Source organism: Pseudomonas sp. REP124, from assembly GCF_020164475.1.
GTDB lineage: Bacteria > Pseudomonadota > Gammaproteobacteria > Pseudomonadales > Pseudomonadaceae > Aquipseudomonas.
On record NZ_JAIQWX010000025.1, the window covers coordinates 1 to 56,592 of the forward strand.

The 56,592-nt window shown below is 61.3% G+C and carries 54 protein-coding genes and 1 pseudogene; 25 read left to right on the plus strand and 30 right to left on the minus strand.

Annotated elements, in window-relative coordinates:
* Positions 1-238 precede the first annotated feature (238 nt).
* Entirely contained in the window at positions 239-751 is a 513-nt protein-coding gene (hpaC, locus tag K9857_RS08780; RefSeq protein WP_224534908.1) for a 4-hydroxyphenylacetate 3-monooxygenase, reductase component, read from the minus strand.
* A 256-nt stretch (positions 752-1,007) separates the two neighbouring features.
* Between hpaC and K9857_RS08785 the strand changes: the two genes are divergently transcribed.
* Positions 1,008-1,637, plus strand: coding sequence for a response regulator transcription factor (locus K9857_RS08785; protein WP_175379434.1), 630 nt, complete (start codon positions 1,008-1,010; stop codon positions 1,635-1,637).
* Positions 1,638-1,924: 287 nt separating this feature from the next.
* Here the strand turns inward: K9857_RS08785 and feaR are convergent, their stop codons facing one another.
* From feaR to K9857_RS08830, 9 genes are all read right to left on the minus strand, one after another.
* Positions 1,925-2,845: a transcriptional regulator FeaR gene (feaR, locus tag K9857_RS08790; protein WP_224534911.1), complete on the minus strand. Its 921-nt coding sequence runs from the start codon at positions 2,843-2,845 to the stop codon at positions 1,925-1,927.
* Positions 2,846-3,021: 176 nt separating this feature from the next.
* Positions 3,022-3,972, minus strand: coding sequence for a PDR/VanB family oxidoreductase (locus tag K9857_RS08795; RefSeq protein ID WP_224534913.1), 951 nt, complete (start codon positions 3,970-3,972; stop codon positions 3,022-3,024).
* Positions 3,973-4,203: 231 nt separating this feature from the next.
* On the minus strand, positions 4,204-4,944 hold the full coding sequence (locus K9857_RS08800; protein WP_224534916.1) for an SDR family NAD(P)-dependent oxidoreductase: 741 nt from the start codon (positions 4,942-4,944) through the stop codon (positions 4,204-4,206).
* Positions 4,945-4,954: 10 nt separating this feature from the next.
* Positions 4,955-5,455, minus strand: coding sequence for an aromatic-ring-hydroxylating dioxygenase subunit beta (locus K9857_RS08805; protein ID WP_175379792.1), 501 nt, complete (start codon positions 5,453-5,455; stop codon positions 4,955-4,957).
* Positions 5,452-6,735, minus strand: coding sequence for an aromatic ring-hydroxylating oxygenase subunit alpha (locus tag K9857_RS08810; RefSeq protein WP_224534918.1), 1,284 nt, complete (start codon positions 6,733-6,735; stop codon positions 5,452-5,454). The genes K9857_RS08805 and K9857_RS08810 overlap by 4 nt, the downstream gene beginning before the upstream one ends.
* A 49-nt stretch (positions 6,736-6,784) precedes the next feature.
* Complete coding sequence (locus K9857_RS08815; protein WP_224534920.1) at positions 6,785-7,906, minus strand: amidase; 1,122 nt, start codon at positions 7,904-7,906, stop codon at positions 6,785-6,787.
* Positions 7,903-8,373, minus strand: a complete 471-nt coding sequence (locus K9857_RS08820; protein ID WP_224534922.1) for a nuclear transport factor 2 family protein — start codon at positions 8,371-8,373, stop codon at positions 7,903-7,905. Before K9857_RS08820 ends, K9857_RS08815 begins: the two co-directional genes overlap by 4 nt.
* Before the next feature lie 3 nt (positions 8,374-8,376).
* Complete coding sequence (locus K9857_RS08825; protein WP_224534923.1) at positions 8,377-8,748, minus strand: hypothetical protein; 372 nt, start codon at positions 8,746-8,748, stop codon at positions 8,377-8,379.
* Between the two features lie 37 nt (positions 8,749-8,785).
* Positions 8,786-9,949, minus strand: a complete 1,164-nt coding sequence (locus tag K9857_RS08830; RefSeq protein WP_224534926.1) for an acyl-CoA dehydrogenase family protein — start codon at positions 9,947-9,949, stop codon at positions 8,786-8,788.
* A 351-nt stretch (positions 9,950-10,300) separates the two neighbouring features.
* On the opposite strand from K9857_RS08830, the gene K9857_RS08835 reads away from it, so the two are divergent.
* Positions 10,301-11,782: a PAS domain S-box protein gene (locus tag K9857_RS08835; protein ID WP_224534928.1), complete on the plus strand. Its 1,482-nt coding sequence runs from the start codon at positions 10,301-10,303 to the stop codon at positions 11,780-11,782.
* A 282-nt stretch (positions 11,783-12,064) separates the two neighbouring features.
* On the opposite strand, the gene K9857_RS08840 is transcribed toward K9857_RS08835, so the two are convergent.
* Both K9857_RS08840 and K9857_RS08845 read right to left on the minus strand, forming a co-directional pair.
* Positions 12,065-12,586 (minus strand): hypothetical protein, encoded by a 522-nt coding sequence (locus tag K9857_RS08840; RefSeq protein ID WP_224534930.1) that lies wholly within the window; start codon positions 12,584-12,586, stop codon positions 12,065-12,067.
* Positions 12,544-12,837 carry a DUF1778 domain-containing protein gene (locus tag K9857_RS08845; protein ID WP_224534932.1) on the minus strand — a complete coding sequence of 98 codons (294 nt, stop codon included), beginning with the start codon at positions 12,835-12,837 and terminating at the stop codon, positions 12,544-12,546. The genes K9857_RS08840 and K9857_RS08845 overlap by 43 nt, the downstream gene beginning before the upstream one ends.
* Positions 12,838-13,267: 430 nt before the next feature.
* On the opposite strand from K9857_RS08845, the gene K9857_RS08850 reads away from it, so the two are divergent.
* From K9857_RS08850 to K9857_RS08870, 5 genes are all read left to right on the plus strand, one after another.
* On the plus strand, positions 13,268-14,419 hold the full coding sequence (locus K9857_RS08850) for an amine dehydrogenase large subunit (protein ID WP_224534934.1): 1,152 nt from the start codon (positions 13,268-13,270) through the stop codon (positions 14,417-14,419).
* Between the two features lie 11 nt (positions 14,420-14,430).
* Complete coding sequence (locus K9857_RS08855; RefSeq protein WP_224534936.1) at positions 14,431-14,970, plus strand: MauE/DoxX family redox-associated membrane protein; 540 nt, start codon at positions 14,431-14,433, stop codon at positions 14,968-14,970.
* A 5-nt stretch (positions 14,971-14,975) separates the two neighbouring features.
* Positions 14,976-15,608, plus strand: coding sequence for a methylamine dehydrogenase accessory protein MauD (gene mauD / locus K9857_RS08860; protein WP_224534938.1), 633 nt, complete (start codon positions 14,976-14,978; stop codon positions 15,606-15,608).
* A gap of 18 nt (positions 15,609-15,626) precedes the next feature.
* Positions 15,627-16,148, plus strand: a complete 522-nt coding sequence (locus tag K9857_RS08865) for a methylamine dehydrogenase light chain (protein ID WP_175379780.1) — start codon at positions 15,627-15,629, stop codon at positions 16,146-16,148.
* A gap of 175 nt (positions 16,149-16,323) precedes the next feature.
* A complete protein-coding gene (locus K9857_RS08870; RefSeq protein WP_224534940.1) occupies positions 16,324-16,845 on the plus strand; it encodes a cytochrome c in 522 nt (173 codons plus the stop codon).
* Here K9857_RS08870 and mug read toward each other — a convergent pair.
* Complete coding sequence (gene mug / locus K9857_RS08875; protein ID WP_224534942.1) at positions 16,839-17,357, minus strand: G/U mismatch-specific DNA glycosylase; 519 nt, start codon at positions 17,355-17,357, stop codon at positions 16,839-16,841. The two genes, K9857_RS08870 and mug, sit on opposite strands and share 7 nt — an antisense overlap.
* A gap of 4 nt (positions 17,358-17,361) precedes the next feature.
* Entirely contained in the window at positions 17,362-17,988 is a 627-nt protein-coding gene (locus K9857_RS08880; RefSeq protein WP_224534944.1) for a TetR/AcrR family transcriptional regulator, read from the minus strand.
* 213 nt (positions 17,989-18,201) lie between these two features.
* Here K9857_RS08880 and K9857_RS08885 point away from each other — a divergent pair, with 213 nt between their 5' ends.
* The 5 genes from K9857_RS08885 to K9857_RS08905 all read left to right on the plus strand — a co-directional run bounded on the left by K9857_RS08885 (position 18,202) and on the right by K9857_RS08905 (position 24,360).
* A complete protein-coding gene (locus tag K9857_RS08885; RefSeq protein ID WP_224534946.1) occupies positions 18,202-19,320 on the plus strand; it encodes an HlyD family secretion protein in 1,119 nt (372 codons plus the stop codon).
* Positions 19,320-20,813, plus strand: coding sequence for a DHA2 family efflux MFS transporter permease subunit (locus K9857_RS08890; RefSeq protein ID WP_224534948.1), 1,494 nt, complete (start codon positions 19,320-19,322; stop codon positions 20,811-20,813). Before K9857_RS08885 ends, K9857_RS08890 begins: the two co-directional genes overlap by 1 nt.
* Before the next feature lie 17 nt (positions 20,814-20,830).
* Positions 20,831-22,291: an efflux transporter outer membrane subunit gene (locus tag K9857_RS08895; protein ID WP_224534950.1), complete on the plus strand. Its 1,461-nt coding sequence runs from the start codon at positions 20,831-20,833 to the stop codon at positions 22,289-22,291.
* Between the two features lie 59 nt (positions 22,292-22,350).
* Positions 22,351-23,301, plus strand: coding sequence for an aldo/keto reductase (locus K9857_RS08900; protein ID WP_224534952.1), 951 nt, complete (start codon positions 22,351-22,353; stop codon positions 23,299-23,301).
* A 108-nt stretch (positions 23,302-23,409) separates the two neighbouring features.
* Positions 23,410-24,360, plus strand: a complete 951-nt coding sequence (locus K9857_RS08905; RefSeq protein ID WP_224534955.1) for a LysR family transcriptional regulator — start codon at positions 23,410-23,412, stop codon at positions 24,358-24,360.
* Positions 24,361-24,408: 48 nt separating this feature from the next.
* On the opposite strand, the gene K9857_RS08910 is transcribed toward K9857_RS08905, so the two are convergent.
* From K9857_RS08910 to K9857_RS08955, 10 genes and pseudogenes are all read right to left on the minus strand, one after another.
* Positions 24,409-24,663 (minus strand): DUF2790 domain-containing protein, encoded by a 255-nt coding sequence (locus K9857_RS08910; protein WP_224534957.1) that lies wholly within the window; start codon positions 24,661-24,663, stop codon positions 24,409-24,411.
* A gap of 1,134 nt (positions 24,664-25,797) precedes the next feature.
* The gene (locus tag K9857_RS08915; RefSeq protein ID WP_224534959.1) at positions 25,798-27,453 is read right to left on the minus strand and encodes a BCCT family transporter; all 1,656 of its coding nucleotides are present in this window, start codon (positions 27,451-27,453) and stop codon (positions 25,798-25,800) included.
* Positions 27,454-27,631: 178 nt separating this feature from the next.
* Positions 27,632-28,879: an MFS transporter gene (locus K9857_RS08920; protein WP_224534961.1), complete on the minus strand. Its 1,248-nt coding sequence runs from the start codon at positions 28,877-28,879 to the stop codon at positions 27,632-27,634.
* 45 nt (positions 28,880-28,924) lie between these two features.
* Positions 28,925-29,290, minus strand: coding sequence for an ethanolamine utilization protein EutQ (locus tag K9857_RS08925; protein ID WP_224534963.1), 366 nt, complete (start codon positions 29,288-29,290; stop codon positions 28,925-28,927).
* Positions 29,287-30,615 (minus strand): NAD(P)/FAD-dependent oxidoreductase, encoded by a 1,329-nt coding sequence (locus K9857_RS08930; protein ID WP_224534966.1) that lies wholly within the window; start codon positions 30,613-30,615, stop codon positions 29,287-29,289. Before K9857_RS08930 ends, K9857_RS08925 begins: the two co-directional genes overlap by 4 nt.
* A 10-nt stretch (positions 30,616-30,625) precedes the next feature.
* Positions 30,626-31,894 (minus strand): FAD-dependent oxidoreductase, encoded by a 1,269-nt coding sequence (locus K9857_RS08935; protein WP_224535012.1) that lies wholly within the window; start codon positions 31,892-31,894, stop codon positions 30,626-30,628.
* A pseudogene (locus K9857_RS08940) lies at positions 31,883-32,047 on the minus strand (rubredoxin); the annotation flags it as partial. The gene K9857_RS08935 and the pseudogene K9857_RS08940, both read right to left, overlap by 12 nt.
* Before the next feature lie 5 nt (positions 32,048-32,052).
* Positions 32,053-33,498, minus strand: coding sequence for an aldehyde dehydrogenase family protein (locus K9857_RS08945; RefSeq protein WP_224534968.1), 1,446 nt, complete (start codon positions 33,496-33,498; stop codon positions 32,053-32,055).
* 11 nt (positions 33,499-33,509) lie between these two features.
* On the minus strand, positions 33,510-34,697 hold the full coding sequence (locus tag K9857_RS08950; RefSeq protein ID WP_224534969.1) for an aromatic ring-hydroxylating oxygenase subunit alpha: 1,188 nt from the start codon (positions 34,695-34,697) through the stop codon (positions 33,510-33,512).
* 338 nt (positions 34,698-35,035) lie between these two features.
* On the minus strand, positions 35,036-35,950 hold the full coding sequence (locus tag K9857_RS08955; RefSeq protein WP_224534972.1) for a LysR substrate-binding domain-containing protein: 915 nt from the start codon (positions 35,948-35,950) through the stop codon (positions 35,036-35,038).
* A 467-nt stretch (positions 35,951-36,417) separates the two neighbouring features.
* Here K9857_RS08955 and K9857_RS08960 point away from each other — a divergent pair, with 467 nt between their 5' ends.
* The 3 genes from K9857_RS08960 to K9857_RS08970 are packed head-to-tail and all read left to right on the plus strand — an operon-like array spanning position 36,418 to position 39,507.
* Complete coding sequence (locus tag K9857_RS08960) at positions 36,418-37,917, plus strand: CHASE2 domain-containing protein (protein WP_224534974.1); 1,500 nt, start codon at positions 36,418-36,420, stop codon at positions 37,915-37,917.
* An 18-nt stretch (positions 37,918-37,935) separates the two neighbouring features.
* Positions 37,936-38,370 carry a hypothetical protein gene (locus K9857_RS08965; protein ID WP_224534976.1) on the plus strand — a complete coding sequence of 145 codons (435 nt, stop codon included), beginning with the start codon at positions 37,936-37,938 and terminating at the stop codon, positions 38,368-38,370.
* A 27-nt stretch (positions 38,371-38,397) separates the two neighbouring features.
* Positions 38,398-39,507: a M48 family metalloprotease gene (locus K9857_RS08970; protein WP_224534978.1), complete on the plus strand. Its 1,110-nt coding sequence runs from the start codon at positions 38,398-38,400 to the stop codon at positions 39,505-39,507.
* Between the two features lie 119 nt (positions 39,508-39,626).
* Here K9857_RS08970 and K9857_RS08975 read toward each other — a convergent pair whose 3' ends face one another.
* A complete protein-coding gene (locus tag K9857_RS08975; protein ID WP_224534981.1) occupies positions 39,627-39,938 on the minus strand; it encodes a DMT family transporter in 312 nt (103 codons plus the stop codon).
* Positions 39,939-40,002: 64 nt separating this feature from the next.
* Complete coding sequence (locus K9857_RS08980) at positions 40,003-40,455, minus strand: carboxymuconolactone decarboxylase family protein (protein WP_224534983.1); 453 nt, start codon at positions 40,453-40,455, stop codon at positions 40,003-40,005.
* A gap of 33 nt (positions 40,456-40,488) precedes the next feature.
* Here K9857_RS08980 and K9857_RS08985 point away from each other — a divergent pair, with 33 nt between their 5' ends.
* From K9857_RS08985 to K9857_RS09000, 4 genes are all read left to right on the plus strand, one after another.
* The gene (locus tag K9857_RS08985; protein ID WP_224534986.1) at positions 40,489-40,734 is read left to right on the plus strand and encodes a hypothetical protein; all 246 of its coding nucleotides are present in this window, start codon (positions 40,489-40,491) and stop codon (positions 40,732-40,734) included.
* 4 nt (positions 40,735-40,738) lie between these two features.
* Entirely contained in the window at positions 40,739-42,154 is a 1,416-nt protein-coding gene (locus K9857_RS08990; protein ID WP_224534987.1) for a PLP-dependent aminotransferase family protein, read from the plus strand.
* A gap of 104 nt (positions 42,155-42,258) precedes the next feature.
* The gene (locus K9857_RS08995; protein ID WP_224534989.1) at positions 42,259-42,885 is read left to right on the plus strand and encodes an FMN-dependent NADH-azoreductase; all 627 of its coding nucleotides are present in this window, start codon (positions 42,259-42,261) and stop codon (positions 42,883-42,885) included.
* Between the two features lie 42 nt (positions 42,886-42,927).
* Positions 42,928-43,530 (plus strand): TIGR00730 family Rossman fold protein, encoded by a 603-nt coding sequence (locus K9857_RS09000; RefSeq protein WP_224534991.1) that lies wholly within the window; start codon positions 42,928-42,930, stop codon positions 43,528-43,530.
* A gap of 92 nt (positions 43,531-43,622) precedes the next feature.
* Here the strand turns inward: K9857_RS09000 and K9857_RS09005 are convergent, their stop codons facing one another.
* From K9857_RS09005 to K9857_RS09015, 3 genes are all read right to left on the minus strand, one after another.
* A complete protein-coding gene (locus K9857_RS09005) occupies positions 43,623-44,267 on the minus strand; it encodes a hypothetical protein (protein ID WP_224534993.1) in 645 nt (214 codons plus the stop codon).
* 696 nt (positions 44,268-44,963) lie between these two features.
* Positions 44,964-45,380 (minus strand): organic hydroperoxide resistance protein, encoded by a 417-nt coding sequence (locus tag K9857_RS09010; protein ID WP_224534995.1) that lies wholly within the window; start codon positions 45,378-45,380, stop codon positions 44,964-44,966.
* Between the two features lie 825 nt (positions 45,381-46,205).
* Positions 46,206-46,535, minus strand: coding sequence for a hypothetical protein (locus K9857_RS09015; RefSeq protein ID WP_224534997.1), 330 nt, complete (start codon positions 46,533-46,535; stop codon positions 46,206-46,208).
* Between the two features lie 183 nt (positions 46,536-46,718).
* Between K9857_RS09015 and potE the strand changes: the two genes are divergently transcribed.
* From potE to K9857_RS09040, 5 genes are all read left to right on the plus strand, one after another.
* Positions 46,719-48,128 (plus strand): putrescine-ornithine antiporter, encoded by a 1,410-nt coding sequence (gene potE / locus K9857_RS09020; protein WP_224534999.1) that lies wholly within the window; start codon positions 46,719-46,721, stop codon positions 48,126-48,128.
* Positions 48,125-50,410, plus strand: coding sequence for an Orn/Lys/Arg decarboxylase N-terminal domain-containing protein (locus tag K9857_RS09025; protein ID WP_224535001.1), 2,286 nt, complete (start codon positions 48,125-48,127; stop codon positions 50,408-50,410). The genes potE and K9857_RS09025 overlap by 4 nt, the downstream gene beginning before the upstream one ends.
* A 182-nt stretch (positions 50,411-50,592) precedes the next feature.
* Complete coding sequence (locus K9857_RS09030) at positions 50,593-50,994, plus strand: hypothetical protein (protein ID WP_224535003.1); 402 nt, start codon at positions 50,593-50,595, stop codon at positions 50,992-50,994.
* A 174-nt stretch (positions 50,995-51,168) separates the two neighbouring features.
* Positions 51,169-52,437 carry an OmpP1/FadL family transporter gene (locus tag K9857_RS09035; RefSeq protein ID WP_224535005.1) on the plus strand — a complete coding sequence of 423 codons (1,269 nt, stop codon included), beginning with the start codon at positions 51,169-51,171 and terminating at the stop codon, positions 52,435-52,437.
* A 46-nt stretch (positions 52,438-52,483) separates the two neighbouring features.
* Positions 52,484-53,158: a DUF3313 domain-containing protein gene (locus K9857_RS09040; protein ID WP_224535007.1), complete on the plus strand. Its 675-nt coding sequence runs from the start codon at positions 52,484-52,486 to the stop codon at positions 53,156-53,158.
* 142 nt (positions 53,159-53,300) lie between these two features.
* Here the strand turns inward: K9857_RS09040 and ligD are convergent, their stop codons facing one another.
* The gene (ligD, locus tag K9857_RS09045) at positions 53,301-55,919 is read right to left on the minus strand and encodes a DNA ligase D (RefSeq protein WP_224535009.1); all 2,619 of its coding nucleotides are present in this window, start codon (positions 55,917-55,919) and stop codon (positions 53,301-53,303) included.
* 185 nt (positions 55,920-56,104) lie between these two features.
* On the opposite strand from ligD, the gene K9857_RS09050 reads away from it, so the two are divergent.
* A complete protein-coding gene (locus tag K9857_RS09050; protein ID WP_224535011.1) occupies positions 56,105-56,554 on the plus strand; it encodes a cupin domain-containing protein in 450 nt (149 codons plus the stop codon).
* Positions 56,555-56,592 lie beyond the last annotated feature (38 nt).

Below are 56,592 nucleotides of genomic sequence, written 5' to 3' on the forward strand. Positions count from 1 at the left end.
AGCAAGCCCGCTCCCACATTTAGTTCTGCGTCGAACACAGAATTTGTGCCCATACCAGATCCCATGTGGGAGCGAGCCTGCTCGCGATGAGGCCGGAAAATTCAAAATGGATGGCGACTGATCCAACGCCATCGCGGGCAAGCCCGCTCCCACAAGAATCTCCTTCGAACACAAATTCCGCGTTCACTGAAGATCACTGTGGGAGCGGGCTTGCCCGCGATGAACGATAACGCGGTCTTCAGCAGGCCGCCGCCGCATGATCCAGACGATGGAACAGGCGGTTGAAGTAAACCAGGCTATCCCGCGGCTCACGCACGCCGACCTTGGTAAGCTCCACGAACATCACCGAGTGCGAACCCACTTCCTTGCACTCGCTGATCCGCCCTTCCAGCTGCACCAGCGCATCGCGCAGTACCGGCACTTCGGCGGCGCCGTCGTCCCACAGGTCCCAGGCGAAACGTTCTTCCATCGGCACTTTGGTCATGCCGGCGAAGTGCTTGGCCAGTTCCTCCTGTTCACCGCACAGCACGTTCACGCACAGATGGCCGTTGGTGCGGAACACGTCGTGGGTGGTGCTGTTGCGGTTGACGCACACCAGCACGGTGGGTGGCGAATCGGTCACCGAGCACACCGCGCTGGCGGTGATGCCGCAACGACCGCCAGGGCCATTGGTGGTGATGATGTTCACTGCCGCCGGCAACTGCGCCATGGCGTTGCGAAAGTCGATTTGCTGCTGGCTCAGGTCGGCCATGTCGGTGCCCCTTCCTTCAGGAGGACCGCTGGTTTGCGGCCCGTAGGTGATGGAACAAGACTAAGGCTCGAGTCCGCGCGCAACCATTCTGACGATCCCCACACCGAGGTAGGCTTTCCGCTAGTCGACTAGGTGGTTTCTTTATCGCAAGGGCTGGTCACAATGGCTATCCTGCTCACTGGCTCCAAAAAGAAGAGCCGATGCGTGCCGCGCGTTCGCGTGCGAGAACAATAACTAGAATTTCGTGGCAGCCCTGATGGAAACCCGCAAACCGATTGTTTACATCGTTGACGACGACAAGGACCTGCGCACCTCGCTGGCGTGGTTGCTGGAGTCCGTCAGTGTCCAGGCGCAGTGCTTTGCCGGCGCCGATGAGTTCCTCAGCCAGTACGATCCCCAGCAGCCCGCCTGCCTGGTGCTGGACGTGCGCATGCCGGAAACCAGCGGCTTTCAGTTGCAGGAGATCCTCAACCAGCGCGGCAGCACCCTGCCGACGATCTTCGTCTCGGCCCATGGCGATATTCCGATGTCGGTCACGGCGATGAAGAACGGCGCCCTGGACTTCGTCGAGAAGCCTTACAACCCCCAGCAGATGATCGACCGCATCCAGGCCGCGCTGAAGGCCGCCGTGCACGCCCAGGCCGACCAGCAGCAGCGCCAGAACCTGCAAGGCAAGCTCGCCCTGCTGACCAGCCGCGAGCGCGAGGTGCTGATGCTGGTGATCGATGGCAAGGCCAGCAAGGTGATTGCCCGGGAGCTGAACATCAGCGTCAAGACCGTTGATGTGCATCGCACCAAGATCAAGGAGAAGATGGGCGTGAGCAGCATTGCCATGCTGGTGCGCGAGGTGCTGCATTTGCCAGGTGAGGAGCCGGTGAGGCATTGAGGCTCACCTTGCCCTGACCATTGCGGTGGCTGCAAGACCGCCTTCGCGAGCAAGCCCGCTCCCACAGTGGTCCGCTGTCGTGCACTGATTTTGTGTTCACAGCAGAACTAATGTGGGAGCGGGCTTGCCCGCGATGAGGCCGGCAGATCCAGTATTTATGGCGACTGACACTACGCCATCGCGAGCAAGCTCGGCTCCTACAGGTGATCGGTGTTGGACACGGATTTTGTGTTCACAACAGATCCACTGTGGGAGCGAGCCTGCTCGCGATGAACGATGACGCGGTGTCAGTTCTGGCTATAGCGCTTGCGGTAGGCGCCCGGGGATACGCCGAAGCGTGATTTGAACGCCGAGGAGAAGTAGCTGGAGTCGGAGAAACCCCAGGCATAACACAGTGCCGACAGCTTCTGCTCCACATCCGAGCGGCGCAGGTTTTCCGCGCAGAAATCCAGGCGCCGGTGTTTGATGTATTGCGCCACCACCAGCCCGCGCTTGGAGAACATCCGGTACAGCCCGCGCACCGAAACCCCCACCTCACGGGCGATCAGCTCGGGGCAGAGTTCTTCGTTGCTGATGTGTTCGTCGATGAAGGCGATGATCTTGCGGAATTGCCGTTCATGGGCATCGCCGGCGATGTCGCGGGCGCTTACGCCGGGCAGCAGCAGACTGACCAGGGCGTCGAGCACCGCTTCGCTTTCCTGCATGTCCAAGCCTTCCTGCTGGCGGGTTTCCAGCACCAGCTTGTTGGCCATGGCCGCCAGCGGGTTGTTTGCGCCGATACGGGTGGCGCAATTGACCGCCGAGAAATGCGAACCACGCTCCACCACCTGCCGTGGCAGGATCAGCGACAGCTGGCGCGAATCGTGGTTGTAGGTCATGTCGCTGGGGCGGCTGGCGTCGATCAGGGCGATGTCGCCGCAGCCCAGTTGCGCACGGTTGTCACCCTGCTCGAGCTGCGAACTGCCGCGCATCTGGAACACCGCGTAGTAATGGCCGTCGCTGCTGACGCTGACGTCCTTGTCGGAGCGATACAGGTGCACGTGCGCCATGTCGACCACACTGAGTTTGATGGCGCCGCTGCGGAATTCCGCCAGCTCGCCATAAAAATCGGTGTCCAGCGCGCGGGCGTCGAAACGCCCGCAGGCCTGGTTGACCTGGCTGAGCCAGCTTTCGAATGCCTCATTGCGCACTGTCGATGCCGTAATCATGTCCGCAGAGCCTCACGTGTCTTTGTTGTTATTTTTCGACCGCTTCGTCGAGCGGTTCGATAAAAATGCTTCGTATTCCAGCCGTCTCCTCCCTCGACAGACGCCGTCTCTTCCCTCGACAGCCGCCGGCGCCCATTCAACAGGCTCCGGCGTCGGCTTTCCAGCCTTGAAAGCGCTTAGATGTCCAATACCAGACGAGCGGAAAGTGCCCGGGATACGCAGGCGCAAATCTGCTTGTTGGACGCCTTTTCCTTGTTCGACAGGCAGTTGTCGCGGTGCTCCGGCAAGCCGTCCAGCACTTCGACGATGCAGGTACCGCAAATGCCTTCGCGGCACTCGGTGTCGATGTCGCAACCGTGGGCCTGCAATACATCCACCAGGCTGCTTTCGGCTGGCACGTGGAGTACGACGCCGGAACTGGCCAGTTCCACTTCGAAACTACCGGTCGGCGCGCTGTTGGCGGCCGGGTCAGCGGCGAAGTGCTCAAGGTGGATGGCGTCATCGGAACGGCTGCGCGACGCGACTTCAACCACCTTGTTCATGAACGGCGCCGGGCCGCAGGTGTAGACGTGGGCATCTCCGCCGGCGCGGGCCAGGCATTCGCTCAGGGCGCCGTCCAGGTCCGAAGGTTCGACGCCGTAGTGGAATTCCACGTTGTCGGCGAATCGGGTCGACAGCAGTTCGGTAAAGGCCGCGTACTGCGCCGCGCGGGCGAAGTAATGCAGGCGGTACGGCTGACCGCTCTCGGCCAGGCGATAGGCCATGCTCAGCAGCGGCGTGACGCCGATACCGGCGGCGAACAGTACGTGTTCAGTGGCACCGGCATCGAGGCGGAACAGGTTGCGCGGCGCCCCCATTTCCAGCTCCATGCCCTCTTCCACCTGCTCATGCAGCGCCAGTGAGCCGCCACGGGACTGCGCTTCCTTCTTCACCGCCACCAGGTAGGCGCGGCGATCTTCGGGCGGGCTGCACAGGGAATATTGGCGGGTTACACCGGTCGGCCCCGTGAGGTCCACGTGGGCGCCCGGCTCATAGGTGTCGAGCGGCTGGCCGTCACTGCGCACGAGGCGAAAGGAACGGATATCCAGCGCTTCGTCGACGATCCTTTCGATCTTCACCTTCATCATTGCATCACCTGAATTCTGTTGTTTCGGTTAAGTCTTGAGTCAGCCACGGTCCCAAGAATGGGTGGGTTCCTGTGGCGAGGGGGCTTGCCCCCGTTCGGCTGCGCAGCAGTCGTAAATCCTTTCCACGCGGTGTATCTGAAGGACTGCGGCGGATGGTTTTGGGGCTGCTTCGCAGCCCAGCGGGGGCAAGCCCCCTCGCCACAAGTAATCCCATCCACCACAGATCTCCTTTCAGCGCATGAACAACCCGCCATTGATGTCCCAGCACGCCCCCGTGACGGAGCCGGCGTTTTCGGCGATCAGCAGCAGGACGGTGTCGGCGACATACGTCGGGTCGCCCAGGCTGCCGGTCGGGATCATCTTGAGGATTTGCTCCAGACGCTCCGGCGCCACGGACTCGCGCACCACCGGCAAGTCCTGCGGACCCGGCGAGATGCTGTTGACCGTCACCCCTTGTGGCGACAGTTCACGGGCGAAGACCTTGGTCAGGGTCGCCACGCCGCCCTTGGCCGCCGCGTAATGCGCGCCGGTGGCGGTGCCGCCGTTCTGCCCGGCCAGGGAGGCGATGTTGACGATGCGGCCAAAGCCGCGCTCGGCAAAGTGCGCGCCGAACACCTGGCAGGCCACGAACGTGCCGCGCAGGTTGATCGCCATCGACTCATCGAACTCTTCCGGCGTGATGTCCATCAGCGCCGCGACTTTCGACACCCCGGCGTTGTTCACCAGGATGTCGCTGCCGCCCCAACGCTCGGTGAGCAGGTCGCGGGCACGCTGGAAATCCGCCTTGCTGCGCACATCCAACTCGATGGCCATGGCGCTGGCGCCGGTGCTGTCGAGCTCCAGCGCCAGGCGTTGCACGCCTTCGATCTGCACGTCGGACAGGCCGACGCGATAACCCGCCGCATGCAGACGGCGGGCGATGCACTCGCCCAGTCCGCGCGAGGCACCTGTTACAAGGGCTACTCGGCTCATGTTGTTGCCCTCACAAAAGGAAGCCGAGCGCGCTCAGGCTGTCGGTAGAGTTGATCAGGCGCACCACTTTTCGCTCCAGGCTCGGCACGCCGTCGGTGAAGCGAATGCGGTGGTTCAGGTCGGCCACGAACGGCGTGTGCACGCCGCGCTTGTAGGCGTACAGCAACTGCGCCGAGTTGACTTCGACGATATCGCCGGCCGCTTCCACCAGACGGAAACGCGAGACGGTGCGAATGGTTTTCGCCGCGTCCACCGCCGACGGCGAGTAGCCGGCAGTCAGGCGTTCGATACGCAGGTCTCGCATGCGCGCGTCGTCGTAGGCGTAGTTGAGGGTGGCCTCGAAGTCTTCGGTGTCCGGATCGATCGGCACGATGTACTTGCCGCTCTCGCTCCACAGGGTCGCCCACTCGGCGTAGTTCTTGTGGTCCAGCAGCTCGGCTTCGCGCCAGATGAATTCGATGGCCTGGGCTAGCGGGCCGGAAAAACCGTTCAGGGTGTCGTGATTGCTCATTGGCTCATCATCCTTTTCCACATGTCGTAGGCACCGCGCATGCCGCCTTCGTCGGTGGCGTGGCTGACTTTGTCGCCGTTTTCAGCGGTGATTTCGCGGTTCAGGCCGCGGTTGACCAGAATCGGCGCGTCGACGCCGGCATAGGAGCCGCGCTGCACGCGGTCCCAGGCCTCGGCATCGTCGGGGCTGCCGAAGCCGAACGGGCCCTGGAAGTGTTCGTGAATGCGCATGCGCTCGCGGTTGGCGATTTCCGGGCCGCCGTCCATGCCCAGGGCCACGTGACGGATCTCGGTTTCGGTGACCGACACCGGACGCAGCACGCGGAAGAACGACATCGACATGGCGATGTTGGGGAACAGGTTCAGGTTGAACCCGGCGCCGTGCAGCGAGCGCACGATGCGGCGCACCTGCTCCGGCGGCATGGTTTTGGACAGCTCTTCGGTGACGTGGGCGAAGCGTTCCTGCAACTGCTCGGTGCCGTCGTCGTGATCCAGGTCGACGTGCTCCGGCACCATCACCATCACGCTGTGGCCGTTGCCGAGGGAGTGGGTCACGGCCTGCTCGTCGGTCATGAACGAGAGCATTTCCGAGGTCTCTTCATCCACCGACGACATGAACGACTTGTGCACGATCGGGAAGTGGTAACCGTCGGTGGTGTTTTCCAGCTGGATCTTCCAGTTGCCCTTGAAGCTGAACTTGTGTTCGCCCTGGGTCTTGATCGGGTAGCCGGCGCCCTGCTTCATGAACAGGTCCATCCAGTGCCTGGCGCCGCCTAGGAAGTCTTCCAGCGGTTCGATGTCGTCGTTGTAGCTGGCGAAGATCATGCCGGCGTAGCTTTCGACGCGCAGGCTGGTCAGTGGCAGCTCGGATTTTTCCAGGATGCCTTCATAACCGTCCGGGTACGGCAGCGCGCGCAGCTTGCCGTCCAGGCCGTAGGACCAGCTGTGGTACGGGCAGGTGAAACCGGTGGCGTTGCCCTTGTGCTTTTCGCACACGGTGGCGCCACGGTGGCGGCAACGGTTTTCCAGGACGTTGATGTTGTTCTTCTTGTCGCGCACGACGATCACCGGACGACGGCCGACCATGGCGGTCTTGAAGTCGCCGCTGTTGCGCACTTCGCTTTCGTGGGCAACCCACACCCAGGTGCGGTAGAAAATCTTTTCAAGCTCGGCTTCGAACAGCGCCGGATCGTTGTACAGCGAGACGTCGACGCGGTCGTGCTGGACCAGCTCTTCGGGGCTTTTCGACGTCGCGATCAGCCGGTATTCATGAGTGCTCATGCGGTTCTCCTCATGGCTTCTTTTTATGATTGGGTTATGGAGCCGGGGGCTAACCGACCATGCTCTGTTGCAGCTGCGCACCGAAGGCGCAGACCACTTCGTCCTGACCTTTGCGACCGACGATCTGCAGGCCGACTTTCAGCCCGCCGCAATCGAGTTCCACCGGCACCGTCAGCGCCGGATGGCCGCTCAAGTTGAACGGACGCACCAGCGGCGTCATGCCGGCCACCGCCTTGCTGCCGGCGCGGGCCTCGCTGAGGGTCGGCGGCAGCGTTGGCAGGGTCGGCAACAGCAGCACGGCGAAGTCTTCCAGCGCGGCGTCTACCTGATGGGTGAAGCGGCGGCGCACGGCTTCGGCTTCGGCGAGTTCTTCACGGGTGGTACGGGCAGCCGCCAGCAGACGGGTTTCCACGTCGGCGCCGATCAGGCCCTTGCCGGTCAGGTGACCGAACGCGGCCCAGTTTTCGAAATTGATGACGGTCAGCCCGGCAACGAACGCGGCTTCGAATTCGCTCAGTTGCAGGTGGCTGCGACGCCAGCCGGCGCGGTCGGCAGCGGCACCGAGGCTGGCTTGCAAATGCGCGTCGCAGGGCACGTCGAGGAAGCCGACTTTGGCGCCTTCACCTGGCAGGCCCTGGACGTTGAAGCCCGGGCAGATGACCTGCATGGTGGCGATCAGATCGTCCATGGTCCTGGCGAACGGTCCAACGCAATCCAGGCTCGATTCCAGTGGATGCGCACCGACGCGGCTGACCCGGCCATAAGTCGGTTTGAGCCCGGCGATACCGCAGCAGGCTGCCGGTACGCGCACCGAACCACCAGTGTCGGTGCCGATGGCGATGTCCGCCAGGCCTGCGGCCACGGCCGACGCCGAACCGCTGGAGGAACCGCCCGGCACCCGGTCAGGGGCCTGCGGGTTGATCGGGGTGCCGGTCCAGTCGTTGATGCCGGTGACGCCGAACGCCAGCTCGTGCAGGTTGGTCTTGCCGACGATCTGCCATCCGGCTTCGAGAATCGCGTCCACGACATCGGCGTTTTTCGTCGCCGCCGCAGCATCGGCGAAAGCGCGGCTGCCGGAACGGGTCGGGTAGCCGGCGATGTCGATGGAGTCCTTGATGGCAACGCGCTTGCCGCTGCCGCCGAGGAGGAATTCGCTGATGAAGGTGCTCATGCGTTCAGCTCCGTATTGAAGAGGCGTTGCGTACGGAAATGCGCGATCAGCCAGGTGCCGTCGACGCAGCGGAAATCGATGTTCAGGCGGGTGCCGAACAACTCGCTGCGGCCATCGGCGTAGGTGGAAATCTGCTGCATGATCCACTGCCCCTGCGCGCTCTGGCCGTCGACCCGAATCGACTCGCTGGTGAGGTAATGCAGGTTCAGCCGGAAGTGATCCGACGGCGGCAGGTAGCCGCCGACGAACGCGGCCACGGCCTCGCGCCCACGGTGTTGACCGAAGGTCTGCGCGGTCTGGGTGCCGATGCCTTCCCAGATCGCGTCGATGCAGAACAGCTCGGCCAGTTCGCTGACCAGGGCCTGCGCCCTCGGCACATCGCACAGGTCCATGTAGCGCGCCATCAGGCGACGCACCGCGCTTTCTCCTTCGAGCGTCGCCAGACGCTGCAGCAAGGCCTCGTTCATGGCTTACACCTTGGCCGCATCAGGGATGGTCAGCGGACGACCGATGCGCGCTTCGACCTTGGCGTAGCGCCACAGGCTGTACTCGTTCACCGGGGTGGTGCGGAACAGGTTGCAGGCGTCGATCACCGACTGGTGGCAGTCGACGTCGGCCATGATGTATACGGTCCATGGCGAGGTAGTGGATGGGCCGACCATCAGGCGGTCGTCATCCATCGCGCCGAGCACGTTGATGCCGGGCATGGCACCAAGGTCGGCCATCATCTTGCTGAAGCCTTTCCAAACGCTCAGGCCTTCGCCGGTCGGCAGGTCGAAGAAGTTCTGGGTGATGCCGATGCAGAAGACGACGCGCAACGGTTCCTGGGTAGCTTGGGTCATGAGGTGAATCCTTGAATAAGTGGCTTTGAATAGGTGATCAGATGTAGCCAGGGAACGGCGGCACGCCGAGGAACACCGAGCCCGCGCCGTCGTACAGGCCTTCGCTGAGGAAGGCGTGCTGGGTCACCACCATCGAGTCGCGCAGGTAGCGTTGCAGCGGATGGCGCAGGTAAATGGCAGTGGTGCCGGCCAGGCTGTAGGCGCTCTGCACCACGGCGGCGCCGGCCTGGGAGACGTGAATTGCCGACAGACGCAGCTGGCTGGTCTGCTCCGGGGTGACCGGGTTGCCGGCGAGGATCGATTCCCAGACCTGCTCGGTGGTGCTGTAGAAGAAGCTGCGGGCGGCGGCGAGTTTGGCCTCGGCCTTGGCGATTTCGATGCGTACGTAAGCGCGGTCCGACAGTTTCGGCGCACCGGTGATGCCACCGCCGTTGGCCATGCGGCTGATTTCGTCGAGGGCTGCACGGGCCAGACCGAGGTTCACGACAGCCAGCACTTGCGCGGCGTAGGCGATCGACGGGTAGCGGAACAGCGGTTCGTCGATGGTCGCGGCACCGCCACGGATGAAGGTCCAGCGCTCGTCGATGTGCTTGTTGGTCACGCGCAGGTCGTGACTACCGGTGCCCTTGAGGCCGACCACGTCCCAGTTTTCGATGATTTCCACCTGCTCTGGACGAAACACCGCGGTGCGAGGCTTGCCGCCCGCCGCGCCGATGCCGACACCGAGCAGGTCGGCGCCCTTGCAGCCGCTGGCGAATTTCCAGGTGCCGTTGACCTGCCAGCCGCCGTCCACCGCTTCGGCCGGTTGCAGCGGGAACAGGCCGCCGGCGAACACCAGGTCAGGGCTGTCAGCGTACAGTTCGGCCAGGGTTTCTGGCGGCAAGGCGGCGAGATAGACACCGGCGCTACCGAAACTGGCGACCCAGCCGGCGGAACCGTCGGCTTCGGAAATGCGTTCGATCATCTCCAGAAAACGCGCCGGCGCCAGGGCGTCGCCGCCATAGCATTTCGGCGTGGCGGCACGGTAGATGCCCACCTGCTTGAAGCGCTCGATCATGTCCCGTGGCACATGGGAGCGGCTGTCGAATTCGTCGCGACGCTGACGCACTTCTTCCAGTACCTGGGCGAAGGCGAGGCTGTCGACGCCATTGTCGTCAACGCCGATCAGAGCGTCTTGTTGCGCGACCGCTGAACGCAGCATGGGCTTTCTCCGTTTTGCTTATTGTTGTTGGGGCGACCGCTGAACCCCTGTAGGAGCGAGCATGCTCGCGATGAACGCCTGAGCACCGCGGGGTGTCAGGCAGCCAGCGTTATCGTTGACGACCATCGCGAGCGTGCTCGCTCCTACAGGGGTCGGGTGGATCTCCCTGCATTGGAGCCCAGTGTAAAAACGCCATCGGCACGCAACTATTGGTGCGTGCAGCCCCCCACCTAAAGAAAACCCCTAGTCCGCCCCCGGTTACCTCTGAGCGCGTCCCTTCGCGCGAGCCGGTATAAAAAGCCATACTTCCGGTTCCACCGGTCCCCGACCCCTGCCGCCAAGGGCTGTGCGATGTACTTGCCTGAACAGAACGACTTTTTCACCCTGATCGAAGCCATGCCGCTGTGCATCATTCTTCACGATGCCCACAGCAAGGAGATCCTCTGGGCCAACGCCGCGGCCCTGTCGGCGCTGGGCTTTACCCTTGAGGAACTGACGCCGCTCAAGGCTCCGGACATGACCCGCGATGCCCCCAAGTACCGGCGTTCGGTGGGCTTGCGCTGGCTGGAGGGCGCGGCGCGCACGGGGCAGCGCGCCATCGAGTGGTGCTATCGCTCCAAACAAGGGGTGGAGATTCTGTCCGAGGCCGTGGCGACCCTGGTGCACCTCAAGGATCGCGATGTACTGATGGTGCAGTTCCGCGACATTTCCAAGGAAGACAAGGTCAAACGCGACCTCAAGCGCTTCGAAAGTCGGCTCAAGGCGTTCATGCAGGATCTGGCCGAGGGCGTGGCGGTGCTGGGGCCGGAGGGTGAGATCCGGTTTATCAGCGACTCCGGCGCGAACCTGCTCAATAGCGAAGAACACACGCTGATCGGCAAGAACTTCCTCGCCTGGTGCGACGAGTCTTCGCGCCAGCGACTGTTGCAGCAGCTGTCTACCGAGACACCCGAGCACTTACCGTTCAGCGTGCATTACAAGGTGCAGCGGCGCGACGGCGAGTGGCGCTGGCATGACGCGACCTGCCGTTCTATCGAAATCGAGGATGATCTGAACGGGCATCTGCTGCTGTTCCGTGACGTCACCGAGCAGGTGCAGGCTGAAGAGGCGCGGCGGGTGAGCGAGCAGAAGCTCGAGTACCTGGCGCGTTATAACGCCATGGGCGAGATGGCCGTGGCGATTGCCCACGAACTGAGCCAGCCGCTTGCGGCGACACGCAATTTCATCGAGGGCGCGGTGATTCGCCTGGGCAATGCGAGTGGTGTCGACGAGGGTGTCACCTGGGGCTTGCAGAGCGCCGTGCGGCAGATCGAGCACGCCTCGGTGATCATCAAGAGCGTGCGCGAATACGTGGTCAAGCTGGAGCAGAGCGAAGAGCTGATCGACCTCAACGAACTGCTGCGCGAAACCCGTTACTTCATCAGCCTGCGCGCCGACCCGAGCCTGGTGAAGGTGGACGTCATCACCGCTCCCGGGCCGCTGCTGGTGAGTTGCGAGAAAGTGCTGATCGGTCAGGTGATCCTCAACCTGGCCTTCAACGCCATCGAAGAAATGGCCGACCTGCCCATCGAACGCCGCGTGCTGCGCATCCACGCCAGCACCGACGACGGCATGGCCCTGGTCCGCATCGAAGACCGCGGCCGCGGCATCCAGGCCCAAGCCCAGGAAAAACTGTTCGACGGCTTCTTCTCGTCCAAAGTCAGCGGCAACGGAATCGGGTTGGCGCTGTGCAAAAACATCATCGGCCGGCATCGGGGTGATATCTGGGCGCAGAATCTTGAGCCTTGCGGGGCGGTGTTCGGCTTTACCTTGCCCCTGTCGCCTGAGCCTTAAGGCAAAAGATCGCAGCCTCGTTTCACTCGACAGTTCCTACAGAGGAAATGCTGTCCATTGTGGGAGCGAGCCTGCTCACGATGGCGGCGGCACATTCAACATCTGCGCTGAATGTAACGGCCTCTTCGCGAGCAAGCCCGCTCCCACAGTGATCCTGGTTGGTCGCAGAATTTGCGTACACCCACGAACCTGTGGGAGCGGGCTTGCCCGCGAAGGCGGAGTGTCAGGCGACATTGATGTTGAAGGTGCAGCCCCTGGAAAAATGCTGTGCGCAATACAGAGCTACCGAAGCGGCAACATCAATGTGATGGGCGTGATTCCCGGACAAGGTATGAACCCTGCGTACTTGATGTAGAAATTCGAGAGGCGTTCATTGAGCGGATGAACAATAAGTGCGCTGGACCCGATGGATTGAGATGCTGAAATGACCCGCTCGATGGCGTCTTGCAGCAAGTCGATAGCAAAACCTTGCCCCTGAGCTTCCAGCGTTATTCCCATGCGGCCCAGCAGAGTGACCGGATGAACGCTGGGTGAGTTGCGTTGATGATTTTTCGGAACGACGTTGGCGCGTGCAACGGACCCGCTCGACAAGGTGTAGTAAGCCGCGACGATCTGTGTTCCTTTGCGGCGACAAACGTAGACAACCGCGTGTTTGGCGGCTTGCGCCTTGCGTGCCTGCTTCAGAAGGTATTCATTGATGGAGGGTTCGCCCGAGTCGAACCCTTCGAAGAGGTGCCGGTCGTTGAGTCTTTCCGGAGCACTCAACTCCACCGTTTTGGACGTTCGAGAAGTTGGTGAAGACATTCGTTACCTCGGAGCGGATTCGCCTCAATGGCCTGTTCAAATGCGTCAAATGCATCGTCGTCGAGCAGGAACAAACGTTTTTCCAGAATGACTTCTTCTGCTTTCTGACAAGCCGCTTCCAGAATGAAGCTGGTTCGATCACGACCGGACATGGCAGCGGCCAGATCGATCAGGCTGCGTTTCTTTTCGTCCGTCCTCATGTTGATTGGAACGGGTTTGGACTTTTCAAGACGTTCGGTTGTAGCGGACATGATTCTTTTCCCATCTGAGGGCGCAGATTTTTAGCATGGATCCGCTAAGGAGCTAACGCATCAACCATGCGATTACTTTTCATTTTATGACTCCCCAAGAATGCTGGAGAGTCTCGGGCCTGATTTTCAAAACACGTTTCAAACGCTGGAAATCGTGAATTCTCCCGAAGGTAGTGCCATCGACTCTACGACGCTTGTGTAGCTAATGTCTACACGCCGTATATCTTCCAGATATACGGCACTGCCTCCGCCACCTCCGAAATCCCCGCCTTACCACCCCCCACCACAAGTTTCATGACACTGGCACACATACACAATCTCTTGGCAGGCAGCGCAATTCCCCCGATTGCCGGGCGAGGCACTATTCAATCGTCAAAATCTGCCCACTCACCCGCGATCCGCGTTACCAACAATTCAGGAAGTTCCCCTTATGCGAACAAACAGGATCTCCGTACAGTCAGCGCTAGGCCTGAGCCTGCTTGTACTCGGTTTGAACAGTGCCCGTGCGGATTTGCCCGCAGACACTGGTATCGGCCAGACCACCCTGGCTTTCCCGGCCGAGCCGCACCGCGCGTTTGTCGTGGATGTGGAGTTCGAAAGCTTCGTCGCCGGTCGTGTCACCGTGGTCGACCCTGACCAGAAACGCGTGCTGGGCATGGTGCCGACCGGTTTTGCCGCGCCTTCGGCCCTGAGCCATGACAAGAAGACCATTTACGCCGCTGACATCTGGTACTCCCGCGGTACCCGTGGCACCCGCACCGACGTGCTGACCGCCTGGGACACTTCGACCCTGTCGCCGGCCTGGGAAGTGCTGATTCCGAACAAGCGCGCCGAGTCGCTGACCCAGCGCTACGGCTTGAAGACCAGCGGCGATGACCGTTTCGTCTACATCTACAACTTCACCCCGTCGACCTCGGTGACCGTGGTCGATACCCAGACCAAGGCCGTCGCCACCGAAATCGCGATCCCTGGCTGCGTGCTCAACTACCCGATCGGCAAGCGCCGCTTCGCCTCGCTGTGCGGCGACGGCAGCCTGCAAGTGGTGACCCTCAACGATCAGGGCCAGGAGACTGCGCGCAGCCGCACGCCGTTCTTTGATCCGAACGCGGAGAAACTGGTGGAGCGCGCAGTCAACGTCGGCGACACCTACTACTTCACCACGACCACCGGCACCATCCGCGCCGTGGATTTCAGTGGCGATGCACCGAAGATCCTGCCGAGCTGGTCGCTGACCACCGACGAGGAAAAGAAAGCCGGCTGGGCGCCGGGCGGCTGGCAGCTGATGGCGGTCGCGCCGAAGCTCAATCGCCTGTACGTGCTGATGCATGACGCCCACGAAGCAATGAAATGGGAAGACCCAAGCCCGTTGATCTGGGCCTTCGACCTCAAGACCGGCAAGAAAATCGCCACCCTGGAAGCCCCGGCTCCGATCTGGAGCATGCAGGCCACCGGCGACGACAAACCATTGCTGCTGGGTACTGACGTCGAAGGTGGCTTGCAGATTTTCGACCTCAAGACCAACCAGCACACCGGTGCCATGGCCAAGGTCGCGAAAACCGCGACTCAGGTCATGAGCTACTAAGAGGTTCGGCCATGCAATCAGATCCGATCTTCATCATTGCCAGCGCCATCGCCATCGCGGTGCTGCTGGCCAGTGCCGCGACTCACAAGGTGCGGGCACCGGCGCGCTTCGCCAGTCAGTTGGCTGATTATCAGCTGCTGCCTCAGGGACTGGTGCGCCCTGTCGCACGCCTGGTGCCGTTCCTGGAACTGGCCATTGCCTTCGCTTTGCTGGTGCCGGTCAGCCGGCATTGGGCAGCGCTGAGCGCGGCGAGCCTGCTGGCGCTGTACGCCGCCGCCATCGGCATCAACCTGTGGCGCGGTCGTCGCGACATCGACTGCGGCTGTGCAGGTCCCGACCAGGCGCAACCGCTGCGCCCGGTCCTGCTGCTGCGCAACAGCGTGCTGGTGGCCGTGGCGCTGCTGGCCAGCGTGGCGCCGGTGCTTCGCGACATGACTGTGTTCGATGGCTTCGTGACGCTGGCCTCCGCCGCCGTCGCCCTGCTCATCTACGCCGCGGCCGATGGCCTGCTGGCGAACTCCCCTCTTCTGCTCAAATTGATTGGTAGGTAATCAAAATGGAAGGCTTGATAGTTTCCAACGTTCTGCTCTGGGTATTGCTGGTGGCCGTGGCGTTCGTCGTCATGGGCCTGGTTCGTCAGATCGGCGTATTGCACGGTCGCCTGGCACCGGCCGGCGCGCTGATGGTCGACAAGGGCGTGGCGGTCAACGAACCGGCTCCGCAAATCACCGCTTCGGACCGCAAGGGTCGTCCGGTGAACTTCGGCTATGCCGGCGAGAAATCGCAACTGCTGTTCTTCCTCTCGCCGACCTGCCCGATCTGCAAATCGCTGCTGCCGGCGATCAAATCCATCGCCAAGGAACAGGCAAACAGCCTGGACGTGGTGTTCGTCAGCGATGGCGACATGGACGCCCAGCAAGCGCTGATCCGTGAACACAAACTCGAAGACGCCACCTATGTGGTTGGTCCGGAAGTGGGCATGACCTACCAGATCGGCAAGCTGCCTTACGCCGCCCTGATCGACAAGGCCGGCACCCTGCGCGCCAAGGGCCTGGTGAACTCCCGCGAACACCTGGACAGCCTGTTCGAAGTGGAACACCTCAAGCACGCCACTTTGCAGCAGTACCTGAATGCTCAGCCACGCGAGCATGACCACGCCCACGACCACAGCCACGGCCATAGCCACTGATAAGGCAGGGAGACCTTCATGAAACTGCTGGATCTGTTGTTCGAGCGCTCCTCGCGCCGTGTTGCCGACACTACTTCGCGCCGCAAACTGCTGTCGCGCATGGGCTCGCTGATGGTGGCCGGTGCCGCCCTGCCCCTGCTGCTGCCGCTGGACCGTACCAGCAAGGCCCTGGCGGCCACCGATCCGAAAGCCGGTGATCCAGGTGATCCGAACAGCTGCGACTACTGGCGCTACTGCTCCATCGACGGCTTTCTGTGCAGCTGCTGCGGTGGTTCGGTGACCTCCTGCCCTCCGGGCACCGAGGCCTCGCAAGTGACCTGGATCGGCACCTGCCGCAACCCGGCCGACGGCAAGGACTACATCATTTCGTACAACGACTGCTGCGGTAAGCAGAGCTGCGCCCAGTGCGCCTGTACCCGCAACGACAGTGAAGAACCGGCCTACCGCCCGTTCAACAACAACGACGTGAACTGGTGCCTGGCCGCCAAATCGCACATCTACCACTGCACCGTTTCGATCATTCGGGGTGTGGCGGTTTAAGCGATTCACCGCCGGTTACCTCGGTAGCCGGCCTTCTTACAACTGTAGGAGCGAGCTTGCTCGCGATGGTCGTCAACGATAACGCTGGCATCCTGACGCCCCGCGGTGTTCTGGCGTCCATCGCGAGCAAGCTCGCTCCTACAGGTTCAGGGCATAACAACAAGAAGGGTTTGTCATGCGTCATCTGTTAATCCTCAGCCTGGCCTGCCTTTTCATCGCCCCGCTCGCTCACGCCCGGGCCATTCCCAACCCGAATCAAGGCCACGCACCGGGCAACGAATCTCCGCAGACGCCCATCAGCCAGGCCGGCTACAGCGTGGGCGTGAATTACCAGCTGCAATGTGCCGGTTGCCATCTGGGCGACGGCACGGGTTCGGCCGCCAACGACACGCCGCGCATGAAAGGCTTTGTCGGCAACTTCCTGAAAGTCCCCGGTGGCCGCGAATTCCTGGTGCGTGTGCCAGGCATGTCGCAGTCGGCGCTGAACAATGCGCAACTGGCGGACCTGCTCAACTGGCTGATGCGCGAAGACGGCATGGCGGGCAAGAGCGTGCCCGAGCACTACCAACCCTACACCGCCGATGAAGTCGCCGCATTGCGCGCCGAGACCATGCTCAACCTGCCGGGCACCCGAGGCGAGCTGATCAAGGACATGCGTGCCCAAGGCATCGCCATCGACGACGGCATGAATTACTGATCGCCACCGATCGTCGCCTGCCTGAGCGCGCAATAGGCGTCCACGAGCTGAGCCTGGCTGAACGCGAGATTCCGGCCGCTCGGGTTGGGCAATATCCACACCGCCGCATTGCCGAAGGTCCGGGGCTGCAGCCCCCACGCCACCTTCCGCTGCCCCGATAACGCCGAATACGCCGCCTTGCCCAGAAACGCCACGCAACGCGGCGCATAGCGGGCGATCTTCCTTTCAAAACGTACCGCCGATTCCAGAAACTCCTGATTCGACAATTGATCGGCCCGGGCCGTCGGTCGCTCGACCACGGCGGTCAGACCGCATTGATATTGCAGGATCGACCGGTCGTTTTCCGGGCGCACCTCCTCAGGCGTAAACCCGGCCAGATGCAAGGTGCGCCAGAAGCGATTGCCGCGCCCGGCAAAATGATGGCCCTGGGCGGCGGCGAGCAGGCCGGGATTAATCCCGCAGAACACCACCGCCAGCCCCTCGCTCAGAATGTCCTCGAGCCCCGGGTTCATGCCCTCACCCGCCACAGATCAGGTTGACCGCGTTGCGCGCCAGCTCGCTCAGTTCTTCACGGGGTTTGCCGGCCCGGGCGCGGATCGAAATGCTGTGCAGCAACGATGAAGCGAGAACCGCCAGAGCGCCGACATCCACATCGTCCTTCAATTCGCCGGACTCGACGGCCTTGCGCAGCCGTACTTCCAGATCGGCGTCGAGACGACTGAGCCTGTCGGACAGCACTTCGCGGATTTCCGGGTCCTCCACCGCTTCGGTGGTCGCGGTGCCGATGGCGAAGCAGCCCCGGGCCTGACCCTCGCCGGAGTAATAGATCGACAGCTGCCCTTCATAAAAGCGCGTCAGTGCCTCACGCAACGACAGCTCGTCGTCCGCCAGCGCCTGGTGCATGTCGGCGTGGGCGACTGCCCAGTACTGCTCCAGCGCCTTGAGGTACAGCGCGTGTTTATCGCCGAACGCTGCATACAGGCTCGGCCGGTTCATGCCGGCGGCGTGGGCGATGCTGTCCAGGGATGCCCCGGAATAACCGGTATTCCAGAACACACCAAGCGCTTGCTGCAGCGCTGTCTCGGGGTCGTAGGCGCGGGGCCGGCCACGGCCTTTGCCTTCGGAAGTTTTATTTTGTGCCATGTCGTACAAAATCCTTGTGGAAGGGTGAATGCAGGGATATTCTTACACCATCGCACAAAATTAAGGAACCAGAAGTTCCTTCAATTGAACGTTTGTTGAAGCGCAGCTCAAAACGGCTATAGCGGCGACGAAACGAGTGCGGCGGAGCAACCCTCCCCACCGCGCACGGGTTTGCTTTCTCACAGCAATTATTCGTTTTGAGGTGTATCGATCATGACCCAACAGTTCGACATCCCCGCTTCGCAGAACTTCGAGCAGCCGCAGCGGATCAAGAAACCGTTCAAGGAAAAACTGCGCCCCTGGCTGATGTTCGGCGTGCCGGCCCTGGCCGCCGTCATCGGCTACGGTAAATACGTCGCCGGCGAACCCTTCGTCACCACCGACAACGCTTACGCCCGGGTGGCCAAGGCTTCGATCAATGCGCGAATTTCCGGACAGGTGGTGGAAATCGCCGTCGAGGACAACCAGCAGGTGCACAAGGGCCAGGTGCTGTTTCGCATCGACCCCAAGCCCCTGCAGATCGCCATTGACCGCGCCCAAGCGCAGCTCAATGTTGCGCGGCTGCGCATCGACGGCCTGAAGGCCAGCTATCGCCAGCAACAGGCGGACCTGCAGTCGGCCAAGGAATCCGCCGACTTCGACCAAAAGGAATTCGCCCGCAAAAAGGCCCTGGTCGCGACCGAGTTCGTGTCCAAGTCCATCTATGAGCGTTCCGAAACCGACCTGAAGATTTCCCGCCAGCGCATCAACTCGATCGAACAACAGATCGCCAGCACCGTAGTCGCTCTGAATGGCAACCCGAACATCGACGCAGACAACCACCCGACGGTGCGCGAAGCCAAGGCGCAGCTCGATGAAGCGCAGCTGTATATGTCCTACGCCACCGTTTATGCACCGGCTGACGGCATCGTCGCCAAGGTCGATGACTTGCAGGTGGGCAACTACCTGAACAACGGCGCGGCAGCCTTTGCGCTGATTTCCGATCACGAGATCTGGGTCGAGGCCAACTTCCGCGAAACCCAGGTCACCCACATGCGCCCGGGCCAGGAAGCGACCATCAGCATCGACACCTACCCGGATCGCGTGTTCAAGGCCCACGTCACCAGCATGAGCCCCGGCGCCGGTTCGGACTTCTCCCTGCTGCCGCCGGAAAACGCCACCGGCAACTGGGTGAAGGTGGTTCAGCGGGTTCCGGTTCGCCTCGAACTGGATGAAATCGACCCTGCCCTGCCGCTGTTCTCGGGCACCAGCGCCACCGTGAAAGTCGACACCGGCCACCGCACGCCGTGGTGGAGCCCGCTCAAGTCGTTGCTGACCGCAGGTAACTTCTGATGAACGCCAATGCGAGTGGGAGCGCGGGCAGCCGCGCCGCCGGTTCGCTCAGGTTCGCCGTGTTGCTCACGACTTACATGCAGTCGGCGAACCTGCCGCTTCCGAACGCGGTGCTCCGGTTGATTCAGGGCAGCCTGTCGATGACCGACGATCAGGCGGGCTGGATTTTCACCGCCTACCTGGCCGCCAGCGCGATCACCATGCCGATTGCCCAGTGGCTCGCCGGCCGCTTTGGCGTGAAGCGGGTTTACCAGACTGCCTTGGTCGTCTTCGCACTGGGTACGCTGCTCACGACAGTATCCGACACGCCGCTGGAATTCATCGGCGCGCGGATCATCCAGGGTCTGGCCAGCGGTGTATTGGCGCCGCTGTCGATGGCGATCGCCCTGGAAACCCTGGCACCGGAGAAGCGCATGAAGTTCGGCGCGACCTGGACCGCCATCGTGCTGCTGGGCATCGCCACCGGTCCGAGCATCGGCGGCTGGATCGCCGAGCATTTCGACTGGCGGCCGATCTTCTACATCAGCCTGCCGCTGTCGGCGTACATCTTCATGGTGATCGCCCTGTTGCTCGCCGAGAAAAAAGCCGAGAAGGCGCCGACCTTCGACTTCACAGGCTTCGGCAGCTTCACCCTGGCGATGATCAGCCTGCAGATGCTGCTCGACCGTGGCGAACGCATGGACTGGTTCGACTCGCCGGAAATCTGGATCGAGGCAATCGCCTGTGCATTGGGCGCGTACTGGTTCTTCGTCCACGTGCTGACCCGCAAGGTGCATTTCTTCAACAAGAGCCTGCTGGGCGATCGCAACTTCGTGCTGTCGACGATCATCTTCTTCGCCATCGGTTTCGTGTTGCTGTCGACCATGGCCCTGACCTCGCCGATGCTCGACGAAATCCTCGGTTACCCGCCTGACACCACGGGCGCCCTGACCCTGCCGCGCGGTGCCGGGCTGGTCATGGCGTTTCTGTTGACCGGGCGTCTTCCCGAGCGTTTCGACCGACGGTTCTTCGTAGCGGCAGGGGTTGCCCTGGTGATCTACGCCAATTGGCTGATGCTCGCCTATTCGCCCCTGATGGACTGGCCGCCAGTGGCGATTGCCGGTGCTTTGCAAGGGATCGGCATCGGCATGTCGATGGCGTCGCTGGCCAAGGTGGCGTTCAGCACCCTGGACCCGAAACTGCGCCCGGAAGGCACCGGCCTGTTCAACCTGCTGCGTTCCTACGGCAGCACCCTGGGCGTGGCCATCGTGCAGATCTACTTCTTCAACAACACCCAGGCGATGCACCAGGCATTGGGCGCCAACATCACGCCCTACACCGCCGCATCGCATGGCGCGTCGATGTCGTTGCCGGCCCTTGAGGGGATCAACCATTTGGTGACCCACCAGGCCGCGTTCATCGCGGTGATCGACCAGTTCAAGATTTTGATGGTGGCGATGCTCGTGGTGAGCCCGCTGGTGATTTTTCTTCGCAAACCCGCAGCGACCAACTAGTTCGTGGAGTGTGCCAAATGAAATCCAGTCATTCGTTCCAGTCGCGTATCCCGGCAAAACTCAGTGCGCTGTCGGTAATTGTTTTCCTCTCGGCCTGTACTGTCGGCCCCGACTTCAAGGCCCCAGCCGACAGCGCTTCGCAGCACTTCGACCAACAGGCCGAGCACAGCCTTGGCCAAAACATCCAGTACGGCAAGCAGATCACCGGACAATGGTGGTCGGCCCTGCGCTCGCCCAAGCTCGATCAGGTCATGCGTCGGGCCATCGAAGGCAACCTGGAACTGGTGGCCGCCGACGCAACCATTCGTCAGGCCGCCGCCTCCGTGGCCGCCTCGGAAGGCGCGCTGTATCCGCAGGTCGACTTCGGCGCCACCGCCGGTCGCCAGCGGGTGCACAACGCCAAGGACCCTTCGATCTCCAACTTCTATGCCATCGGGCCTCGGGTCGGTTTCGATCTGGATGTCTTCGGTGGCATCAAGCGCGAAGTCGAAGAACAGCAGGCGTTCACCGATCTGCAAAAACGTCGCTACGACGCCGCGTATCTGACCCTGACTGCCGACGTCGCCAGTCAGGCGTTGCTGGTGGCCTCGGCCAACGAGCAGATCAAGGCCGTGGAAAAGCTGCTGGCCAACGACACGAAAAACCTCGAACTGGTGCGCGCGGCACATCTCAATGGCGCCACCACCCAGATCGATGTTTCGCTGGCCGAAACCCGTCTGGCCCAGGACCGCACTCTGTTGCCGCCGCTGGCCCAGCAGCGTGATGCCGCCACCCATGCGCTGTCGATCCTGACCGGCAAAGGCCCGGCGGACTGGATCGCGCCGCAGTTCGATCTGGCCGAGTTCACCCTGCCAGGCAATTTGCCGGTCAGCCTGCCGTCGGAGATGGCGCGCAACCGGCCGGACATCCAGCAGGCCGAGGCCCAACTGCATATCGCCAGCGCCGCCGTGGGCGTGGCGACCGCCAACCTTTATCCGAAGGTGACGCTGTCGGCCTCCCTGCTCCAGGCCGCTTCCGGCAATGGCGGCGCGGCGCTCTGGGGTTTCGCCGCCGGGATCACCGCGCCGATCTTCAACGGCGGCACGCTCAAGGCTGAGCGCCAGGCCGCGGTCGAGGGCTACAACGCGACCCTGGCCGGCTATCAGCAGACCGTGATCAGCTCGTTTGGCCAGGTCGCCGACACGCTGCAAGCCATCAACCATGACGCCGAGGAATTCCGCGCCCAGGACGACGCGTTGCACTCCGCCGAAACCAGCTTTCACCTGAACCAGCAGGCTTACGCCCAGGGCGAGAACAGCATCCTTCAGGTGCTCGAAGCGGAACGGGCTTACGAGCAGGCGTTGCTCGGACACATCCGCGCCAAGACCGCGCAGTACCTCGACACCGTGCAGCTGTACGTGGCGCTGGGCGGCAATGCCGTCGGCGTGTTCGACCAGAAGGTTGCCAGTCGCGAGACGGCTCATCCCTCGTATCAGTAATTCATTCCACAGAGGCCACCGTCGCATTGGCGATGGCGGTCGGCAAAACCGGAGTACATATGTCCTACGAACCGTTTTTTGATGAACTGCCCATCACCCGATACGCCCTGAACAACGGCTCAGGCACCTTGCCCGCCGTGGGTTTCGGCACCCTGTTCGAAGATCGCGGGATCACCACCGAGGCCGTGACCCACGCGCTGCAAAGCGGGTTTCGCCTGCTCGACTGTGCCGAGCGTTTTGGCAATGAAGCCCAGGTGGGCGAAGCTTTGAAGGCCTTCCTGGAAACCGGAAAGGCGCGGCGCGAGGAGCTGTTCATCATCGGCAAACTGTGGAACAACAATCATCATCCGCAGCGGGTATTGCCGGCCTTCGAGGCCAGCCTCGAACGGCTTCAGGTCGACTACCTCGATTGCTACCTGGTCCAGACGCCGTTTGCCTTTCGGGCCGGTGACGACCAGTACCCCATGGACGCCTTTGGCCATGTCCTCTACGACTCGGGCGTGACCCTGATTGACACCTGGCGGGCCATGGAGCGCCTAGTGGACAAAGGCCGCTGCAAGTCCATCGGCCTGTCCAACATCACCCTGCCGGCCTTGCAGGAAGTGCTCGCTGTGGCGCGGATCAAGCCCGCCGTGGTGCAGGTGGAAGCCCACCCTTATCTGCCGCAATGGGAGCTGCTGGAGTTCTGCCAGCAACACGGCATCGTGTTTCAGGCCTATGCGCCACTGGGCCATGGGCTTGAGCCGAAAATCGCGAAAAACCTGGTGCTGAATCAAATGGCCCGGCGTCTGCAGAAGACTCCGGCGCAGGTGGCGTTGGCCTGGGCGGTGCAGCGTGGTACGGCGTTCCTTACGACCTCCACGTCCCTGAGCCATATCCAGCAGAACATCGACATCTCGACCCTGCCCCACCGGGCAATGCATGAGATCCGCCAGGACATCACCACGCGGATACGCTTCAACTCGGCGGTGGACAACGGTGTTCACCTGTTGCTTTCACCCACATACTGATGCCTGTCCTAGGAGCGGCTCTTGAAACAGCCGCTCTTTTTTTGCCCTCGCGAATCATTGTTCGCGCCAAATCCTATAATCTGCGGCGTCCTTCAAGAGGTGAAAACCATGGATGTGTTCCAGACCATGCGATTTTTCGTGGCGGTGGCCCAGAGCGGCAGCTTCACGGCGGCGGCCAATATGCTGGACACCACCACGACCAACGTCTCCAAGGCCGTTTCGAGCCTGGAAACCCGGCTGCGCACGCGCCTGATCAACCGCACCACCCGACGCCTGGCCCTGACCGAAGCCGGCACGCGGTATCTGCTGCGCTGCGAAAGGATTCTGGAAGAGTTGCGTGAGGCGGAGGAAGAAGCGGGAACCGCGCAGATCACCCCCGTGGGGCGGCTGAAGATTCATTCGATGTCGGCCATCGGCAATCATTACGTGATCGATGCCATCGCCAAATACCGCGAGACTCATCCTTCGGTGCAGTTTGACCTGACACTGACCAATCGGCTGCCCGATCTGCTGGAGGAAGGTTTCGACATGTCGATCGTGCTGGCCCGTGACCTGCCGGATTCGGGGTTTGTCGCCCAGCGGCTGGGCACCACCTACAGCATTCTGTGCGCTTCGCCCAAGTATCTGGAAAAACGCGGAATGCCCAAGACGCCGGCTTCGTTGCGCGAGCACGACTGCCTGAGAATGGTGAACACGCCGATGCCGGTGGAGCATTGGGTGTTCGACGGGCCGCAAGGCGCGGAGACTATCAGCGTTCCGGTATCACCCTTTCAGATCAACACCGCCGACGCCATGACCATCGCCCTCATCCATGGCATGGGGATCGGTATTCAGCCGGTGGCGTCTGCCGTTGCGGGGTTGAAGTCCGGCGCCCTGGTGCGGGTGTTGCCGCACTATCAATTCGAAGAGTTGAACCTGTTCGCCATCTACCCTTCGCGAAAGTTCGTCGATGCAAAAATAAAAACCTGGGTGGAGTTCCTGAAGGACTACGTGCCCGGGTTGTTGGCTGCCGATGAAAAAATTGCCTGTGCGTCAAAAAAGAAGGTGTTGCTCAAGTGAGTCGCAGCGCCCGGATGGAGTGTCGACCCTCCATCTTCCGCACGCGGATCAACCGTTGGAACAGCCGTTGCCCATGACCTGGTATTGCATCACGTGGCGTTGACCGCTGGAGTCTTCGTAGGTCATTTGCGCTGACACCGGTCCGCAGATGTTGTTGGGGATGTCGGTGATGGTGATGACTTTTTTTATGTCCAGGTTTGCTCCATAGCTGTAGGTCTCGACCGGGGATTTGTTTTCTTCGGCGAAGGCTTGGGTGCCGAGGCAACCGAGGGCGAAGATGATTGCGAGTTTTGAGATGTTCATGGTGGTATCGTCTCGTTGGGTTGGGTTGTTGGAGACGATGCTAGGGGTTTGGGGGTGGGCGAAACAGATGGGTGTGGGACATTCACTGTTGTCAAAAAGCGTGGGAATGTGGGACGTTTTTGGTTGGGGTGAATATCCGTTTTTTTGGTAACGGCCGCTATTGGTTCCGCTCTTACAGCGGGTCACTTTCGAAAAGCGCCAAGTAACCAAAGCGCTCGTGCCCCTGACGTACGGTGCCTCGCTGTGGCTCGGTATGCCCTCCTTCCGGTCCTGCTCCGTGGGCCCGCCGCCATCGGCCATCCATGGCCGGCGGCGGCTAACCCGGCATCCATGCCGGGTTGCCCACTCCGCAGAACCTCCACTCGGCCTCACGAGGGGGCGAATGTCGCGTGCATCTGTAGGAGCGAGCATGCTCGCGATGGTCGTCAACGATGACGCTGGCTGTCTGATGCCCCGCGGTGTTTTCTCGTTCATCGCGAGCAAGCTCGGCTCCTACAGAAGAGCCTGTTACCTCTGTGGGAGCGAGCCTGCTCGCGATGGTCGATAACGATGACGCGGGCTGCCTGAAACCCTGCGGTGTCTGGACATTTATCGCGAGCAGGCTCGCTCCCACATTTGGTTTTTGGGTACACCCGGGAAATCAGGTCGGCTGTCAGGCTGCCATCGCTGGCAAGCCAGCTCCCACAGGTTCTGTGGAGAACACCAGATCTGTGATCCACACCAAACCACTGTAGGAGCGAACATGTTCGCGATGGTGGCCAACGATGACGCGGGCTACCTGATGCCCCGCGGCGCCCTGGCATGCATCGCGAGCAAGCTCGGCTCCTACACGGACCAACCCCGATCAGGCCGGCCGGTAGGCCGCCTCGCTTTTGAGGTGCCCCGTCGGAAGGCCGAGTGGAGGTTCTGCGCAGTGGGCAACCCGGTATGGATGCCGGGTTAGCCGCCCCCGGCCATGGATGGCCGATGGCGGCGGGCCCACGGAGCAGGACCGGAGGGAGGGAACCCTGAGCCTAAGCGAAGGGCCGTACGTCAGGGGATAAAAGCGCTTGGTTACTTGGCGCTCTTCCAAGTAACCCGCCGTAAGGGCGGAACCATAAGCAGCCGTTACCGAAGAAACGGATATGTACCCGATCAGTAAGCCCGAGCAGCAACAACCTCACGACGATCAACAACAACCTCAGGCTCAACCTCCATCGAAGGCGTCCAAGCCGGCAACGCAGGCATCTCCCGCCGCAGGCTATGCAGCAACGTATACGACATCACCAGCAACAGCATCGCAATCGGCAACCCCGCCGCAATACTCGCCATCTGAATCGCCTTCAACCCACCGGCCAGCAACAACCCCGCCGCAATCGCCCCTTCCAGAATGCACCACAACAACCTGATCCAGTTCGGCGGATTGGTGCTGCCCAGCGCGCACAAGGTGCACAACACCTGGGTCCCCGCATCCGCCGTGGTCACGAAGTGCACCCCGAGCAATACACACACCAGGATCGACAACGCCGCACCAATGGTCTGGCCATCCAGCTTCTGCAACAGCGTGAACATCGCCGCCGTAGTCTCTTTCTTGGTAGCCAGCAACACGGTGCCACCTTCGAACTTCGGCTGCTCCCCAACCATGGTCTGCGCCGCAACGGACGCCTGATACGCCTGGCGATCCTGCTGCTCGTTCTTCAACGCCGCACCACCGAACACCGACATCCACAGAATGGTCACCATGGTCGGCACCACCAGCGCACCGATCACCAATTCACGGATAGTCCGGCCCTTGGAGATACGCGCAATGAACAGCCCCACGAACGGACCCCAGGTCATCCACCACGGCCAGTAGAACGCCGTCCACCAGTTCTGCCATTCGGTGTCCTTCTGAGCATCCATCCAGAAACTCAAACCGACGATGTTCTGTACATAGTCCCCGGTCGACTCAAACATCAAGTTAAGAATGTAACGGGTCGGCCCAAGAGCAAGTACCGCAAACATCAAAATAAACGACAGATACATATTAAGCGTCGATATACGCTTCATGCCTTTGGACAAACCGGCAACCAGCGAAATACAGGCCACAACACTGACAAACAGAATAATGGACAACTGCAACGCAACACTGACCGGCACACCAAAAACATTATGCAAACCGGTATTGATTTGAACCACGCCCAAACCCAAAGACTGGGAAACACCAAAGGCGGTAATAATCACGCCCATAATGTCGACCACATGACCGATCCAGCCATAAATGCGGTCGCCAATCAGCGGATACAGCAGCGAACGCAGCGCCAGCGGCAAGCCTTTGCGATAGGCGAAGTAAGCGAGGCTCAGGCCGATCATGGAGAAGATCGCCCAAGGGTGCAGGCCCCAGTGGAACAGGGTGATGCGCATCGCCATGGTTGCCGATTCGTCGGTCAAGCCCTTGGAGAACGGGTTGTCGGCGTAATGCAGCATGGGTTCGGCCACCGACCAGAAGATCAGGCCGATGCCCATGCCGGCGCTGAACAGCATGGCGATCCAGGAAGCGAAACTGAACTCGGGCCGGTCATGTTCACCGCCCAGTTTGAGGTTGCCGAAACGGCTGACGGAGATGTACAGCAGCAGACCCAGCACACCACTGATCAGTGCCAGGTAATACCACTTGAAGTTATGCAGAATAAACGCGGAAGCCGCTTCGAACGCTTTGACTGCCTGTTGGTCTTTAAATGCACAAAATAATACGAATATGATAACTCCCACGATGGAAGCCACAGTCACAGTCGGATTAAGGCCTTTCAACATGCCGGATTGAGCACGCATTGTTTTCCCCTTTTGTTTTTGTTTAAGGGCGTAATTACTGTATGCAGGTATTTGACTGCAGTTAATTCCGGTCTAACTCGGTTTTGGCAGCATGGCCAAGATGATTGAATCCAGAGACTCCTTCAAACCATATTTCGTCACCGACTCATGAGAAAAACGCATCAATGAATCCGTTCGTTCAACGCTGATCCTTGCCCTGCGCCACGACCTCACACACCGCCACCAGGTTAGAGCTGGCAATCCCGTTGGGCGTCACCGGATGCTGCAATGGCGCGTCCTTTTGCAGGTGCTTGCCGGTGACTTTTGCCTGCCCCACAAACACCGCGAGCAGCAACGCACTTCCGGCGTAGAAGAAGTAAAAACTCGACGTCCCCAGATGCTCCATCAGCGCACCCGCAATCAGCGGCCCGAAGCAGGCACCGACGCCGAACGTGATCAGCAGCATGCCCGAGAGCGATACGCGCAATGCCGGTTCCATGTTGTCGTTGGCCAGCGCCACGCCCAATGGATACAGGCAAAACTGTAGAAAGCCCACGCCGGCGCCGAACAACAGCAAGGTGACGAACGAGGGGCTCTGGTTGAACGCCAGGGGCAGACTGATGATGATCAACAACACCGCCACCGCGCGAATCAGGCTGGCGCGGGGCAAGCGATCCGACAGCCAGCCCAGCGGCAATTGCGCCAACAACCCGGCCCCGATGGACAAGGCCATGAATTGCCCGACCTGAGCTGTCGTCAGCCCCTGCTTGCTTGCATAGATCGCGGCCAGCCCGTAGAAAGCGCCGTTGAGCATGCCCGACATCAGAATGGTCACCAGCGACTGGGGAATCCGGCGCAGGAACAGACGCAGATCGATGGACGCCGCCGGCACCGCCGTCGGGTGCATGCTGCGGGTCAGCGCCACTGGCACCGAACCCAAAGCGAACACCATCGCCACCCCGAGCAAAGCTCGAATACCCAAGCCTTCATCCAGGCTCAAAGCCAGATTGCCGAGCATCATTCCTACGTAACTGGCGACCATGTACAGCGCCAGGACACTGCCACGCTGATCAGCTTTAGCCTGATCGTTGAGCCAGCTTTCCAGCACCATCAACTGGCACATCATCGCCAGCCCTACCAACCCGCGCAGCACCAGCCAGAACGGCAGCGCAGTGCTGAATTCATGGGCCAACACCGCGGCCGCAATGATCCCGGCACAGGCCGAGTAGGTGCGGATGTGCCCCACCTGCGCGATCAGGCTGCGACCGACCCAACCGCCCACCACCATGCCCAGGGCATTGGCGGCCATCAACGCGCCGCCCGCCGTTTCCGATGCGCCCAGAACATTCAGGCGCAAGGCCAGAAAGGTCATCAGCAGCATCGATCCCAGCTGCATCATCAGGCTGGCCAGATACAGCGCGCCGAACGTCTTCGTCAGTCCAAACACGATGCCGATTCCGAAAAGAAGGAAATGTGAGACCTGGCAGTTATCTCAGGCCAACCCGTGAAGCTCTTTCCAGTTCCCCGGATGCACGACATAACCGAACAACGCATGCCCGCCATACTCAAGCTCCGTCCCTTCGGGAATCCACAACAACTGACCCGGAGTGACCTCAAACAACTCCTCCCCCACCCGCAACTCGAAGCAGCCCTCAATCACGAAAATCACCTCGTCATAAAGCACCGTCCAGGCCACTTGCGCCCCTTCCCAGCGCGCAAAACCCACGCCGATGTTCGGCGAGATTTCATTGCTCAGAGCCCGGGCCACGAAGGCGGCGCCGGGTGGGCCGCCGCGGAAAGTGAAATCCAGATCCTTGTAATCGATACGCAGAACCCGACCTTTACCCGCCGCACTCATAACTCGCTCCGGCTGTTCCACGCCGCCAGATGAATGCGCGAGCGCACGCCCAGGCCGAGGAACGGCTCCGGCGGATTGAGCGACGGCATGCCGGTCACCGCGCGGATGTCATTCAACTGCGCCGAATCGGCACCCACGGCCAGGTCCGCCAGCATCGTCCCGGAAATCGTGCCCCACGCCGCGCCCACACCGTTGTCGCAAGCAGAGGCGTGAACGCCCGGTTCCAGCTCGCCGAAGAAGTTGGTGAAGTTGCGCGAGATCGCGTAAACCCCGCCCCAGGTGTGGCTGAACGGCACGTCGGCCAGTTGCGGGAAGCGCGACTGGAAGGCTTTGCGGTGGGACTCGCGAATCCGCAGGCGCATGGCATCGCTGGTGCTGCGCCCGTACTTGGGCACGTGCTTGTAGGTGTTGCGGATGATCAGACGGCGATCCTGGGTCATGCGCACCGTGGTGCCGGCGTGATCCGCCGGGGTCAGCCCCCAGTCCAGTTGCCCGCCGTAGGTGGCCAGTTCCGCATCGGTCAGCGGACGGGTCCAGCTGGCGAAGGTCATTACCGGCAGCAGACGGTTACGCAGGTAGCCGAACTCCTGAGTGAAGATGCTGGTGCCCAGCAGCAGCTGCGGCGTGCGAATCACGCCGTTGGTGCCATGCAGAATCCAGCCGCCACGACCGTCGCGCTCCAGACGCTGGATCGGCGACTCCTGCAGCAACTCGACATTCTCCGGCAACGAGCGGGCAAGGCCGGTGACCAGCGCCGCCGGTTGCATCAGGTAGCAGCCCGGGGTGTAGATCGCGCCGCTGTAATGTTGGGTGCCCAACACACCGGCCAGCTCGGCGGTGCCGACCCGGCGAAACGGTTCGCCCAGGTCAGTCATCAGCCGCTCGAAGTGATCCAGGTAAGCCATGCCTCGAGGGCCGACCGCGCCCTGATATTTGCCGGCGTGGGACCACTGGCAATCGATGCGGTGCTCTTTCACCAGCCCCTCTAGCTGGGCGATGGCCGAGCGGTTGAGCGACAGCAGGCGCTGTTTGTGCGCAGGGTCCGGATGCTCCAGCGCAAATTTGTGCGGCAGGTCGATGACGAACCCCGAGTTGCGACCGGAAGCGCCATGGGCGACCCGCTGCGCATCCACCAACAGAATCCGCGCCTGCGGGTGATGCTGGGCCAGTCGGCGGGCGGCAGCCAGGCCGGCAAAGCCTGCGCCGATCACCGCGTAGTCGGCACGCTGATCGCCGGACAGGCGTGTGCACGCCGGTTGTTCGGGCAAGGCTGCGTACCAGCCGCAGCTCGAATCGTCGAAAGGCAAATTGATCGAATTTTTCATGTGTACGGCCTCAGGCGACAGCCTGCTGAGTGTTCTGACAGGACTGCAGCAATGTGCTGCGCTGGGTTTGCGCTTGACGCCCCAGAAGGACAAAGCCGTTGAGCCTGCCTTCGGTGTCAAAGAAGCTTGCGCTCATGCCGTCCTGAGTCGGGGTGCATCGCCATTCACCTGCGCCCGCCACGGCCGGGGCCAACAGGCACAGCGGCGCGGCCGGGGTTTTCACCGTCACCGGCATCAGCGGGTAATCCACCGCCGTCGGCTGACCGAGCAGGGTTTTGCTCAGTGCCTGGATGCCCTGGTTGATCGGCGCCAGATACGGCAGCAACTGCCCGCCGATCTCGATGCAATCGCCCAGGGCGTAGATGCCCGGTGCCGAAGTCTGCAGCTGGGCGTTCACTTGAATGCCCCGCCCGACCGCCAGACCAGCGCTCTGCGCCAGGCTCAGATCAGGACGCAGCCCGACCGCCGACAGCACCAGATCAGCCGTCAGCGTCTCACCGCCAGCAAGCTTCAGCACATAGCCCTGCCCGCTCGATTCAATGGCGTTCACGGTGTTCTGCAGGTGCCACTTCACGCCCAGATCACTCAACGCTCCTTGCAGCACCTCCCCTGCTTCGACGGGCAACAGACGCTCCATCGGCCAGCGACCGAGACCAATGACATCCACTTCGAAACCGTTGTGCGCCAGGTCGTTGGCGAACTCGCAGCCGATCAGGCCGTCACCGAGAATCGCCACCCGCCGCACGCCGGTCAGGCGCTCGCGGAAACCGTGGTAGTCCTGCAGGTTGTTGACGCTGACCATCGCCCCCGCCTCGCCCTGAATCGGCAGGCGGATCGGTTGTGCACCGCTGGCGATCACCAACTGGCCGTACTCCATGTCACCAAAGCTGGTGCGCAACACACGTGCCGAGCTGTCGATGGACTGCACGGTGCAGTGCGGATAAACGCGGATGTTCAGGCGTTTTTCGATGGCCAGCGGCGACTCGCCGGACAGCGCTTCGGCGGTCTTGCCCTGGGACAGACCGATCGACAGTGCGGGCTTGGAATACAGGTGACCGGATTCCTGGGTCAGCACGCGGATCTCGACCTTCGCGTCTGCCTTGCGCAACGCCTGGGCCAGGCCATAACCGGCATAACCGCTGCCGATGATGACGATGGGCTGACGTGGCGCGGCGGCGATAACCGGCGCGGTGACAGGTGCAATCACAGGTACTGCAACCGCTGCCGGTGGCGTGCCAACGGCAGTCACCGCTTCTTTGTACTCGCTGATATCGAGCATCTCGAAATCAGCCTTGCCTACGTGACACTCAGGGCAGATCCAGTCTTCGGGCACATCTTCCCAACGGGTCCCGGCGAGAATCCCGTCCTCGGGCCAGCCCAGCGCTTCGTCGTAAATCAGACCGCAAACGATGCAAAGCCAAGTCTTGAACATGCTGTTCACTCCCCGGCGACCCGAATCGCCACGTTCTTGGTGCGCACATAGCTGTAAAGCGCTTCCTGGCCTTTCTCGCGACCGAAGCCCGACAACCCGACCCCGCCGAACGGCGTTTCGATGCCGCCGGCGTACCATTCGTTGACGAATACCTGACCGGATTTCAGGCGGCGGGTGCAGCGCATGGCGCGGCTGATGTCTTGGGTGAACACCCCGGCCACCAGACCGAAATCGGTGCCGTTGGCGATGGCGATGGCCTCTTCTTCGGTGTCGAACGGCATGATTGCCAACACCGGTCCGAACACCTCTTCCTGGGCGATGCACATGTCTGGCGTGACGTCGCGGAACACGGTCGGACGCATGAAGTGTCCGGCGCGATCGGCGAAGGCTTCGCCCCCGGTGACCGCGACCGCGCCGTCTTCGGTGGCGCGACGGCACAGGGCTTCGATGCCCGCCAGTTGCCCGGCGCTGACCACCGGCGTGAGGTCGGCGTTGTCCTGGCCCAGGCCGACACTGAGGCCCTCGGCCATGGCGACCACGGCCGCGACCACTTCTTCGTAGATGTCGCGCTGCACCAGCAGTCGCGACATCGCCGAACAGACTTGGCCGGCATTGAAGAAGATGCCCCACTGCACGCTGGACAGCAGTTGCTCGAGATTGGCATCGGCAAAAGCGATCGCCGCCGACTTGCCACCCAGCTCCATCACGCTCGGAATCGCATGCTGCGCCGCATCACGCAGGATCGACTGGCCGGTCGGCACGGAGCCGGTGAAGACGATCTGGTCGACGCTGCGATGGCCGACCAGGTGCGAACCCACTTCGCGACCACGGCCGCAAATCAGGTTGACCGCACCGTCTGGCAGGCCGGCCTTGGCGATGGCGCGGATCAGCACGCACATGCCCAGCGGCGACAGTTCCGGCGACTTGATCACCACCGCGTTGCCGGCCGCCAGGGCCGGGGCAAGGGAACGGGCACAGATCGACACCGGGAAGTTCCACGGCACGATCTGCGCCGAGACGCCCATCGGGTCGTACAGGGTGAAGTCCATGTAGCCGTTGCCCAGCGGGATCGAGGTGCCCTCGATCTTGTCCGCCATGCCGGCGTAGTACTCGAAGTAGCGCGCCGCTTCGATGAACTCATCCTTGGCATCGCTCAGGCGCTTGCCGTTTTCCTGGCACAGCACCCAGGCGCCTTCATCGGCCACCGCACGAATTTCCTCGGCGATGCGCAGCATCCAGGTGACCCGTTGCGCGGGGCGTGCGCGGGTCAGTTCGCCGCTGTCGGCGCAGCGACGGGCTGCCTGCAAGGCGCGCTCGGCGTCGACCACGGTGGCCTGGGCGATGGTCGCCAGCGGCTCGGCGGTGCCCGGGTTGTTGACCGTGAGGCGCTGGATGCTGTCCACCCATTGCCCGTCGATGTAGTTGAGCCAGTGAGAGGCTATCGGATACATGACGACTCTCCTCAGACCGACTCGGTGGTAGCCAGCAGCTGACGCGCGGCCCACTGGTGGAAGAAATGCGTCGGGATGTCCATTTCCGGAGAGAACGCGCCACCCTTGTAGCCTGGGGAGTAACGGCCTTTCTGCATGCCTTCCACGGAGCTGATGTCTTCGGCGAACACCACTTTCCAGGATTCGAGGATCGCATCGCGGCAGGCGCTGAACTCTTCGCTGCTGGCCGCTTCGTCGCCAACGTAGAACAGGCGCAGGTGTTCGATGGTGCGGCCCGGCGACACTGGCTCTAGCTGCATGGCGAAGGCGTGGTCGGCCTGGATGCCGAGCAGAACGTTCGGGAAAAACGCCACGTATTCGGCGTTGCGCAGACGGTCCAGCGGCCAGCTCGGGAATTTCGGCAGGTGGGTACCGGCGACGTCCGACAGGTTGTAGGCGTAGCTGCCCTGACCGGAGAAGTGCTCGCCAACGATGATGTTGTAGTGGTCTTCCAGACGCGAGTAGGAGTTCAGGCTCGGGTGGACCCACGGCAGGTGGTAGGCCTCACAGTAGTTCTCGACGGCCAGTTTCCAGTTGCAGTTGATGTCCAGCACGGTGGCGTCGTGGCCAGGGCGGCGGCTCAGCAGGCTCATGCCGTCTTCACCGAGGAACTGGCTCCAGCGCGCGGTCAGCGGCGCGAGCATGTCTTCCAGCGGCTGTGCTTCGCCGGACAGGTTGATGAACACCATGTCCATCCAGATGGCGCTGCGGATAGCCTTCAAGCCGTGTTTCTCGCAGGCGAAACGCTCGTCCTTGTGCTGGTCGATGCCGCCGACGTGAGGGGTGCCGCGCAGGCCACCGTTCAGGTCATAAGTCCAGGAGTGGTAAGGGCAGCGGATCACGCCCTGCACTTCGCCCGCCTCTTCCACCAGCTTCATGCCGCGGTGGCTGCACACGTTGTGGAACACCTGCACCAGGCCTTCGCGGTTGCGCATCAGCAGCAGCGGCAGGCCCATGAAGTCCACCGGTTTCACGGAGCCGGCCTTGGTCAGGTCGCTGGCGAAACCGACGCAGGCCCAGGTCTTGCCCAGGACCTGATCACGCTCGAGTTCAAAGTAGCGTTGCTCGGTGTAGAACTCGTTGCTCAGGCCCGTCGCTTCGTGGATCGGGTTGAGGACGGTTTCGAGATTCTGGACTGGGATTTGTTGAAGGGTGGTCATTATTGTTTTCCCCTGCTGGGCACGGTATTGGAATTTTCGGCAGGCGCATTTGGCCGGTCCGTTGGCGGCAATTCTGGGAAAACGCGAGGGGTGTCGACAAACGATATTTCGGGAGGGATTAATGACTTTTGATCATGAATACAAACACGCGGAGCGACGGGAAGTGCGGGCTTTTGAGGGGGAGTTTTTAGAAGAATTGGAACTGAGTGATTAACCTGTGGTGAGGGGATTTATCCCCGTTGGACTGCGCAGCAGGCCCAGCTTTTTTGGGGCCGCTTCGCAGCCCAACGGGGATAAATCCCCTCACCACAATGAATTTTTTTCTTTGGGGAGGTGCGTTATTTGCTAACCGACGCCGGGAGCTGATTGAGCAACCAACTGCGAAAACGTTTGACGCTCTGCCGCATCCCGCCACGGGACAGCGGTTCGAGCAGGCAGAATTGCGCATCGGTGCGCAACGTCGCTTGCAGCGGTCGCACCAACGCACCGCTCTGCAGATAGTCCTCGACCAGATTCGACCAGGCCAGCGCAACGCCCTGGCCGTTCAATGCCGACTGGATCACCATCGAGTAACTGTTGATATTGATCCGACGCTTGGGTTCGAGGTTTTTCAGGCCCTGGCTTTGCAACCAGTCGGCCCAGCCCAGCCAGTCCCGCTGCGGGTCGTCGAGCACCAGCCAGGTACAGGCCGCCAAATCTTCAGGCTTGTTCAGTGCCGGATGCTTGGCCAGGTAGGCCGGGCTGCACACCGGGTAGACCTCTTCGGAAAACAGCGGCGTAACCTGCATTTCCTTGGGCGGAGTACTGCAGTAATACAGCGCCAGATCGCAATCCAGGCGCGAGAAATCCTTGACCTGATCATGGGCGATGATCCGCAGGTCGATCTCTTCGTTTTCACGCTGGAACTCGGACACCTTGGGCAGCAGCCACAACGAAGCCATCGCCGTACTGGTGGCCACCGTTACCTGCTCGGCGCCCTGCCAATGACGAATCTCGCCGGTGGCCTGGGCAACCTGCAGCAGCGAGGCGCGGACCGTCTCGTAGTACTGACTGGCGGCGGGACTCAGTTGAATGGTGCGGGTGGTGCGTTCGAACAGCACCTTGCCCAGGTAATCCTCGAGCAGGCGCACTTGCCGGCTGATGGCGCCCTGAGTGACGTTCAGTTCCTGCGCGGCCAGGGTAAAACTCAAATGACGCGCCGCGGCTTCGAACGCGACCAGACTGTTGAGAGGCGGTAGAGGGTGAATTTTCATCAGGCAAGGTCACGTCGTTATTTTGGTTTTATGGCGCGAGTTTAGCTTTTGGTGTGGGTGCTGGACAGCGGTGCTCTTGATGGCGGTGAAGCAGGTTGTTCAATCGTCGCCTGATCGATCGCTTTCGCGGGCAAGCCTCGCTCCTACAGGGTTCTGTGCTGGCCCGCAAACGCCCACTCTGTAGGAGCGAGGCTTGCCCGCGAAGACGGCATCCCGGAACCACCGTGGCAAGGATCCATTGTGTAACATCCACGAAACAGCAGGGATCAAGAGGACTATTGCGCCGATAAAGGGCGCTTGCGGGGCACTGGCCAACTGCTAGGGTCTACAGGGAGCGCAACGGTTGAACAAGCCATTCCTTGCAGTGCTGTAGGCATTGCTCGTACCGGAACGCAACAACGGCAGTCTTCTGCACCGTCCCCGGCTGGTTGTCGGGTCAGCGTTTTGTGAATGGCGGAAGTAACGTTATGACCGGCCATGCGAAGTCCGAGCACTGGCTCGCGCATTTCCTATCTGTCTGCACGCACCATTTGCCGGCGGCGTTGATGGTGGCTGCCATCGTCGGGATCTGCCATCACCGGTTTCACTTGCTCGATGCCGTCGACGGATATGCCTTTCTCGGCATCGGCAATCTCACGGCCCATGACGTTTCGCAGGATCTGGGCGACCGGCCCACGGTCGCGGTGGTTCTGATCGATCAGCAAAGCCATGAGGACTACTACCGCGAACGTAACCCCCTGGATCGCTGCGAGCTGAAAAAGGATCTGGAGGCGATTTACGATTTGCCCAAGCCTCCCAAACTGCTGGTAATAGATCTCGACCTGTCTCCCTCCATGCCTGTTGCCGGTCCGGAAAACGATGCTGCCGAGTATTGCAACGCTCAACTCAAGACATTGCTTGGGCAGCTTCGACCTACGCGAACTGTGTTGATGGCGCCCTTCGAAATGCTGGATGCGAAAGCTCAGGCGAACATCGAACAGTGGCGTGAAGACCTTGATGGATATGTGTCCTTCGCCGATCCCATCATCCGCATTCGCTACGGACTGGTTAACGCCATTGACTGCAGTGCCGACTCGCTGGCCGCCGTTGCGTTCGACAACTACCCGAACAAACCCGTCAGGTTGAAAAACTGCCTGAGCAATCAACACAAAGAACAGGTTCCACCGCTGGTCATCAGCCCGGGGCAATACTTCTCGGGTTTACGTGCCGTTGCACTCAGCGAGTTGCCTTCACGCAAGCCTCAATGCGACCCCTGTGTCCCGACCAACGCCGACTTGAACCTGCCGGTGGTCTTTCTCGGCAGCGGTTACGGCGACAGTGACACCTACCTCACGCCTGTCGGCACCATGTACGGCGTGGAAGTGCATGCGGCGGCCTTCATGTCTCTGCTGCAACCCACAAAGGGCAACGACGGGCTCGCATTCGTTCTGGACGTCGGACTCGGCCTGTTGATGGGCAGCCTGATCGATCTGTCCTGGCGGCGGTATTTTTCCCTGCGTTTCAGCTCCAGCGCCTTTGATCGTCAACGGGCTCCCTGGCGGATTCTGTTGCTAGGCGCCGGTTTGTCGATCGTGGTCCTTATGCTGACCTTCGTGTCTTTCTGGCTGCTGCGCCATTGCAGTCTCTGGCTGTCACCGATTCCGATTGCCCTGGGCATGTTGATCGAAAGCTTTTTCAGCAGCGCCGTAAGAGCCGCCGTCGAGGAAGGTTATGAGCAGCGTCAGGCGCTGATTAACCGCCTGGAAAAGGCACAGAGTGTTGGCCCGGACAGTTTTGCCCAAAAGGTCGCAGAGGAACGGGAGCAACGCCCGCATCACGCCCACGGCTTGCAGGAGCGAGCAACACGTTTTTTCTACCTGGATTTCGCGCGTCTGCTGCGTTCCGGACAGTACTGGGCGTTAGCCTTGCTGATCCTGCGTAGGCTGGCGTTTTTCCTATTGCTCGTATTCGCCCTTTTTATCCATTGACCCGCCGAGGGAAATGTCATGAAGCCGATCCGCTTTGCCATCGCGACATTGCTGCTGATGACCGCAGTGCCCGCCATGGCTCAACAATGCCAGGGGTTGCAGGACCTGAACCACAGCAGCGGCGTACTGGACAACATTCTGCAACTGATCTGGAAAGACAAGGAACAGGCCGAATGCGGTTCCCTCACGTCGGTGCTGGGCAGGGTCACAAACACCCGCAAAGTCGGCGGCCGCAAACTCGAAGAAGACCGCCCCTTCAACCCGCAGGCCGCCCAGGCCGATCTCGCCAAGGCCCAATCCGACCCCGAGGTTCGCTCCCGCCTGGACAAGGTCCGCAAGGAGGTCAGCGACCCGACCCTGCGCATGGTGTACGAAGCGGCGATCCTCGATGAAGAGGGTTTTTACAGCGCCAGGGATTTGCGCATCAACCAGATCAAGCAACAGGTCAAATGACAGGCAAGCACCTGTCGGGGATGCACCATGAACACGCGCGTGGCCCTGCACGGAGTGTTGGCGCTGGTGATACTGACCAGTGCCTGCAGCACACCGAAACTGTCCAACCCTTTCAGCAGCCAGGCAGGCTCCGAACACGTCAAGGAGTTCGACACGTTGCCGCCTCGAGCACTGGTGGTGCTCGACCGCCATTGTTCCGAACTGGTGCAGCCCTACACGCTGACGCAAAATTTCGCCTCGCTCACGGTGTTCGGTGTGCAGGAAGGCGTGAAGGAAGGTCTCAAGGCCGTCCCCGGACAGTTGAGCAAACTGTTCGGCGGAAAAGGTGCGCAACCTGCCGCCCCCGGTAGCGACAAACTCGGCGACTCGGCCAAGCGCGCGGCCAAGCAATTGAACTGGATGCCCATGAGCGCCGAAGTCATGTACGCCCAGCGCCAGCACGATGCGTCCGAGGGCGACCTGTTGTCCCGCGACGGCAAGCAGGGCCGCAAGTACTACCCCACCGCCGACAAGATGCTCAAGGACATTCTGGCCAGCGTCCACGAACCCTACGACTATCAATTCAAGCTGTTCATCGTCGCCACTGACAACCACAACGCCCTCGCCCTGCCGGGTGGTTATCTGTATCTGGACAAGGGCCTGTTGAGCTCGCCGCAGATGCAGCAAAAGGCCTGGTTCGCCCTGGCCCACGAAATCTCCCATGTGCTGCAGCGCCATGAAACCAAGGAGATGCAGAGCCTGGTGGTCGACTCCTTCAGCGCCAAATCGGAATTGCTCAAGGTGATGGAAAACGCCAAGGGCAATCCCAAGGCGGTGGTCGACCGGGTCAAGCTGGAGAAGGGACAATTCACCAAACACCATGTCGATCAGGAACTGCAGGCCGATTCCTGCGCGGTGAAAATGCTCAGCCGGGTCTATCCCGATCGTCAGCAACTGGCTGCGATGATCAATGCGTTCATCAAGGACCTGCCGGCTAATCAGGCTTCGTCCAAAAAAGCCTCCGGCAACCAGATGGAAGCCATGGCGGGCGATGTGGAAGACATCGTCAAGTCACCGGCCATGCGCCATCCGACGACCCAGGAGCGCAAGGCGAACTTGCAGGAGATTTATCAGGAGGTGACGGCTGGCGGGAAATAACCCCGCCCCTGTAGGAGCGAGCATGCTCGCGATGGTCGTCAACGATAACGCGGGGTGCCTGATACCCCGCGGTGTACTGTCGTCCATCGCGAGCAAGCTCGCTCCTACAGGGACGGGGGTCACACCAGTTTCAGGCCGATGATGCCGACGAGGATCACCGCGATGCAGAGAATGCGCAGCGGTGCGGTGGAGTCGCCGAGTACGGCCATGCCGATGATCGCGGTGCCGACTGCGCCGATGCCGGTCCAGACCGCGTAGGCGGTGCCCACCGGCAAGGTACGCAACGACAGCGACAGCAGAAACACGCTCGACAGCCCGGTGACGATTGTCAGGACGCCGGGGACCAGTCGTGTGAAACCTTCGGAGCCCTTCATGAAGAAAGCGAAGGCGATTTCCAGAACGCCGGCGATCGCCAGCAGTGCCCAGGCCATGTGCCTCTTCTCCTTTCAAAGTGTTCGCCCGCTGTCGAAGCCGGGCGAGCGAGCATAAAAGCGATCAGGCGGTGACAGCCGCCGGTTTCGAACGGAATGCCACGCCGAGTCGGTTGAAGGCGTTCATCAGGCTGATGGCATATGTCAGATCAGCCAGTTCCTTCTCGCTGAACACCGCCGCAACGGCGGCATAGTCGGCATCGCTGACGCCGGATTCAGCCACGTTGGTGACACTTTCCGCCCATGCCAGGGCCACGCGCTCACGTTGGGAGAACACATTGCCTGCGTCATGCCATACCGGCACCAGCACCAGTTTTTCTACCGAAACGCCGAGGCGCAGCAGATCACGCGAGTGCATGTCGATGCAGAACGCGCAGCCGTTGATCAGCGAAATCCGCAGATAAACCAGATCGACCAGCTCGGCGGGCAAATCGGTTTTGAGCAGGTAGCCATAGACGTTGCCGAAGGCCTTGTAACCATCGGGAGCGGCGCTGGCGTAGTCGATACGTTGAGTCATGATGAATCCTCGGATTGCTGTGTGGAGGACTGCATGCTGAGCCTGCTTGGCCTATGGTTGAAGAGCCATGTTCTGGATTGCGTACTGGGCCATGATGGACTAGTCGTTTTGTCGATTCATGGCCCTTCAAGGGAGGCCGTGAAGGCAGGTAGGATGTTTTTTTACCAGATCGCGGACCGCTTTTTTGTAGGAGCATGGCTTGCCCGCGAAGGCGATTTCACGGACGCCTTCGCGGGCAAGCCATGCTCTTACGAAATCATCGGTGATTATCCAGAGTGAATTCATGACCAACCCCATCAACAGCCAGTCGCCCCTCGACCCGAGTTCTGCGGAACCGATCTACCGGCAAATCTACTGGCGTTTTCGCGGGGCGATCAGCGATGGCGTGCTCGCACCAGGCGAGCGCATTCCGGCGGCGCGGGCGCTGGCCAAGGAACTGGGGCTGGCCCGGGGCACGGTCGATACCGCGTACTCGCTGCTGACGGCCGAAGGCTATATCCAGCCGCGCGGTCAGGCCGGAACGGTGGTGGCCGCGGGACTGAATACCCGACCGACGTCGGAGCACCTCGACACTTCGTCTTCATCACTTGGCGCAACGCCGCGGCACAAGGCGCCGGTTCTGCCCTTCCAGATGGCCCTGCCGGCGCTGGACGAATTTCCGCGCAAAATCTGGGCGCAAATCGGCGCCCGATGCGTGCGCGCCACCGGCGTTGCGGAAATGGCCAATCCCTCGGCCCAGGGTCTGGAATCCCTGCGCAACGCGATCGCCAGCTACCTGCAAGTGGCGCGCGGCATCAGTTGCCAGCCTTCCCAAGTGTTCGTGACCTCGGGCTATCGCAACACCCTGACGCTGATCGTTCACGCCTTGCTGCAACCCGGCGACCGCGTCCTCGTGGAAAACCCCGGCTACTCCCCTACCCGCCAGTTGCTGGAGCTTTTGCGAATCGGGATACAAGCCGTGGACGTGGACCGCGATGGCATGCAAGTCACCCAGGGCATCGCTCAGTCATCCGGCGCTCGCGCAGCGGTGGTCACTCCGGCGCATCAGAGCCCGTTGTGCATGTCGCTGTCCTTGCCGCGTCGTCTGGAACTGCTGGAATGGGCGGCCCGCGAGCAGGCGTGGATCATCGAGGACGACTACGACGGCGAATACCGCTACGTCAGCCGCCCGCTGCCCGCACTCAAAAGTCTGGATCGCGAGGGTCGCGTGCTTTACGCGGGGACCTTCAGCAAAGTGCTGTTTCCCGGGATCCGCATCGCCTATCTGGTGGTGCCGCCGGCGCAGGTCGAGCGCTTCGAACAGGTCGCCCGGATGCTCCTCGGCGGCGTTCCGGAATTGACCCAGGCCATCGTCAGCACCTTCATCACCGAAGGTCATTTCGCCCGGCATATCCAGCGTATGCGCAAGCTCTATGGCGAACGCCGGACATCAGCGGTCAAGGGCCTGAGCAATGCCTTGGGCGATGAGGTCCGCATCGACGCGCAGCCCGGCGGCATGCACCTGATCCTGCGCCTGACCCGGGCGCAATCCGACCGCGAACTGGTGGAGCGCCTGTTGCACGCGGGGATCTACGCCGAAGCCTTGAGCGAGTGTTACGTCGGCCACGAAAGCGAATGCGGCCTGATGCTGGGTTTTGCCAACATCGACTCGCAAGCCAGCGCCGAACGACTGGGCGAACGCATCCGCGCCCTGCTCTGAAGCCTGAGCATGGTCCATGCAAACAGGCAATTCTTGGCTCTTTGTCACTGATCCAAGCGGCCACATCATGCAGACCCTACTTGTCACCGATTTCCAAGGGTCCCATGAAAATACTGCGCGTGATCTGCAGCCCGCGAGGGACTGCCTCCGAGAGCTATCGGCTTTCGCAAACCCTGATCAAACACCTGATCGACGCTCATCGGGGCACCGATCTCATCATCACCGAACGGGGTGTCACCGGCCTGACCCATGTCGATGCCGACTATGCCCAGGCCGTGAGCAAACGTCGTGATCCGGCCAGCCTCGTCGCCAGCCAGGGCGCGTTGCTGCAGGCCGAACAACTGATCGGCGAACTGGAAAGCGCCGATTGCGTGGTCATCGCCACGCCCATGCACAACCTGATGGTGCCCTCGGCGCTCAAGGCCTGGCTCGACCATGTGATCCAGGCCGACCGCACCTTTCGCATCACGGCTCAAGGCAAGGTCGGTGCGCTGCGGGATCGGCCGGTGTATGTGGCTGTCGCGTCGGGCAGCACCTTCAGCGGGGTCAATGCCCATCAACCGGATTTCCTGCGGCCTTGGCTGACGACCGTGCTGGCAAGCATCGGCCTGATCGATGTGAGGTTTTTCACCGTGGAAGGTACCGGTCAGAAGCCCGAGGCGCTGGAGGTCATCCGCGAGAACGCCGAGCGGGCAGCGGCGCAGTTCTTTCTGGATGACCGCGTTGCCTGAATGTCCATCGCGAGCAAGCTCGCTCCTACAGGAAGAAATTTGATGATCAATACCCGTGCATTGCGCAGCATCGCCGTGTTCTCCGGCTCCAACCATGGCTTCAACCCCGCCTATGTTGAGGGTGCCCGCGCCCTGGGCCGGGAAATCGCCCGGCGCGGCCTGCGCCTGGTGTATGGCGGGACCGACAAGGGGCTGATGGGGGTGATGGCCGATACCGTGCTCGCCGAAGGTGGCGAAGCGGTGGGCATCATCACCGGGTTGCTGTTCGAACTCGGGCATCTGCATCCACAACTGACCCACCATGAAGTGACGCAGGACATGCGCAGCCGCAAGACCCGCATGAGCGAATACGCCGATGCGTTCATTGCCTTGCCGGGCGGTCTGGGGACGTTCGAGGAGTTGTTCGAGGCGGCGACGCTGACGCAACTGGGCGAGCACCACAAGGGCGTGGCGTGCCTGAACATCGCAGGTTTCTTCGAACCGGTGCGCAGCCTGCTGGACCATGCGGTGAAGGAAGGTTTCATGAAAACCGAGCACCGCGACATGCTGATTTTCGACACCGATCCCGCGGCCCTGATCGATGCGCTGGAACGATGGCAGGCGCCGACCGTAACCAAGTGGATCGGGTCGGCGCCTGCTGTTTGAAGTTTCAGGGCCTGGCGACGCTGCTCCCGAAATCTGTCGCCAGTGCCCTTTTTTACGTCAGCTACAGTGAGCCAGGCTCCCGTGCCGATCTTTTAGTGTGCGACCGCCAATTGCTGTGGCGCGCTTTCGGTTTCCTGACGCTTGGCGTACTGGGTCAGCACCACCATTGTCGCGAAGCCCAGGGCGATCAGCACCGGATACGCCATCAGCAGCTCCGACAGCGAGTATTTCCAGGCCAGTGGACGTCCGACCCCGAGCATGACGGCATACATCCAGGATACGGCCGAAAGCGAGCCACAGAACAGCGCCATCATTCGCGCGCTGAAACCGAGGTTGAGCAGCGAACCGGCCTTTTGCAGTGCCGGCAGAACCAGGCGATGCAGCAGGACACCGTTGTAGGTCAGCATCACGACCATGATGATCTTGGCCTGGAGCTTGGGATTCATGAAGTACTGCATCCCCTTGTCCAGATAGTCGATGCCCATGATCGCCATGCCGGTGATCCAGAGAACGATCAAGGCCCAGACGACATTGCGCTGCAAGCTCTCCATGTGTGCATGATCGTGATCGGTGAGCGCCTTGCGTTTCAACATGTCCCTGACCATTGCGATATCGCTGGTCAATACCAGGCCTATCGCTACGCAACAGGCGACCAGGTGGACGTAAACCACGCCCAGTCGCAGAAACTCCATGAATTCTTTATGTTCGATCAGGCTCATAATTGTATTTATCGCCACGGGTAATATCTCCACCTTATTCGATAGTACAGATAGGCCAATCAACAGAGTTCTTATGTGTGGTGACTCTGAATGACCTTGCTCATACAAGAAAATAAACAACAGGCTAGTTATGTGATTCCTATTGTTCGCTCCAGGACCTCAATAACCGCTTAGTTCGTTCCTCTCATTTTTTTGGTAAAAAAATCCCCATCTGCATTCACTGCATATGAGGGTCGGATTCCACTTCTGTTCTTGCTGGATGGGGCGCATGTCATCAAGTGACTTGCTGCGTACTATGAGGGTCTCAGCCAATGAATGTTCATTTTTTGAGCGGGGGACCGACAGACGGTCGAGGATTTTCAAGCGATTTTACATCGGACCAAAGGCCTAAGACCTTCGTCGAAGCCCATTCCTGCTGGCCTGCTTGTTTTAGATGATGCTTAGTACAATCTTTTGGATCCACTAGTTGCTCGCGGGAAAATTTCACACGCAAATTGGGTCAACTTTCAGTCGAGAGAGCTCAAAATAAAACAGTCATACTATTTTTTTGCCTGATTGGATCCTGAAAAAGGCCGAAGTTCACAGCAAGTGCATACAATCCTTGTGCTACAAACAGCTTCTTATTAAGGATTTTTCAGGGAAGTTTGCATTGGAAAAGTTTTGGTCCTGGCAACAATGATCAGATATTGGTTGCCAGGACCTTGTTAGTTCAACTCAGACGAGCTTGACCACCACATTGATGTTGTTGCGTGTGGCTTTCGAATAGGGGCAATACTTGTGTCCGGTATCGACAAGTTTTTGCGCGGTTTCGCGATCAAGCCCGGGCAGGCTGACATTCAACCGCGCCTGCAACAGGTAGCCACCTTCATTGGTGCCCAGGTCGACTTCAGTGTCGACGGCCACGTCCTTGGGCAGTGCCACCTTCAATTCCTTGGCTGCCACGCCCATGGCGCCGATGAAGCAGGCTGACCAGCCGGCGGCGAACAATTGCTCAGGGTTGGTACCCCCACCGCCCGCGCCTGGGGAGGACAGTTTCACGTCGAGAATCCCGTCCGAACTTTTGGACGCGCCGTCGCGGCCACCGGTGGTGTGGGTTTTGGCGGTGTACAGGACTTTGTCGAGCTGGGTCATGATGATCTCCTGATTGAGTTTGGGTTCATACGATTTCAGGTGAATCAGAAAAGCGGCCTGCCGATGATATGCACCGGGCGCGCAGCAATCCTCCGCCCGGGCCCGGTCTATCAATATAGACGGCCCCCGCCGAACAGTCGGCCGGGCCGACGAAGTCAACCTCCCCCTCTCCTGTAGGAGCGAGCATGCTCGCGATGAACGACAGGACACCGCGGGGTGTCAGGTTGCCGGTGTCATCATTGACGACCATCGCGAGCAGGCTCGCTCCCACAATTGGAACGGGTACATCCGAGAAAGCGAGGTCGGCAGTCAGGCCGCCTTCGCGAGCAAGCCCGCTCCCACAGTGGGTTTGGGTACATCCGGGAAATCAGGTCGGCTGTCAGGCCGCCATCGCTGGCAAGCCAGCTCCCACAAGTTTTGTGGTGAACACAAAACCACTGTAGGAGCGAGCTTGCTCGCGATGAACGCCAGAACACCACGGGGGATCAGGCAGCCAGCGTCATCGTTGACCACCATCGCGAGCAAGCTCGCTCCTACAGGTGCACGCGATAATCGCCCCCTCGTGAGGCCGAGTGGAGGTTCTGCGTAGTGGGCAACCCGGCATGGATGCCGGGTTAGCCGCCCCCGGCCATGGATGGCCGATGGCGGCGGGCCCACGGAGCAGGACCGGAAGGAGGGCATGCCGAGCCACAGCGAGGCACCGAACGTCAGGGGCACGAGCGTTTGGTTACTTTGCGCTCTTCAAAGTGACCCGCTGTAAGAGCGGAACCAGTAGCGGCCGTTACCGCAGAAACGGATCTTCACACATAACAAACAACAACCCCATCAGCGCCCAGCCAACTTGAACTTCACACAATCCTGATAAAAACTCTCCCGAACCGCCGCCGGCTTGATCCTGGTCGGACTGTCGTAGGTCTGTTCGGTAATCCCCATCGCCGTCATCCGCATCCATGGCTTGGAAAACTTGTAGGCCTGGATCTTCTGCCGCGCCGCGTACAACGATACCCCGGACAACTTCAGCTCCTGCGCCCTGGCCGCCGTCCCCGCGCCCCAACTGCACATGTAACGGTCACTGTCCTTCAGCTCCCTGGCCTGGGCAGCCGTCGCGAGACCCGCAACGCCCACCGAGATCAGCGCGATCCATATATTGCGCATTCGCTTTGCCCCCTAACCGTCTGAAAATGCTGCGATTCTGGCGACAAGCGAACAACCTGGGGGCCAGCATAATGCCTTCCCGAAAAGCCATGACCCACGTCAGCCAATGGCGGTCATTTTCTTGCGACATTTCAATGCTTTGCTATAGCTAACAAGCTCAATGGCTACCGAAGAGGCAATGGAATGTCCGTCGTAAAAAAAATGAGTGTGGGCCAGCTGACCATGCTGACCGCCGTCAATATGCTGGGCTCAGGCATCGTGCTGCTGCCCTCGAAACTGGCGGAAGTCGGCGCCATTTCCATCCTTTCCTGGCTGGTCACCGCAACCGGTTCGCTGGCGCTGGCCTATGCCTTCGCGCGTTGCGGGATGCTCAGCCGCAAGACCGGCGGCATGGGTGGTTATGCGGAGTACACCTTCGGCAAGGGCGGCAACTACATCACCAACTACACCTATGGCCTCTCGCTGCTGATTGCCAACGTGGCAATCAGCATCACGGCGGTCGGCTATATCCAGGAACTGTTCCACATCAAGCTCGGCTCAATGCAAGTGGGTCTGGCGACCATCGCCCTGCTGTGGATCACCACCTTCGCCAACTTCGGCGGCGCGCGGATCACCGGGCGGATCGGTGCGGTCACGGTGTGGGGCGTAATTGCCCCGGTGGTGCTGGTGTCCACTGTGGGCTGGTTCTGGTTCGACAGCAGCATCTACGCCGCCGGCTGGAATCCCCACGACAAGAGCTGGTTCGAGGCCGCGGGCGCCTCGGTGGCCATCACCCTGTGGGCGTTCCTTGGCCTGGAATCGGCCTGCGCCAACACCGACGCGGTGGAAAACCCGGAGAAAAACGTACCCATTGCGGTACTCGGTGGCACCCTGGGCGCGGCGGTGATCTACATCGTTTCGACCAACGTCATCGCCGGCATCGTCGATAACCCTGAACTCGCCGCCTCCACCGCGCCGTTCGGCCTGGTGTTCGCCAAGATGTTCACCCCGCTGGTGGGCGACATCGTGATGGCAGCGATGGTGCTGGCGTGCATCGGTTCGCTGCTCGGCTGGCAGTTCACCATTGCCCAGGTGTTCAAGAGCTCGGCGGACACCGGTTACTTCATGCCGATCTTCGCCAAAGCCAACAAGGCCGGCACCCCGATCATCGGCATGCTGATCCTGCTGGGCCTGCAAACGGCGATGGGCCTGCTGACCATCAGCCCGGACCTGAGCAAGCAATTCGACATCCTGGTCAATCTCGCGGTGGTCACCAACCTGGTGCCGTACATCCTGTCCATGGCCGCACTGACGACAATCCAGAAGGTCTCCAACGTGCCGGCAAACAAGGCAATGGTCACCAACGCCATCGCCCTGATCGCCGCAGCCTACAGCTACCTGGCGCTGTACAGCTCCGGTGAGCAGGCGCTGATGCTCGGCGGCGTGGCGACCATTTTCGGCTACACGCTGTTCGGGTTCGTCAACAATCGCCTGATTCGCCTCGAGGCGTTCAACAACAGCGTGCCGACCCAGACCGTCAGCGCGCAGCACCTCACGGTCGAGCCGGTGCCAGTGAACAGAGTGCATAAAATCAAACGGGAGCTTCAGTCATGACGGAACATAAACAGACCCTCGGCATGCTGGCTTTGCTGGTCAGCAGCCCGCCGGACAAACGTACGGTCTTCGGCCGCGCGCAGATTCAATTGATCAGCGATGTGGAAGAGCGCGGCGTCCACGTGCTGGCCTCCGAATCCCTGAGCGATGCAACCTCGATCCTGCGCACTGACCCAGCCATCCAGTGCCTGCTGCTGAGCTGGGAAATGGACGACAGCGAAGGCCACGAGCAGTGCATCAAGTTGCTGACCAGCCTGCGCGAGCGCAACACCCGGGTGCCGGTGTTCCTGATCAGCGATCGCAGCACCGCGTCGAGCATTCCGCTGGTGGTGATGCAGAACGCCGACGACTTCATCTGGCTGCCTGAAGACACCAGCCGTTTCCTCAGCGGACGCATCCTGTCGGCCATCGAGCGTTATCGGCAGGCCGCGCTGCCACCGATGTTCGGCGCGCTGGTGAAGTTCTCCGGCTCCTGCGAATACTCCTGGCACACGCCTGGCCACGCCGGTGGCACGGCGTTTCTGAAGAGCACCGCGGGGCGTGCGTTCTACGAGTTCTTCGGGGAAAACCTGCTGCGTTCCGACCTGTCGATTTCCGTCGGCGAACTGGGTTCGCTGCTCGATCACAGCGGCCCGATCGGTCAGGGTGAGCGCTACGCCGCGAAGGTGTTCGGCGCCCATCGCACCTATTACGTGACCAACGGATCGTCGACCTCCAACCGCGTCATCCTGATGGCCAGCGTCACGCGCAATCAGGTGGCGCTGTGCGACCGCAACTGCCACAAGTCCGCCGAACACGCGATGACCCTGTCCGGGGCTTTGCCGACCTATCTGGTGCCGACCCGCAACCGCTTTGGCATCATCGGCCCTATCCTGCCGCAGACCCTGAGCGCGGCGAGCGTGAAAAAGGCGATTGCCGAGAACCCGTTGATCAAGGGCGACATCGACCCGACGCCGGTGCACGCGATCATCACCAACTCCACCTATGACGGCCTGACCTACAACGTCACCCGCGTCGAGGAACTGCTGGGCCAGAGCGTCGACCGCCTGCATTTCGATGAGGCCTGGTACGGTTACGCGCGTTTCAACCCGCTGTACCGCGACCGCCATGCGATGCACGGCAGCCCGAACGATCATGACGAATCCAGGCCAACGGTGTTCGCCACCCAGTCGACCCACAAGCTGCTGGCGGCGCTGTCCCAGGCCTCGATGATCCATGTGCGCAACGGCCGCAACCCAATCGAACACGCGCGCTTCAACGAGTCGTTCATGATGCACGCCTCGACCTCGCCCAACTACGCGATCATGGCCTCCTGCGACGTCAGTTCGGCGATGATGGAAGCGCCAAGCGGGCAGATCCTGACCACCGAGTCGATCGAAGAAGCGATCTCCTTCCGCCAGGTCATCTCGCGCATGCACGACGAACTGGCGAGCAAGGACGACTGGTTCTTCACCTGCTGGCAGCCCCCGACGGTCCAAGTGGGCGGCACCGCTGTGCCCTTCCATGAAGTCGACCCGGTGCTGCTCAAGACCGAGCCCGATTGCTGGGTCCTGCACCCCAATGAGGTGTGGCACGGTTTCGGCGATATCGAAGACGGCTACTGCATGCTCGACCCGATAAAGGTTTCGGTACTCAGCCCCGGCATGGGCGACGACGGCAAGCTGCTGGAGTCTGGCATCCCGGCCTGCGTGCTCAGCGCGTACCTGGAGCACCAGGGCATCGTGGTCGAGAAAACCACCGACTTCACCCTGCTGTTCCTGTTCTCCATCGGCATCACCAAGGGCAAATGGGGCACGCTGGTCAACTCGCTGCTCGACTTCAAGCGCGACTATGACCACAACCTCGAACTGGAGCTGTGCCTGCCGGAACTGCTGGTGGCCAACCAGAGCCGCTACGCCGGCATGGGCCTCAAGGATTTGGCCGACGAAATCTTCGCCGCAATGAAACAGCACAAGACCACCGCGAGCATGGCCCAGGCTTTCGGCACGCTGCCCAAAGCGGTGTTCAGCCCGGTGCAGGCCTACGAAAAGCTGGTGCGCAACGACATCGAGCGCGTCACCCTGGAAGAAGCCGCCGGCCGCATCGCCGCCACCGGCATCGTGCCGTATCCGCCGGGTATTCCGTTGCTGATGCCGGGGGAGAATGCGGGGCCTGCGGACGGACCGTTGCTGGCGTATCTGAAGGCGCTGGAAGCGTTCGACAAATCCTTCCCGGGGTTCACCCATGACACCCACGGGATCGAGGCCGAGGGCGGGGTTTATCGGATGCTGGTTCTCAAATGAGATAAGCGACTCAACACAAAACCCCTGTGGGAGCGGGCTTGCTCGCGAATACGGTATGTCAGACAAAATGATGTCGACTGACACACCGCTTTCGCGAGCAAGCCCGCTCCCACAGTTTCGTTCCGCGTAGGTCGCGAATGGCTATGGGCAAACCCGATCACAGCGCTCTATGATGGATCCCCATGACCACCTCCGCGCCGATCCGCCAACCCTGCCCGCCCGGTGCCTGCGACTGCGGGCGTGACCCGTTGCTGGAAACACCGGGAGCGGACGTGCGCATCCTGTTTCTGACCCGCAACGAAGAAAAACGCCTGATCGAGCGCCTGGAAAACCTGCAGAGCTTCCAGGACCTTGAGCACGTGCAACGGCGGATGTTCGACCAGTTGGGCATCCGCGTCGAGATCGCCCCCGGCTTCAACGAAGTGCGCACCATGCGCGGCATCAACATCCAGGTCGGCGAACTGCCAGGCCTGTGCCGCAAGACCCGCGCCTCAATCCCCGCCGCCATCCGCCGCGCCATGGAGAAATGCCCGGAAATCGCCTTCGCCGTGCTCAACGCCAACGACCTGTTGCGCGATGCCTGACGGTCCACCACCGGCGCAACTGCATCGATCACCTCCCAGACTGGCTTTTTCCCAATTCAAACCTACGCTCTCTCGCGGGGGATCCAATAAATAACGATGGCCGCGGGAGTTTGTCTCGAAGGCTCAATCCAGCCCGCCTGCACATCGTCATCCAACTGTCTTTGAGGTAATCCAATGCCGACAAAAACAGCGACCCTGCCCACCCTTACCCTGCTCGCCCTGTGCAGCCAGCAAGCGCACGCCGGCGGCATCATGCTTTACGAAATCGCCACCGATAATGCCGGCCTGGCCAACGCCGGCGCCGCTGCTCGTGCCCAGGGCCCTTCCACCATCGCCAGCAACCCGGCGGGCATGAGTTACCTGCCGGGCACGCAGATCACCGCAGGTTTGCAGGTGCTTTACGGCGACATCAAGTTCAATCGCGACGACGACACCAATGTCTCCGGCACCGGCAGCGGCAATGCGCTGGACCCGATGTATGGCGGCAGCTTTTTCGTCAGCCATGAGCTGGACGATCACTGGAGCGTGGGCTTCGGTCAGTACGGCGATTTCGGCCTGGCGGTCAATTACGACAATGACTGGTCGGGGCGTTACTTCTCGCAAAACTCCAGCCTGCTCGGCCTGTCGATGGTGCCCAGCGTGGCGTACCGCTTCAACGAGCAATGGACGGTGGGCATCGGCGTCAGGGCCATGTACGGCATGCTCCAGGCGCAGACCGCCATCGATCGCTCGCCGTTCGGGCTCACCGATCGCGGTGACGGCCAGTTCAAATACAAGGACAAGGATTGGGGTTTCGGCGCCAATGTCGGGGTGATCTACGCGCCGCAGCCCGGCACCCGCATCGGCCTGACCTACACCAGCAAGGTGGATCTGGAGTTCGAGGACGGTCTGGACATCAAGGGCAACGGGCCGCTGCTGGATCGACTCGACGGCACCACCACCAAACTGGACATGACCGTTCCGCAAACCGTCACCCTGAGCCTGTTCCAGCAACTGGACCGGCAGTGGGCCCTGCTCGCCTCGCTCAACTGGCAGGACTGGTCGGAGTTCGGCGATATCGGCGTGGAGGTCGATACCTCGGCCAACGATTCGCGCTCGACCAATGTCGACGCCGGCTTCAAGGACACCTGGCACCTGTCCCTCGGCGCGCAATACCAGGCCACCGAACAACTGTTGTGGAACGTCGGAGTGGCTTACGACAGCAGTGCGGTTTCCGACAGCAAGCGCTCGGTGATCATCCCGATGGCCGAATCCTGGCGCATTGCGACAGGGGCCACCTATGCTCTGGACAAGGACACCGACGTGAACGTCAGTTGGGCCATGATCTGGATGGGCGACATGCCGGTGGACCAGAGTAAATCTCTTTCCGGTAATCGAATTTCCGGTCAATTCGACAACTCCTGGATTCAAGCACTGACCGGAAACATGACCTGGCGTTTCTGATGACCCAAGACTTGAAAACGATTTAAACCAAGGAGCAACCAGCACTATGAACCTGTCGCGAAAATTGCTTGTCGGCGCCGCACTGACCGGGCTTCTGCTCGGTGGCTGCACCTCGAAAGTCACCGAGCGGGAGCAATACTCCGGCTACCTGTCCAACTACAACAACCTGCAGGAAGTCTCCACGCCAAGCGGCGGTACCGCGATGCGCTGGGTGAGCCCTTCGTGGAACCCGAATGCCTATGACACCGTGGCGTTCAACAAGCTGGAACTCTACCCGGCACCCAAGCCCAATGAGCGGGTCAACCAGCAGACGCTCAATGACATCCAGAACTACATGACCAACAAGGCCAAGACCACCCTCGGTCAGAAGTATCGAGTGGTCAGCAGTCCGAGCGCGGCGCCGGCGGGTTCGAAAACCCTGATCATGCGCGCAGCCATCACCGGGGTGAGCGCTTCGAACGAAGGCATGCAATGGTATGAAGTGGTGCCTATCGCCGCAGTGGTTGGTGCAACCCAGGCCGCCACCGGTCACCGGGATCAGGACACCGAGCTGTTCATCGAGGCCGAGTTCATCGACGCGAAAAACAACCAGACTGTGGCCAAAGTAGTGCGCAAGGTGTTCGGCAAGCAGCTCTCCAACGAAAGCCAGAAAGTCACCGCCCAGGATTTCAAGGCGGCGATCGACAAGTTGGGTAGCGACTTCCAGGCTTTCATCAAATAACCGTAGCGGCTGTACATCCATACTCTGTGGGAGCGGGCCTGCTCGCGATGGCTGACTGTCAGGCTACATTGATGTTGGATGTGCCGGCCTCTTCGCGGGCAAGCCTCGCTCCTACAATGGTTGGGTGATCGACCACAATGAATCAGGTTTTCTTCATTGAGATCCTGCGCCGCATTTCGGCGGTGATGCTCTGCCGGGTCTTTTTCATCTCCGCCCAAGGCTCGTCACCCACTTCCGCCAGGCGCTCGTGGACGTTGTGGATGTTCCACTGGTTGCCACCTTTGAGCTCTTCCACCTCTTCGCGAAAGATCGGCACCGACACCGGCAAACCTTCGCGGGTGCGGGCGGCGTAGGCGCAGATGGTGGTGGCGCCCAGGCCGTTGCGCAGGTAGTCGATGAAGATCTTCCCGACCCGGTTCTTCGGCCCGGACACCGCTGAAAAACGCTCCGGCAGCATCTTCGCCATGTGGCTGACAATCCCGTGGCTGAAATCCTTGACCTCGTCCCAGCCAAGCTTGCGGGTCAGCGGCACCACCAGATGGATGCCCTTGCCGCCGCTGGTCTTGAGGAACGCCTTTAGCCCCAGTTCATCGAGCACCGTCAGAGTCAGCTGGGTCGCCTCGACCATGCGTTTCCAAGGCAGCGCCGGATCCGGGTCGAGGTCGAGGACGAAGCGGTCGGGTTTTTCGAGATTGTCCGAAGTCGCGTTCCAGGTGTGCAGCTCCACGGTGCTCATCTGCACCGCACCCACCAGGGCTTCGGCACTGTTGATCACCATCATCGGCTGGCCCGTCAGCTCCTGATCGAGGGTGACGATGCCGGGAATGGCCAGGCGCTCGGCGTTCTTCTGGAAGAACAGCTCACCGCCGATCCCGTCCGGCGCGCGCACCAGCGCCACCGGGCGGTCCTTGAGTTGCGGCAGGATCCACTCGGCCACGCTGGCGTAATACTCGGCCAATTGCATTTTGGTGGCGCCGCTGCTGGCATCGATCACCCGCTCAGGATGAGTGATGCGCACCTTGCCCTCGGCCAGCCCCAGTTGGGACGGCGCGGGTTCGGTCTTCTTTGGCGCGGCGGAGGGTTTTGCGGCAGCCGCTTTCTTCGTAGCGGCAGGCTTTTTCGCAGTTGAGGTTTTCACGGTGCTCGCACGCTCCTCGGTGATTTCTTTCGCGGGTTTGTCGTCACGCAGGCCATGGAACACCGCGTGGCGCACCGAACCCTCCTTGGTCATTTCGGCGAAGGCCACTTCCGCCAGCAGCCGAGGCTTGAGCCAGTGCACGGCCTTGAATTCGGCACCGGAGGGCGGATTGATCACCGCCGGCTTTTTCGTCTGCAAGGGTTTGAGCTGTTCATGAGTCGTGCGCAGCGTGGCCTCGGTAAAGCCGGTACCGACCTTGCCGGCATAACGCAATTCGCCGCTGTCACGGTCATGCAGCCCCAGCAACAATGCCCCGAACGCATTGCGCGAACCCTTGGGATCGGTGAAGCCGACGATGACGAATTCCTGTCGATGCTTGCACTTGAGCTTGATCCAGTCGCTGCTGCGCCGAGACACGTACGGCGAGCCCAGGCGCTTGCCGATCAGGCCTTCCATGCGCATCTGGCAGGCGCTGTTGAGCAAGGCGTCCGGGTCTTCGGCAAAGGCATCGGAGAAACGCAATAACGGGTCTTTCGACGTCTTGAGCACGGTCGCCAGCGCGGCCCGCCGCTCTTCCACCGGCACTTCGCGCAGATCCACGCCGTTGAGGTATGGCATGTCGAACAGGTAGTAAAGAATCCCGGCGCTACGTTCGGCCTCGAAAGCGTTTTGCAGCGCCTGGAAATCCGGCACCCCCTGCTCGTCGGTCACCACCATTTCGCCGTCGAGCCAGGCCGATTCAAGGCCCAGGCCCGCAAGCGCCCGGGCCTGTTCCGGCAACTTGTGGGTCCAGTCGTGGCCGTTGCGGGTGAAGAGTTTGACGTCGTCGTGATCGATGCGCGCCATGATCCGGTAGCCATCGAACTTGACCTCATAACTCCACTGACCGTCCGGGGCCCGCTCCACCAGCGTCGCCAGCTCGGGTTTGAGCTGATCCGGCAGTTTTGCCTTGTGCGCGCCGGTCAGTTGCGCGGATTTGGCCGGGCGCGCCGCCTTGGCCGGTTTTTTGATGGCTTTGGGTTTCGCCGGTTTTGCTGCCTTAGATGATGCCTTGGCTACGATGCTGCGATCGCTGAGCACGCTGTCGGGCTCGGCGGCGACCACGTCGTAATCGCTTTGTGGCCGGGCGGCACCGTCCTGATGCTTGATCAGAAACCACTGCTCCTGCTTGCCCGGCATGTGCGTGCGCACCAGGTTCCACAGGCCGGCGAGCTTCTCGCCCTGCAACTCGAACTTCAGTTTGCCCTTGGCGTAGGCCTTGGCCGGATCCTCCTGAGGCACCCAGACACCGCGGTCCCAGACGATCACATCCCCCGCGCCGTAATGCCCTTCGGGAATGCTGCCCTCGAACGTGGCGTAATCGATCGGGTGGTCTTCGACATGCACCGCCAGGCGCTTGACCGTGGGATCCAGCGACGGTCCCTTGGGCACCGCCCAGCTTTTCAGGGCGCCGTCGAGCTCCAGGCGGAAATCGTAGTGCAGCCGCGAAGCGTCGTGTTTCTGGATGCAGAACTGCAAGGCATGGTCCTTGGCGCTTCTCTTGCCCGAAGGCTTGACGGCGGCCGGCTCCGACGTCGCAGAAAAATCACGCATGCGGTTGTAGTCATCCAGGTCCTTGTTCATGGCTCACCCCGCTCAAAGCTGCAGGACGCGCAATAGACGCGTCTCTTTCTCAGCAGAGCGAGCTGCGCGGGGGAAAATTCCATCAACGTTGAAAAGCCCCGGACAGACGGGCCGGCGCGGCGGCTGCCATCGGCGTTTCAGGCGCCTACAATCAGCGGGTGCCGCGTAACCTCCGGAGAACAATCATGCGCACGGTTCACGTCATCGAAGCCCCGCCAGCGCCGGTCAAGGTCGTGGGCGAGGCAATCACCGTCCTGGCCGGCGGAGATATGAGCAAGCCCTTTGAAATGCACATTCAGGAAGGCGTGCAAGGCGGCGGCCCGCCCCCGCATTTTCATCCCTGGGACGAGGCTTTTTATGTGGTCGACGGCGAGGTTGAAGTGACGGTGGAAGGCAAGGCGACCACCGTATCGGCGGGCGGTTATGTGCATATCCCCGGCGGGACGATTCATGCCTACCGGAATGTCAGCGCCACGGCGAAGATGATCGGCGTGGTGTCCGATCCACGGGGCGGGCAGTTTTTCACCGCGATGGACCAGTTCAAGGTGCCGGAGGATTTGCCGAAGATTTTCGAGGTGGCCGAGCGGTATGGCGTGACCTTCCTGGTGCCGAAGCCGGGTTCGTCGCCTGACTGAGCGAGCGCGTTATCGTTCTTCGCGGGCAAGCCTCGCTC

Excerpts from the sequence above, each read along its gene's own strand:
- K9857_RS08850 (WP_224534934.1), top strand. The coding sequence starts at position 13,268 with ATGCGAACAAACAGGATCTCCGTACAGTCAGCGCTAGGCCTGAGCCTG.
- K9857_RS08930 (WP_224534966.1), bottom strand. The coding sequence starts at position 30,615 with ATGAAAAATTCGATCAATTTGCCTTTCGACGATTCGAGCTGCGGCTGG.
- K9857_RS08915 (WP_224534959.1), bottom strand. The coding sequence starts at position 27,453 with ATGCGTGCTCAATCCGGCATGTTGAAAGGCCTTAATCCGACTGTGACT.
- K9857_RS08810 (WP_224534918.1), bottom strand. The coding sequence starts at position 6,735 with ATGAGCACTCATGAATACCGGCTGATCGCGACGTCGAAAAGCCCCGAA.
- K9857_RS08900 (WP_224534952.1), top strand. The coding sequence starts at position 22,351 with ATGTCCTACGAACCGTTTTTTGATGAACTGCCCATCACCCGATACGCC.
- K9857_RS08945 (WP_224534968.1), bottom strand. The coding sequence starts at position 33,498 with ATGTATCCGATAGCCTCTCACTGGCTCAACTACATCGACGGGCAATGG.
- feaR (WP_224534911.1), bottom strand. The coding sequence starts at position 2,845 with ATGATTACGGCATCGACAGTGCGCAATGAGGCATTCGAAAGCTGGCTC.
- K9857_RS08845 (WP_224534932.1), bottom strand. The coding sequence starts at position 12,837 with ATGTCCGCTACAACCGAACGTCTTGAAAAGTCCAAACCCGTTCCAATC.
- K9857_RS08890 (WP_224534948.1), top strand. The coding sequence starts at position 19,320 with ATGAACGCCAATGCGAGTGGGAGCGCGGGCAGCCGCGCCGCCGGTTCG.
- K9857_RS08880 (WP_224534944.1), bottom strand. The coding sequence starts at position 17,988 with ATGGCACAAAATAAAACTTCCGAAGGCAAAGGCCGTGGCCGGCCCCGC.
- K9857_RS08835 (WP_224534928.1), top strand. The coding sequence starts at position 10,301 with ATGTACTTGCCTGAACAGAACGACTTTTTCACCCTGATCGAAGCCATG.
- K9857_RS08960 (WP_224534974.1), top strand. The coding sequence starts at position 36,418 with ATGACCGGCCATGCGAAGTCCGAGCACTGGCTCGCGCATTTCCTATCT.
- ligD (WP_224535009.1), bottom strand. The coding sequence starts at position 55,919 with ATGAACAAGGACCTGGATGACTACAACCGCATGCGTGATTTTTCTGCG.
- K9857_RS08975 (WP_224534981.1), bottom strand. The coding sequence starts at position 39,938 with ATGGCCTGGGCACTGCTGGCGATCGCCGGCGTTCTGGAAATCGCCTTC.
- K9857_RS08950 (WP_224534969.1), bottom strand. The coding sequence starts at position 34,697 with ATGACCACCCTTCAACAAATCCCAGTCCAGAATCTCGAAACCGTCCTC.
- hpaC (WP_224534908.1), bottom strand. The coding sequence starts at position 751 with ATGGCCGACCTGAGCCAGCAGCAAATCGACTTTCGCAACGCCATGGCG.
- K9857_RS08785 (WP_175379434.1), top strand. The coding sequence starts at position 1,008 with ATGGAAACCCGCAAACCGATTGTTTACATCGTTGACGACGACAAGGAC.
- K9857_RS08965 (WP_224534976.1), top strand. The coding sequence starts at position 37,936 with ATGAAGCCGATCCGCTTTGCCATCGCGACATTGCTGCTGATGACCGCA.
- K9857_RS08925 (WP_224534963.1), bottom strand. The coding sequence starts at position 29,290 with ATGAGTGCGGCGGGTAAAGGTCGGGTTCTGCGTATCGATTACAAGGAT.
- K9857_RS08985 (WP_224534986.1), top strand. The coding sequence starts at position 40,489 with ATGCTGAGCCTGCTTGGCCTATGGTTGAAGAGCCATGTTCTGGATTGC.
- K9857_RS08855 (WP_224534936.1), top strand. The coding sequence starts at position 14,431 with ATGCAATCAGATCCGATCTTCATCATTGCCAGCGCCATCGCCATCGCG.
- K9857_RS08830 (WP_224534926.1), bottom strand. The coding sequence starts at position 9,949 with ATGCTGCGTTCAGCGGTCGCGCAACAAGACGCTCTGATCGGCGTTGAC.
- K9857_RS08970 (WP_224534978.1), top strand. The coding sequence starts at position 38,398 with ATGAACACGCGCGTGGCCCTGCACGGAGTGTTGGCGCTGGTGATACTG.
- K9857_RS09000 (WP_224534991.1), top strand. The coding sequence starts at position 42,928 with ATGATCAATACCCGTGCATTGCGCAGCATCGCCGTGTTCTCCGGCTCC.
- K9857_RS08820 (WP_224534922.1), bottom strand. The coding sequence starts at position 8,373 with ATGAACGAGGCCTTGCTGCAGCGTCTGGCGACGCTCGAAGGAGAAAGC.
- K9857_RS09015 (WP_224534997.1), bottom strand. The coding sequence starts at position 46,535 with ATGCGCAATATATGGATCGCGCTGATCTCGGTGGGCGTTGCGGGTCTC.
- K9857_RS08815 (WP_224534920.1), bottom strand. The coding sequence starts at position 7,906 with ATGAGCACCTTCATCAGCGAATTCCTCCTCGGCGGCAGCGGCAAGCGC.
- K9857_RS08905 (WP_224534955.1), top strand. The coding sequence starts at position 23,410 with ATGGATGTGTTCCAGACCATGCGATTTTTCGTGGCGGTGGCCCAGAGC.
- K9857_RS08795 (WP_224534913.1), bottom strand. The coding sequence starts at position 3,972 with ATGATGAAGGTGAAGATCGAAAGGATCGTCGACGAAGCGCTGGATATC.
- K9857_RS09030 (WP_224535003.1), top strand. The coding sequence starts at position 50,593 with ATGACCACCTCCGCGCCGATCCGCCAACCCTGCCCGCCCGGTGCCTGC.
- K9857_RS08935 (WP_224535012.1), bottom strand. The coding sequence starts at position 31,894 with ATGCTCGATATCAGCGAGTACAAAGAAGCGGTGACTGCCGTTGGCACG.
- potE (WP_224534999.1), top strand. The coding sequence starts at position 46,719 with ATGTCCGTCGTAAAAAAAATGAGTGTGGGCCAGCTGACCATGCTGACC.
- K9857_RS09025 (WP_224535001.1), top strand. The coding sequence starts at position 48,125 with ATGACGGAACATAAACAGACCCTCGGCATGCTGGCTTTGCTGGTCAGC.
- K9857_RS08990 (WP_224534987.1), top strand. The coding sequence starts at position 40,739 with ATGACCAACCCCATCAACAGCCAGTCGCCCCTCGACCCGAGTTCTGCG.
- K9857_RS08805 (WP_175379792.1), bottom strand. The coding sequence starts at position 5,455 with ATGAGCAATCACGACACCCTGAACGGTTTTTCCGGCCCGCTAGCCCAG.
- K9857_RS09040 (WP_224535007.1), top strand. The coding sequence starts at position 52,484 with ATGAACCTGTCGCGAAAATTGCTTGTCGGCGCCGCACTGACCGGGCTT.
- mug (WP_224534942.1), bottom strand. The coding sequence starts at position 17,357 with ATGAACCCGGGGCTCGAGGACATTCTGAGCGAGGGGCTGGCGGTGGTG.
- K9857_RS08825 (WP_224534923.1), bottom strand. The coding sequence starts at position 8,748 with ATGACCCAAGCTACCCAGGAACCGTTGCGCGTCGTCTTCTGCATCGGC.
- K9857_RS08895 (WP_224534950.1), top strand. The coding sequence starts at position 20,831 with ATGAAATCCAGTCATTCGTTCCAGTCGCGTATCCCGGCAAAACTCAGT.
- K9857_RS08870 (WP_224534940.1), top strand. The coding sequence starts at position 16,324 with ATGCGTCATCTGTTAATCCTCAGCCTGGCCTGCCTTTTCATCGCCCCG.
- K9857_RS08995 (WP_224534989.1), top strand. The coding sequence starts at position 42,259 with ATGAAAATACTGCGCGTGATCTGCAGCCCGCGAGGGACTGCCTCCGAG.
- K9857_RS08840 (WP_224534930.1), bottom strand. The coding sequence starts at position 12,586 with ATGTCTTCACCAACTTCTCGAACGTCCAAAACGGTGGAGTTGAGTGCT.
- K9857_RS09050 (WP_224535011.1), top strand. The coding sequence starts at position 56,105 with ATGCGCACGGTTCACGTCATCGAAGCCCCGCCAGCGCCGGTCAAGGTC.
- K9857_RS08885 (WP_224534946.1), top strand. The coding sequence starts at position 18,202 with ATGACCCAACAGTTCGACATCCCCGCTTCGCAGAACTTCGAGCAGCCG.
- K9857_RS08910 (WP_224534957.1), bottom strand. The coding sequence starts at position 24,663 with ATGAACATCTCAAAACTCGCAATCATCTTCGCCCTCGGTTGCCTCGGC.
- K9857_RS08980 (WP_224534983.1), bottom strand. The coding sequence starts at position 40,455 with ATGACTCAACGTATCGACTACGCCAGCGCCGCTCCCGATGGTTACAAG.
- mauD (WP_224534938.1), top strand. The coding sequence starts at position 14,976 with ATGGAAGGCTTGATAGTTTCCAACGTTCTGCTCTGGGTATTGCTGGTG.
- K9857_RS08865 (WP_175379780.1), top strand. The coding sequence starts at position 15,627 with ATGAAACTGCTGGATCTGTTGTTCGAGCGCTCCTCGCGCCGTGTTGCC.
- K9857_RS08800 (WP_224534916.1), bottom strand. The coding sequence starts at position 4,944 with ATGAGCCGAGTAGCCCTTGTAACAGGTGCCTCGCGCGGACTGGGCGAG.
- K9857_RS08955 (WP_224534972.1), bottom strand. The coding sequence starts at position 35,950 with ATGAAAATTCACCCTCTACCGCCTCTCAACAGTCTGGTCGCGTTCGAA.
- K9857_RS09035 (WP_224535005.1), top strand. The coding sequence starts at position 51,169 with ATGCCGACAAAAACAGCGACCCTGCCCACCCTTACCCTGCTCGCCCTG.
- K9857_RS09010 (WP_224534995.1), bottom strand. The coding sequence starts at position 45,380 with ATGACCCAGCTCGACAAAGTCCTGTACACCGCCAAAACCCACACCACC.